46 protein-coding genes (2 of these 46 running past the window's edge) are annotated in these 57,671 nt (G+C 61.6%); 27 read left to right on the forward strand and 19 right to left on the reverse strand.

The genetic code is table 11. The features are described from left to right. From KHO31_RS12405 to KHO31_RS12425, 5 genes are all read right to left on the reverse strand, one after another. Positions 1-743, reverse strand: partial view of a tetratricopeptide repeat protein gene (locus KHO31_RS12405; protein ID WP_236071229.1) — the beginning only. Its footprint begins 1,093 nt before the window's first position; only the first 743 of its 1,836 coding nucleotides appear in the window; it begins with the start codon at positions 741-743; its stop codon lies off the left edge, out of view. Positions 744-820: 77 nt separating this feature from the next. Then, on the reverse strand, positions 821-2,533 hold the full coding sequence (locus KHO31_RS12410; protein WP_211623418.1) for a S8 family serine peptidase: 1,713 nt from the start codon (positions 2,531-2,533) through the stop codon (positions 821-823). 78 nt (positions 2,534-2,611) lie between these two features. Next, positions 2,612-2,956, reverse strand: coding sequence for a hypothetical protein (locus tag KHO31_RS12415; RefSeq protein ID WP_201077109.1), 345 nt, complete (start codon positions 2,954-2,956; stop codon positions 2,612-2,614). A 375-nt stretch (positions 2,957-3,331) separates the two neighbouring features. Further along, positions 3,332-4,309, reverse strand: coding sequence for a LysR family transcriptional regulator (locus KHO31_RS12420; RefSeq protein WP_201077111.1), 978 nt, complete (start codon positions 4,307-4,309; stop codon positions 3,332-3,334). Then, the gene (locus KHO31_RS12425; protein ID WP_201077113.1) at positions 4,306-5,733 is read right to left on the reverse strand and encodes an MFS transporter; all 1,428 of its coding nucleotides are present in this window, start codon (positions 5,731-5,733) and stop codon (positions 4,306-4,308) included. The genes KHO31_RS12420 and KHO31_RS12425 overlap by 4 nt, the downstream gene beginning before the upstream one ends. 65 nt (positions 5,734-5,798) lie before the next feature. Between KHO31_RS12425 and KHO31_RS12430 the strand changes: the two genes are divergently transcribed. The 4 genes from KHO31_RS12430 (at position 5,799) to KHO31_RS12445 (ending at position 9,973) form a co-directional block, all read left to right on the forward strand. After that, positions 5,799-6,485 (forward strand): helix-turn-helix transcriptional regulator, encoded by a 687-nt coding sequence (locus KHO31_RS12430; RefSeq protein WP_201077116.1) that lies wholly within the window; start codon positions 5,799-5,801, stop codon positions 6,483-6,485. A 210-nt stretch (positions 6,486-6,695) separates the two neighbouring features. Further along, on the forward strand, positions 6,696-8,879 hold the full coding sequence (locus tag KHO31_RS12435; RefSeq protein ID WP_201077118.1) for an NHL repeat-containing protein: 2,184 nt from the start codon (positions 6,696-6,698) through the stop codon (positions 8,877-8,879). 120 nt (positions 8,880-8,999) lie between these two features. Further along, the gene (locus KHO31_RS12440) at positions 9,000-9,257 is read left to right on the forward strand and encodes a hypothetical protein (protein WP_201077120.1); all 258 of its coding nucleotides are present in this window, start codon (positions 9,000-9,002) and stop codon (positions 9,255-9,257) included. Positions 9,258-9,373: 116 nt separating this feature from the next. Then, positions 9,374-9,973 carry a LysE family translocator gene (locus KHO31_RS12445; RefSeq protein ID WP_211623419.1) on the forward strand — a complete coding sequence of 200 codons (600 nt, stop codon included), beginning with the start codon at positions 9,374-9,376 and terminating at the stop codon, positions 9,971-9,973. Between the two features lie 22 nt (positions 9,974-9,995). Here KHO31_RS12445 and KHO31_RS12450 read toward each other — a convergent pair whose 3' ends face one another. The 6 genes from KHO31_RS12450 to KHO31_RS12475 form a co-directional block, all read right to left on the reverse strand. After that, positions 9,996-11,219, reverse strand: a complete 1,224-nt coding sequence (locus tag KHO31_RS12450; protein WP_201107778.1) for a winged helix-turn-helix domain-containing protein — start codon at positions 11,217-11,219, stop codon at positions 9,996-9,998. Between the two features lie 194 nt (positions 11,220-11,413). After that, positions 11,414-11,692 carry a hypothetical protein gene (locus KHO31_RS12455; RefSeq protein ID WP_201077122.1) on the reverse strand — a complete coding sequence of 93 codons (279 nt, stop codon included), beginning with the start codon at positions 11,690-11,692 and terminating at the stop codon, positions 11,414-11,416. Positions 11,693-11,913: 221 nt separating this feature from the next. Beyond that, positions 11,914-13,626, reverse strand: a complete 1,713-nt coding sequence (locus KHO31_RS12460) for an FAD-dependent oxidoreductase (RefSeq protein ID WP_211623421.1) — start codon at positions 13,624-13,626, stop codon at positions 11,914-11,916. 93 nt (positions 13,627-13,719) lie between these two features. Next, a complete protein-coding gene (locus tag KHO31_RS12465; RefSeq protein WP_201077138.1) occupies positions 13,720-14,712 on the reverse strand; it encodes a DedA family protein/thiosulfate sulfurtransferase GlpE in 993 nt (330 codons plus the stop codon). A gap of 339 nt (positions 14,713-15,051) precedes the next feature. Continuing rightward, positions 15,052-15,303, reverse strand: a complete 252-nt coding sequence (locus KHO31_RS12470) for a hypothetical protein (RefSeq protein ID WP_007178686.1) — start codon at positions 15,301-15,303, stop codon at positions 15,052-15,054. Positions 15,304-15,767: 464 nt separating this feature from the next. After that, positions 15,768-17,480, reverse strand: a complete 1,713-nt coding sequence (locus tag KHO31_RS12475) for a methyl-accepting chemotaxis protein (RefSeq protein WP_211623423.1) — start codon at positions 17,478-17,480, stop codon at positions 15,768-15,770. 300 nt (positions 17,481-17,780) lie between these two features. Between KHO31_RS12475 and KHO31_RS12480 the strand changes: the two genes are divergently transcribed. After that, positions 17,781-21,332: an ATP-binding protein gene (locus KHO31_RS12480; RefSeq protein ID WP_211623524.1), complete on the forward strand. Its 3,552-nt coding sequence runs from the start codon at positions 17,781-17,783 to the stop codon at positions 21,330-21,332. A 79-nt stretch (positions 21,333-21,411) separates the two neighbouring features. Here KHO31_RS12480 and KHO31_RS12485 read toward each other — a convergent pair whose 3' ends face one another. Continuing rightward, positions 21,412-22,812: a GntP family permease gene (locus tag KHO31_RS12485; RefSeq protein ID WP_201077150.1), complete on the reverse strand. Its 1,401-nt coding sequence runs from the start codon at positions 22,810-22,812 to the stop codon at positions 21,412-21,414. Positions 22,813-23,125: 313 nt separating this feature from the next. Between KHO31_RS12485 and KHO31_RS12490 the strand changes: the two genes are divergently transcribed. The 14 genes from KHO31_RS12490 (at position 23,126) to KHO31_RS12555 (ending at position 40,404) form a co-directional block, all read left to right on the forward strand. After that, entirely contained in the window at positions 23,126-24,595 is a 1,470-nt protein-coding gene (locus KHO31_RS12490; RefSeq protein ID WP_211623425.1) for a sigma-54 interaction domain-containing protein, read from the forward strand. An 87-nt stretch (positions 24,596-24,682) separates the two neighbouring features. Beyond that, on the forward strand, positions 24,683-24,943 hold the full coding sequence (locus KHO31_RS12495) for a hypothetical protein (RefSeq protein WP_201077161.1): 261 nt from the start codon (positions 24,683-24,685) through the stop codon (positions 24,941-24,943). A 516-nt stretch (positions 24,944-25,459) separates the two neighbouring features. Continuing rightward, complete coding sequence (locus KHO31_RS12500) at positions 25,460-25,663, forward strand: hypothetical protein (protein WP_201077365.1); 204 nt, start codon at positions 25,460-25,462, stop codon at positions 25,661-25,663. A 93-nt stretch (positions 25,664-25,756) separates the two neighbouring features. Continuing rightward, positions 25,757-26,956, forward strand: coding sequence for a serine hydrolase domain-containing protein (locus KHO31_RS12505; protein WP_201077163.1), 1,200 nt, complete (start codon positions 25,757-25,759; stop codon positions 26,954-26,956). A 183-nt stretch (positions 26,957-27,139) separates the two neighbouring features. Continuing rightward, positions 27,140-27,430, forward strand: coding sequence for an H-NS histone family protein (locus KHO31_RS12510; protein WP_201077165.1), 291 nt, complete (start codon positions 27,140-27,142; stop codon positions 27,428-27,430). A gap of 628 nt (positions 27,431-28,058) precedes the next feature. Next, entirely contained in the window at positions 28,059-28,583 is a 525-nt protein-coding gene (gene fae, locus KHO31_RS12515; RefSeq protein WP_201085157.1) for a formaldehyde-activating enzyme, read from the forward strand. A gap of 82 nt (positions 28,584-28,665) precedes the next feature. Continuing rightward, positions 28,666-29,703, forward strand: coding sequence for an aldo/keto reductase (locus tag KHO31_RS12520; RefSeq protein WP_201085158.1), 1,038 nt, complete (start codon positions 28,666-28,668; stop codon positions 29,701-29,703). Then, positions 29,700-31,139 (forward strand): NAD-dependent succinate-semialdehyde dehydrogenase, encoded by a 1,440-nt coding sequence (locus KHO31_RS12525; RefSeq protein ID WP_211623427.1) that lies wholly within the window; start codon positions 29,700-29,702, stop codon positions 31,137-31,139. The genes KHO31_RS12520 and KHO31_RS12525 overlap by 4 nt, the downstream gene beginning before the upstream one ends. Positions 31,140-31,326: 187 nt before the next feature. Beyond that, positions 31,327-32,715 carry an MFS transporter gene (locus tag KHO31_RS12530; RefSeq protein ID WP_201085228.1) on the forward strand — a complete coding sequence of 463 codons (1,389 nt, stop codon included), beginning with the start codon at positions 31,327-31,329 and terminating at the stop codon, positions 32,713-32,715. 382 nt (positions 32,716-33,097) lie between these two features. Beyond that, the gene (locus KHO31_RS12535) at positions 33,098-33,664 is read left to right on the forward strand and encodes a fimbrial protein (protein WP_201077173.1); all 567 of its coding nucleotides are present in this window, start codon (positions 33,098-33,100) and stop codon (positions 33,662-33,664) included. A 77-nt stretch (positions 33,665-33,741) separates the two neighbouring features. Further along, on the forward strand, positions 33,742-34,485 hold the full coding sequence (locus KHO31_RS12540) for a fimbria/pilus periplasmic chaperone (RefSeq protein WP_201077175.1): 744 nt from the start codon (positions 33,742-33,744) through the stop codon (positions 34,483-34,485). 136 nt (positions 34,486-34,621) lie between these two features. Then, the gene (locus KHO31_RS12545; RefSeq protein ID WP_211623429.1) at positions 34,622-37,351 is read left to right on the forward strand and encodes a fimbria/pilus outer membrane usher protein; all 2,730 of its coding nucleotides are present in this window, start codon (positions 34,622-34,624) and stop codon (positions 37,349-37,351) included. Then, complete coding sequence (locus KHO31_RS12550) at positions 37,348-38,481, forward strand: fimbrial protein (RefSeq protein ID WP_211623431.1); 1,134 nt, start codon at positions 37,348-37,350, stop codon at positions 38,479-38,481. The genes KHO31_RS12545 and KHO31_RS12550 overlap by 4 nt, the downstream gene beginning before the upstream one ends. 321 nt (positions 38,482-38,802) lie before the next feature. Further along, positions 38,803-40,404, forward strand: a complete 1,602-nt coding sequence (locus tag KHO31_RS12555; protein ID WP_201077181.1) for a peptide chain release factor 3 — start codon at positions 38,803-38,805, stop codon at positions 40,402-40,404. A 176-nt stretch (positions 40,405-40,580) separates the two neighbouring features. On the opposite strand, the gene KHO31_RS12560 is transcribed toward KHO31_RS12555, so the two are convergent. The 5 genes from KHO31_RS12560 to KHO31_RS12580 all read right to left on the reverse strand — a co-directional run bounded on the left by KHO31_RS12560 (position 40,581) and on the right by KHO31_RS12580 (position 45,833). Further along, positions 40,581-41,048 carry a hypothetical protein gene (locus tag KHO31_RS12560; protein WP_211623433.1) on the reverse strand — a complete coding sequence of 156 codons (468 nt, stop codon included), beginning with the start codon at positions 41,046-41,048 and terminating at the stop codon, positions 40,581-40,583. 503 nt (positions 41,049-41,551) lie between these two features. After that, positions 41,552-42,247, reverse strand: a complete 696-nt coding sequence (locus KHO31_RS12565; protein WP_201077184.1) for a fimbrial protein — start codon at positions 42,245-42,247, stop codon at positions 41,552-41,554. An 813-nt stretch (positions 42,248-43,060) separates the two neighbouring features. Next, positions 43,061-44,395, reverse strand: coding sequence for a type II toxin-antitoxin system HipA family toxin (locus KHO31_RS12570; protein ID WP_201139102.1), 1,335 nt, complete (start codon positions 44,393-44,395; stop codon positions 43,061-43,063). Between the two features lie 13 nt (positions 44,396-44,408). Beyond that, positions 44,409-44,777: a helix-turn-helix domain-containing protein gene (locus tag KHO31_RS12575; RefSeq protein WP_201077189.1), complete on the reverse strand. Its 369-nt coding sequence runs from the start codon at positions 44,775-44,777 to the stop codon at positions 44,409-44,411. A 186-nt stretch (positions 44,778-44,963) separates the two neighbouring features. Beyond that, a complete protein-coding gene (locus KHO31_RS12580) occupies positions 44,964-45,833 on the reverse strand; it encodes a LysR family transcriptional regulator (protein ID WP_201077191.1) in 870 nt (289 codons plus the stop codon). 357 nt (positions 45,834-46,190) lie between these two features. Between KHO31_RS12580 and KHO31_RS12585 the strand changes: the two genes are divergently transcribed. Next, positions 46,191-48,692, forward strand: a complete 2,502-nt coding sequence (locus tag KHO31_RS12585) for a bifunctional acetate--CoA ligase family protein/GNAT family N-acetyltransferase (RefSeq protein WP_201140969.1) — start codon at positions 46,191-46,193, stop codon at positions 48,690-48,692. Positions 48,693-48,694: 2 nt separating this feature from the next. On the opposite strand, the gene KHO31_RS12590 is transcribed toward KHO31_RS12585, so the two are convergent. Continuing rightward, positions 48,695-49,240 (reverse strand): hypothetical protein, encoded by a 546-nt coding sequence (locus tag KHO31_RS12590; protein ID WP_201077195.1) that lies wholly within the window; start codon positions 49,238-49,240, stop codon positions 48,695-48,697. A gap of 135 nt (positions 49,241-49,375) precedes the next feature. Beyond that, entirely contained in the window at positions 49,376-50,164 is a 789-nt protein-coding gene (locus tag KHO31_RS12595; protein ID WP_201077197.1) for an IclR family transcriptional regulator, read from the reverse strand. A 314-nt stretch (positions 50,165-50,478) separates the two neighbouring features. Between KHO31_RS12595 and KHO31_RS12600 the strand changes: the two genes are divergently transcribed. The 7 genes in view from KHO31_RS12600 to KHO31_RS12630 are tightly spaced (at most 58 nt apart) and all read left to right on the forward strand, a layout consistent with a single transcriptional unit that may run on beyond the window. Next, complete coding sequence (locus KHO31_RS12600; protein ID WP_236061065.1) at positions 50,479-51,528, forward strand: sugar ABC transporter substrate-binding protein; 1,050 nt, start codon at positions 50,479-50,481, stop codon at positions 51,526-51,528. Beyond that, positions 51,525-53,045, forward strand: a complete 1,521-nt coding sequence (locus KHO31_RS12605) for a sugar ABC transporter ATP-binding protein (protein ID WP_201140967.1) — start codon at positions 51,525-51,527, stop codon at positions 53,043-53,045. Before KHO31_RS12600 ends, KHO31_RS12605 begins: the two co-directional genes overlap by 4 nt. Beyond that, entirely contained in the window at positions 53,035-54,090 is a 1,056-nt protein-coding gene (locus tag KHO31_RS12610) for an ABC transporter permease (RefSeq protein WP_201077201.1), read from the forward strand. Before KHO31_RS12605 ends, KHO31_RS12610 begins: the two co-directional genes overlap by 11 nt. Positions 54,091-54,115: 25 nt before the next feature. Then, positions 54,116-54,460, forward strand: a complete 345-nt coding sequence (locus KHO31_RS12615; protein ID WP_201077203.1) for a UxaA family hydrolase — start codon at positions 54,116-54,118, stop codon at positions 54,458-54,460. 42 nt (positions 54,461-54,502) lie between these two features. Further along, entirely contained in the window at positions 54,503-55,816 is a 1,314-nt protein-coding gene (locus KHO31_RS12620) for a UxaA family hydrolase (protein ID WP_201077205.1), read from the forward strand. A 58-nt stretch (positions 55,817-55,874) separates the two neighbouring features. After that, complete coding sequence (locus KHO31_RS12625) at positions 55,875-56,915, forward strand: aldo/keto reductase (protein ID WP_211623435.1); 1,041 nt, start codon at positions 55,875-55,877, stop codon at positions 56,913-56,915. 7 nt (positions 56,916-56,922) lie between these two features. Continuing rightward, positions 56,923-57,671: the 5' portion of an amidohydrolase family protein gene (locus KHO31_RS12630; RefSeq protein ID WP_211623437.1), read on the forward strand. It continues 82 nt past the right edge of the window; the window shows 749 of its 831 coding nt (coding positions 1-749); its start codon is at positions 56,923-56,925; the stop codon falls past the right edge of the window.

Here is a 57,671-nt window from a genome sequence, read left to right on the forward strand (position 1 = left end):
GACAGTCCCTGCTTGGCGAGCCTCAATCCATCGGCGTAACGGTGATTCTCGTTCAACAAGGCAGAGATTTGTCTCAGCGCATCGGCATTGTTTGCATAGAGGCTGCTCAATTGCTCTACCACATCGTTAGTCTCATTCTCTCGCCCCGCCTTGATGAGTGCGATGATTAGGTCGAGCCCGTCCTGTAACCCTGCCGGGCCTAGCACCCAGGCGCGCAAAAGGCTGTTGGCAGCATCATCGGTTTCTTCAAGTTCTGCACTGATCCGGCCAATGGCGCGGATAGCGTGATGCAGTTCCGGCTCGATCTCAAGGGCTTTTCCGTAGTGGGCTTTAGCCTCAGGAAGTCGGCCCGATTGTCGAAGACAATCTGCCAGATTTCGGTGCAGCGTCGCCGTACTCCCCGCGATACTAATAGCATGGCGATAGAACCCTTCAGCCGCCATCAAATCCTTCGCCAGTGCGGCAAGCAATCCACACTGTTCCAATATGTCTGCACGGTCCGGGGCGACGAGTGATGCACGGTCGAGAAAATCTCGCGCCCGCTGAAACTGGCTATCGAGAAAGCAAGCCAGTCCCGCGCAATGAAGCGCATGCAAGTTCTGCGGTTGCAGATTTAATATTCGGACATATCCCTTGATGGCTTCTTCCAGATTGTGTTCGGCGAAGTCCGCATCAGCACGCGAGACAAGGGCGTTCATGTTTTCGTCAGCGGTGCTGATATTTATAGGGAAAGTTCTCAGCATCTTTTTTCCATCGATTTAGACAGAAGTACGCCCCTGTGCCTCGACAGGTACAAGGACGTACCTCGCCCACTAGTGGCTTATTTTGTATAGGTCGCCGTCAGAACGCTTCCGTTCAGTTTCGCCTTCGCGGAAATAATGATGTAGTAAGCACCGGCGGTGGGATTCGCCATCGTACAGGTCGCAGTATTACCACCGAAAAGCTGCGATTGACATTGCGGATGAAGCACAGAGGGCGTTCCTGCCCGAAGATACAGCCACCCACCTTCATTGGTAGTTGTCGGTTGCAGCGTAACACTCACGCCCTTGACTCCAGCCGGGATATCCAGTTGGTAATACCGCATCTCGCTATTCTGGGCGAAGACCGGCGTGGGAATATCCGCCGAGAAATCAATAACGGCCGGTGGCAACACATTAAACGGACGCGTGTACGTACTCTTAGCGCCGTTACTGTCCGTAACGATCAGACTGATGTTGTAGATACCGGCGTAGTCAAAATTAACGGTGGGATTTACCGATTGCGTCCATACCATATCCGGGTCGCCGATGCCGAAATTCCATGCCCAGGATTTGATAGTCGTTCCTCCCCGCGCGGTAGACAGGTCGGTACACTTCACCTGCATGGCGGCTGCCAATTCTGAGCAATAAAAATCCACCGCCGCTGGAATTTTTCCTGACTTCGCGGCAGTAACCGTCGCATTTGCATCGACAATGCCCGCGCCCAAAGACCGAGACCAGTCAAACGTCGCTGGAAAAGGCTGGGCATTCTGCTGAATCAGGGCCCGCATTTCTGCCGCGCTCAGTGGAACAGGTGCCACCGACTGGGCAAGTGCAACAACTCCGCTTACCATTGGGGCCGACATCGACGTGCCGTTCTGATACGAATAGCTCTCCGCATCAGGGGTGGACGTTCCACTGTTGTAGGTAGACAAGATCCAATCACCCGGTGCGGCTATATCGACGACCGGCCCATGATTTGAATCATAGTAACGAACGCCATTGCATGCGGAGTTGCCCACCGTAATAACGTTATGACAGTTTGCGGGCTGGTATTTTGCTGCGTCGTTAGCCTCATTCATTGCAGCGACCACGACGACAGCACCCCGAGCCGCCGCATAGTCGATTGCAGTCTGCATCGTCGCGGAACACACCCCGTATCCGCCAAGGCTAGCATTGATGACTTTCGCCGGATGAGAGTTGGCGGGCACCCCTAGGATCATTCCGCCCGCGGCCCACATAATCCCATCTGCTACATCAGAAAGTGCGCCATTGGCGCATCCGTCCAACACCCGTGCCGAAACGACCTTCGCGCCGGGTGCGACCCCGGCAATACCGACACCGTTATTGTTCAGCGCAGCCATGATGCCTGCGACATGCGTGCCGTGCCAGTGAGCCGTCGAACGTATGGCCGCAGGCGGTAGCCCCGTATTCTTGCCGTCTCCACCACGGCCCCAAAAGGTGAAGTCGTACCCACCAGGCAGAATATTCACGTCCAGGTCGCTATGGCTCGTGACACCAGTATCCAAGAGGCCGATCACGACCCCAGCGCCGCTCGCCATATTCCACGCTCCTTCCGCGCGAATACCTACCGTCGATTGCCCAGGATCTAGGTTCGAACCTAGACCCCACTGTGAACTGTACAACGGGTCATTAGGAGCGGACGCAGCGAACATTGGGGTATCAGGTTCCACATACTCAACGTCGGGATCGGAGGCGATCGCACGCATGAATGCCTTGGCTTCTGTGGCGTTCAGTTTGCGCTCAGTTGTGACCACGTCTGAACCGATACCCATGCGTCGCAAATGGTGCGTTCTCGAAGGAAATGCGCCCGCAAGTTTGTCCAACCTTGACTGGACCGCTGTGGTTGCGTTTCATTCGGGGGTGCCGGTCTTGTACTTGACGATAAAGCGGTCGGTCTGCGTGTCAGGCGCAATACCGCTCGCATTCATCTTCAACGACATTGCGAGCGGGACAGTGGTTGACTTCGCCGCCAGCGCCGCAGTCGCCTCCAGAGACTGCGGTGCGGCTGTCGGTGATGGTGTAGCTGAAGATGTCGAATCACTCCCGTTATGTCCACCACATGCGGCAAGCGCAAGTGAGACACAGGCAGCGCCTGCAAGTATTCGAAATGTTCCGGCTCCTGACCACCGCAGACCGATGCCGCCGATGGTTTTGCGGGAAAATTTCCGCTCGTTTTCCTGTCTCTGTTTTTGCATTTTTCCTGTACCTCATACGGCCAGTAAACAATTGCCCCTGTTCTTTTTGTTTTGACGCTGCGGCCCTGGTTGCGACCGCGTTTCGATCTTTTGCGCAAGTTGGGCGCAGGTCATATTGCTTTTCTCGGCAAACTCTCAGCGAATGATTAGCGGCGACGTGCACGCGCTATTGCGTTTCTCGCCGTGTTGTAATCATTCGTAATACAGGAGCCTAAATAGCCGGGGCGAGCGCGGACATCAGCGATATCTATTTATCGACAGGGAAAATTCATCGGAGGGTGTGAGACTTTGGGACGTGCTGTTGAGGCAATAAAAAGGCGCGAATGATCGCACCTTCTTCTTTGCTGCGGCGCTGGGCCGCTAGATACTATGAGGTCAGCAGGCGTATAGCCGCTGCGCGTCGAGCACCGGCCACGTCGGCGGATCCGCCAACGGCGGCGCAGCCTTAACCATCCCCGGCGCGTTTTCGAATACCTCGGCGAGCCAGTCGACAAACGCCCGCACGCGCGGCGAAATCTGCCGGCTTTTCACATACGTCACCGAGACGGCGACCGGCGTCGGCTTGCACTTCGGCAGAACCTCGACCAACTGTCCAGACGCAAGATACGGCGCAGCAGCAGCGCGCCCAGGCTGAATCAGTCCCAGGCCTTCGAGCCCGCACGCGAGGTACGTGTGTTCGTCGTTCACCTGAATGAAGCCGTCCACTTTCACCTTGCTCGTCCGCGCCGCCACGCTGAAGTCGAAGTCCACACGCCGGCCGGTTTGCATCGACAGCCAGTTCACCGCGACGTGATTCGAGAGATCGTCGAGGTGATGCGGCTCGCCGAACCGCGCGAGATACGCGGGGCTCGCGCAGGTGACGCGTTCGAGCAGCCCGAGGCGGCGCGCGAGCAGCCGGGAATCGGGCAACTCGCCGAGCTCGATGCTGCAATCCACACTCTCGCCGACCAGATCGAGCGTGCGATAGCTCACGCCGAGCGCCAGCTCAACATGCGGATGCAGCGCACGAAACGAGGCCAGGGCGGGCACCACGATCGACGCGGCAATCATTCCCGGCATCGCGACGCGCAAGCGGCCGCGCAGGTTCTCGGGACGGTTGAACAGGCCCGATTCGACTTCTTCGATTGCGGCGAGAATCTGCGCGCAGCGTTCGTAGTACGCAGCGCCTTCGGCGGTCAGCGTGACCTTGCGCGTCGTGCGCACCAACAACTGCACGCCGAGCAGGGACTCGAGCGCCTGCACGGTGGTCGTCGCGGTGGCGCGCGGAATCTCGAGCGACTCGGCGGCGCGCGTGAAGCTGCTTGCATCGACGATCCGCACGAAAATCCGCATGGCCTGCACTCGATCTATCACGATGCTTCTCCGGTAAGGCGCGGCTTGCGGCGGGTCAGTCCGGCAGCGAGCAGAGGTGCGAGCGCGAATGTCGCGAACAGCCAGAGCGCGGTGTGCTGCGCGCCGGGTAGCGGAGCCAAAGTCGTCAGACCGGCGCCGTTCGCGACGAGGCCCGCGAGCGCCGAGCCGAACGCCATCGCGAACAGTTGAATGGTGGTGATCGAGAGTGACGCAAGGTTCTCTTCGCCTGGCTGCGCGGCGGTGAACACACTTGTAAGCAGATGCGGCCAGCCGATCCCGACACCCAGTCCAACGCTCGCGAGCGCCGCGCATAATGCGGCCGTACCCGGCAAGCGGTCGAACAAACCTGCTATCGGCATCAGCCACGCGAGTGCGGCGAGTCCGAGTGCCGCGACCACGGGGCCGGCGCGGCTTAATCGCTGCGCCGCAGCGGCAGAGCGGCCGGCGCTGAACATCGAGCCGGCCGACCAGCCGGCTGCCATCAATGCGGTCAGATAACCGGCGGCCAGCGGCGAGCGTCCGTGAATCGTCTGCAAGAAATACGGCACGAAGATTTCACTGGTCACGCCGATGCCGAGCAGACTCATGCAGGCGTAGATGCTGCCGATCCGCGTGCGAATCGAGAACGAGCCGCTCGGCAACAGGCGTGTGCGGGTGCCGCTGCGTTCGAGTCTGGCAAGCAGCCACACGAAGCCGAGGCCGGCGACAACGCCGAGCGCGTTCCAGCGCATGTCCTCGGTTAATGCCGCGAGCGAAATCACCAGGACTGAGGCGCCGAGCAAGCTGACCTTGAGTAACGGAATCGGCTGAGCGGTTTCACCGCGGACGCGCTTGTCGTCGACCTCGCGATGCACAATCACAGCGAGAAGCAGAACGACCGGCAGCAACACCCAGAACGCCAGACGCCAATCGCCGAGTTGCGCGAAGATTCCGCCGACCGCCGGCCCGCATAACGTGGCAACGCCCCACATGCCCGACACAAGTCCCATCGCGCGCGGCCACAGGCGCTCTTCGAACACCACGCGAATCAGCGCGTAACTGAGGGCAAGCAGGATGCCGCCGCCGAGACCTTGCAGCGTGCGGCCAGCGAGCATCCATAGCATCGACGGTGCACTCGCACACACGACGGTGCCCAGCGCGAATACCGCGAGCGCGCTGAAGTAAGCGGAGCGCGCGCCGAGCACCGCGAGCAGGCGCACCGACAACACCGAGCTGAGAATCGATGCGATCACGAACAGCGTCGTGTTCCACGCGTACAGTTCGAGCCCGCCGATGTCATGCACGACCGAGGGCAGGATCGTCGTTGCCACATACACGTTGGTGGCGTGCAGCGCGACGCCGCCTGCGAGGCCCAAAGCCCGCCAGCCGTTGCTGCCGCTGAGCAGATCGCTCCATGCCGGTACATCCGATTGCAGATTTTTCATGTCATGGACAGCCGTGCAAGGCTGGCTTATTATGCAACTATTGGCTTGGATAATAATGTGCTCCGATGAGATATGCAAATGAAAGCTTGGAAAATTCACCGGCGCTCGTGCAAACCGCACCGACTGCCGCGCCGGTGGATCGCATCCTGAATCTGTTGAAGACGCGGGGGCCTTTGTCGACCGCGTCGATCGCGGGCGAACTCGGCATCACGGTCGAAGCCGCGCGGCAACAGATCCAGAAACTGCTGAGCGGCGGCTTGATCGAAGGGCGCCAGGCGTCGCAGGCCGGGCCGGGGCGGCCGAGTCAAAGCTGGGCTTTGACGGAAGCGGGCAACGCCCGCTTTCCAGACACGCATCCGCAATTGACCGTGCAATTGATCGGCTCGATTCGCCAGCTATTCGGCGAGGAGGGGCTCGACAGATTGATCGATCAGCGTGCAATAGAAACGCGCGCGAACTATCTCGCGGCGCTCAAGCCGATCAAGGGGCTCAAGGCGCGGCTGACCAGACTCGCGGAGATTCGCAGCGCCGAAGGCTATATGGCCGAGTTGCAGAAAGACGGGCGCGACTGGTTGCTGCTCGAGAACCACTGCCCGATCTGCGCGGCGGCGCGTACGTGCCAGGGTTTCTGCCGCACGGAGTTGCAACTGTTCGCGGAGATCGTCGGCGAGGAAGGATCGATTGAGCGTGAGGAACATGTGCTTGCCGGCGCGCGACGATGCGCATATCGCGTGCGGCTGAAAGATAAATAACTTGGTATTGCCGTGCAAGCTTATGCGCTTCGAATCATTTAAAGTGCACGCAGGCCCGCGATGATTTTTTTACGATTAAATTTCCGCTTTTCTATGCGAGGATAAAACGCCAACGTTGATGTATGCGCGATAGCTCTTGATCCGCATACACGCGTTGCGCGCCGGACACGCCCGCCGTGCGCGCTTCGCACCTTGCAAGGAAATACCGTAGTGAAACTTATCCCTCGCCTTGGCGTCGCTGTTCTTCTCCTCCACAATCTCTTATCGCAAAGCGCGCTCGCGCAAACGCAACTGGCTTACACCACCTCCTGGATCGGCAACAGTTTCGGCTTTGGCGACGGCAAGTGGATGCAGCAGGACATCCAGGCGATTAGCGTCGGTTCGGATGGGACCGTTTACACCAATGCACCCTGGGACGAAAGCGGCAGCGAGATCGCCGCGTATCGCGCAGGCGACAAAATTGCTGTGGCCGGCTCGACGCATGGCTGGGGCGCCGCCGGCGGCGATGCTGTCGCGACGAACCATACCTACCTGTATGCGGCGATGTCGATCGGCAACGAGAGCAACGGGTTGGTCGGCGCGGACTATCCGCCGGCCAACCAGACGTGGTTCGGCATTACGCGGCGCACGCTCGCCAATCTCGCGACCGGCGCGCCGTTCGACGGCGGCATCGGCAATAGCGCCAATGCAACGAAGAACAGTTTTCTGCGGCTGAACGCGGTGACGACCGGCACCGATGCGGGCATTCGCGGGATGGCCGCCACCGATACCGAACTGTATGTCGCTGATACGTACAACAGCCGGATAGTCGTACTCGATGCCGCATCGATGCGGCGCCTGCGTTCATGGAATGTGTCCTCGCCGGGACGAATTGCGTTGGACACCGATTCGACGCTGTGGGTGATGAGCGGTGTTTCATCTGGAAACCTAAGTATTCTGCATTACGCCGCCGATGGCACCGCGCTCTCCGGCGCATTGACCTTGCCCGCCGGCACGGTGCCGACCGACATCGCAATCGCACCGTCAGGGCAAATTCTGGTCGCAGACAACGGACCGGCGCAGCAGATCCTCGTCTTCGACAGGCATGCCGGCGGTCAGCCGCGAGCCGCTGCGTCGATCGGCACGCGCAATGGCATCTTCCACGAGGTCAAGGGTGTGCCGGGCGACTGGCGCTTCAATGGCATCACGGGCCTGGGTGTCGATCCGGCCGGCAATCTGTACGTCGCGCAGAATGGCGAAGGTCCGCGGCCGCTCGGCTCGGCATCGGTCGGTCAGGGGGCCGTGCTCGAAAGCTACGTGCTCAGCACGCATGCCTTCAACTGGCGCCTGTACGGGCTGACCTTTGTCGATAGCGCCGCGTTCGATCCGGCGACGCCGAATTCGGTCTACACCGGCTCGAAGCGCTTCACGCTCGATTACAAGCGGCCGGTCGGCCAGCAATGGTCGTACGCGGGCTTCACGCTCGAACGTTTCGATTATCCCGACGACCCGGCATTTCACGAGCCGCGTGGCGTGCGCGGCGAGCCGATGGTGCGGCGAATCGACGGTAAGCGTTATCTCTACACGCTCGATCCCGGCGCGCACTATCTGAATGTGTATCGCTTCGACGCGGCGCATGGCGAAGTGGCGATTCCGTCCGGTCTGCTGGCGCAAAATCCGCTGCCGGGCTCGTGGCCGGCAGGGCAGCCGACGTATGGCGAATGGCTGTGGCGCGATAGCAATGGCAACGGCACCGTCGAGGCGAGCGAAATCAGTAGCAACCCGTCGACGGGCAGTACGGTCGGCAACGGCTTCTGGTGGGTCGATACGCCGGGTAACGTCTGGCTCGCCACGCCGACGAGCGGCATCCGCGAGATGCCGTTGCAAGGCCTCGATTCCGTCGGCAATCCGATCTACACGTACGCGAGTTCGAAGATGTTCGCGATGCCGCAACCGTTCACGCGGATTGCGCGGATCGTCTATGTCGCGGCGACCGACACAATGTACATATCCGGTTTTACGAGCGCGATTCCGTGGGATCCGACGCACTGGAAGGAGGCCGGCCCGGTGCTCGCGCGCTATGACAACTGGAGTTCCGGTACGCCGACGCAGCAATACACCATCTCATTGCCGTGGAATACGCAGAGCAATCCACAGACGACGACCGTCGGCGTCGCGGTAGCAGGCAATTACATTTTCGTCGCCGAGTTGTACACCGCGAAGGTGGATGTGTACGACATACGCAATGGTCAGGCGGTCGGCTATATGACGCCCGGCGCGAGCGTCGGCAGCACCACCGGCTGGGTGGATGTTTATCTCGGCATCAGCGCGGTGCGGCGCGAGAATGGCGAATACGTCGTCCTGCTGGAAGACGACGCGCGCGCGAAAATCCTGATGTATCGATGGACGCCTTAACGTGGATCGCGTGGATCGCGCTCGGTCCCATCACGAATGGACGGCAGCGCACGATCGGTATATAACAACGTGAAAGGATGGTTTTGTTCGCTGACATATCAATTGGAGAAAAGTTTCATCATGACGCAAGACGTAACGCCTCAGCCGCCTACGGGCGACCGGCCCGACCTGGAGCACCTCGACGCCGCGCTCAGTCACGTGGGTCAACAGGTATCGTCCGGCAGCATCGCTTCGGGTGCCGCAAAGGGCATTCTGTATAGCCTGATCGAAACCCTCGGCGCGTTCGTCGGCGATCCCGATCTGCCAGAGCACGCCCGTTCGGGTTATGAGGGGCTGCTGGAAGCCGCTCGCGAATTGCGCGCGAAGCTCGACCACTGAAGGCAGTGGCACGCCGCCCGCGGGTGGCGTGGTTCGCAGCGCAATCGCCGCCGCGTTTCGGCGGCGCGGTTGTCTGTGATAAAAAGGCGCACTGTTTCCAACATTGCGCCTTTTTTATGCTTTCCTCGTCTGCTATCGCCTTGCTGGCCGTCGGCATTATTGTCGTACTGATTACGCCGGGTCCCACCAATACGCTGCTTGCGGCGGCCGGTTTGCGCCAGGGCGTGCGGCGTTCATTACCGCTGATTGCCACTGAACTTGCCGGCCATCTTCTGTCGATTTCAGTGTGGGGACATTTTCTCGCGCAAGCCGCGCACGCGTTGCCCTGGTTGCCGTCGCTGTTGCGCGTGGCGGCCGGCGTGTACATCGCCTATCTCGCCGTCGATATGTGGCGCGCGGCGGTGGCCTTGCCCGATTCGACACAGCGGGCGAGCGGCAAGCGCACGCTGTTCGTGGCGACGCTGCTCAATCCGAAAGGCTTGTTATTCGCCGGTACGATTTTTCCCGCCATCGCGTTCGCGCATGTGTCTGTGTATGCCGTGGCGATGCTGATATTCGCCTGCTTGCTGGTGCCGATCGCGCTTGCGTGGATCGCGTTCGGCGCGGCGCTTGGCAGCGGCAAACTCGCCTGGCTGAATCCGGTGAAGATGCAGCGCGGCGCGTCCATTGTGCTGGGCGTGTTTTCCTTGTCGCTCGCGTGGGCGGCGCTGCACTAAGAACGCGTCTTGTACCGCGCGGTCAAACTTCCTGACTGCTGGTTGCGCTCAGCGCCTCGAGCCATTCCGCCGGCCCGGATGCAATTTCCAATTGCGGTGTGCCGTGCCAGTCCGCACAGCGCTGCAAAGCGCGGCGAAGATCGCCGGCAAGCCTCGCGCTGAGTCGCACGCCGGGTTCGATGTGCAGCGATTTCAGTTCGAACACGCCGGTTGTTCGATGCGCTTTCGCATCCACGCGGCCGACCAGGCGCCCCCGGCTCAAAAGCGGCAACACGAAGTAGCCATATTTGCGCTTTGCAGCCGGTGTATAGCATTCGATCGCATAGTCGAAATCGAAGAGCGCGGCGGCGCGCTTGCGGTCCCACACCACCGGATCGAACGGCGACAGCACTGTGGTGACGGTTGAAGCGAGCTTGCCGGTTGCGGCGTCGTCGATCATCGGCGCGAATTCGTGATGGACGAAGGTGTCCTGCTTCCAGCCCTCCACTTGCACCGGGATCAGTTCGCCCCGATCGGCAAGCGCACGCAGTTCGTCGCGATAGGGGCGGCGCGGCAGCCGGTAGTAATCGGCGACCCAATCGGCGCGCACGACGCCGAGCGCGCGGCAGGTGCGGCGCAATGCTTCCTCAGTGACGGTTTCCCGCGGCGGCAGGTCGCGCGCGTCGTCCCAGTCCGGTAACACGCGTTCGGTCAAATCATAGACGCGATGAAAATTGCGCCGCTCGGCCACCATCAATTGCCCGATCGCGAACAGCACTTCCAGGTGGCGCTTCTCCGGCTTCCAGTCCCACCAGCCGTTGCCCTTGCCCGCCTCGCGAGCGAAGTCCGCCGAACGCACGGGGCCGGTCGCACGGATATGCGCGAGCAGTTTGTCGATGTCCTTGCGATGCTTTTTGTGCCACTCGGCCGCGTATTTCCAGCCCATGCCGCTCGGATCGAGCATGCGGTGGCGCAGCAGGCCGTAGTCTTCGGTCGGAACGAAACAGGCTTCATGCGACCAGTATTCGAACAGCTTGCCTTCGGCAAGGTGCTCGTCGAGCCATTGCTGCGGATACGCGCCGAGCCGGCTGAACAGCACGAGATACGGGCTGCGCGCGACCACGTGGATCGTGTCGATCTGCAATTGCGCCATGCGACGGATCGCGTCGAGCACGTCGGCTTTGACGGCCTTGCGGCGCGGCGGCGTCAGCAAACCTTGCGCGGCCAGATGCAGCGTGCGCGCGGCGGATAACGGAAGACTCTTCACGCGAGCGTCGGTCACGGGCGTTGGTCGATGAGTAACTGCGATGGGAGCGGACGCTAGGTCCGGCCTAAATCAGCAGTCGCTACTGTAGCGTGAATACGGCAGACGAATCGGCATGGGGCACGACCGGCGCATACCACCGTGGAAGGCAACGCAGCCGCAATGACTCAGCAACTAGCAATCCGTCCGAACCGACCTTACCAGTCGCGCTTGTGGTGCTTATCCCAGCCGCGATGCCGGCCATGGTCATGGCGCTCGCGATACCCGCGGTAGTAATCACCGCGATACCCATAACCGTACACGGGTTGCACAGGCGCATAAACGACCGGGGGCGGCGTATAAACCACGGGCGGTGGGGCAACCATGAGCCCGGGCGTGTTCACGAACACGCCGACATCCACCCGGGCCGAAGCGGCAGTCGATGCGCAGGTGGCAGCAAGGCTGAAGGCGGTGAAAACGATCGCGCGTTGGATCATGCTTGTCTCCTGTTTCGAAAGAGGCAGCCATTCGCTGTCGAATAGCTGACGACAATATTACGAAACAGAAAGCAAGGCAGGTGAAACCAGTTGAAGGCGTGTGTAACAGCAGATTACCCAATGCCATTGCTGCCGCGGGCGGGGGGAGTGGGCCTACGCCCGGCACGTCGCGCGAGCGGCGGCCGAACGCGCGACTAGGGCGGCCCCGGGAAAGGCTTCCTTTAAGCCCCCAAAGCGACCGCTTCTCCCGCCGAAACGGCCAGCAGCTGATGAATCTGCGCGACCACCGCAGCACCTTCTCCGACCGCTGCCGCGACGCGCTTCGTCGAGCCGGCGCGCGCGTCGCCGATCGCGTACACGCCTTCGACAGTCGTCGCGAGATCGCAGACGGATGCGCCGTCCACACTGGCGCCAGTCAGCACAAAGCCCTTGTCGTCCAGCTGCACGCCGCAGGTGCGCAGCCAGTCGGTATTCGGATCCGCGCCGGTGAAAAGGAACAGATGCCGCGTGTCGAAGCTTTTGGTGCCGTCCGGCAGCGGCTTCTTCAACACGACCGAGGCCAGCCCGATTTCGTCCGTCTCGAGCTGGCCGACTTCCGAATTCGGATGCACGAACACATTCGGCAGCGAGCGGATGCGGTCGATCAGGTAGCGCGACATGGTGGCTTCAAAGCCGCTTCGGCGGATCAGCACATGGACCTTGGCTGCGTGCGTCGCCAGATAGACGATCGCCTGGCCCGCCGAATTGCCGCCGCCCACGAGCACGATCTCCTGGCGCTTGCACAGCTTGGCCTCGACCGGCGACGCCCAGTAGTAGACGCCGCGCCCATCGAAGCGATCGAGCCCTTCGAGCGCCGGGCGCCGATAGACCGCGCCGCTCGCGATCACGATCGCGCGGGCGGTGATCTGCCCTCCGCACTTGAGCTCCAGCCGATGCGGCGACTCCGCGCAATGCAGCGCCTTCACATGGACGGGAATCGCAACGTGCGCACCGAATTTCTGCGCCTGCACGAACGCGCGGCCCGCCAACGCTTGACCGGAGATGCCGGTCGGAAAGCCGAGATAGTTTTCGATCCGCGAACTGGCGCCCGCCTGGCCGCCCGGCGCGCGGCTGTCGAGCACGATGACCGAGAGGCCCTCGGACGCGGCGTACACGGCCGTGGCGAGGCCGGCCGGCCCTGCGCCGACGATCGCGACGTCGTACACATGCGAATTGTCGAGATCGGGCAGCAAGCCGAGGCAGGAGGCGAGTTCCGGCATGCTCGGATGACGCAGCACCGAGCCGTCCGGGCAGATCACGAGCGGCATGTCTTCTTGCTGCGCGGCGAATTGCTCGATCAGACGCAACGCGTCTTCGTCGCGTTCGTCGATGACCGAGTGAGGATGGCCGTTGCGCGACAGGAAGCCCTGCAACATCACAAGCCGGGCGTCCCGGCTGTTGCCGATCAGGATCGGGCCCCCCGCGCCTTTCTCGATCAGCGATACGCGCCGCAGGATCAGCGCGCGCATGATGCGCTCGCCCAGCTCGGCCTCGGCGACGATCAGCGCGCGCAGCTTGTCCGGCGGAATCAGCAAGGCGTCGACGGCGTCCGTCGCCATGCCGTTGACGAGCGCATGCCGCCCGGACAGCTGCCCGACTTCGGCGAGAAAATGCCCAGCGCCGTGTTCTGCAATCACGACCTCGCGCCCGATGCCGTCGCGCTGATAAATCTTCACATGCCCCTTCAACATCACGAACATGCCTGGACCCGTGTGACCGGTCTCGAACAGCAGCTTTCCTGCTTCCCAGTGGCCCACTTCGCCGAACCGACGCAGACGGTCGATTTCTGCACACGTGAGTTCGGGGAACATCTGATGCATCCGTGTCGCGAGCGACGAAAACGGCGCGTCGGCGACGACGGCTTGTTGCCCTTCTGCTTCTTGAGTCGACAGCATTGAACCGCTCCTTCTGTGTTCATCCTGATTGATCGACACGGGGGGCGAAGCGGCGCGGGCGCGCGAGGGCGCCGATGTGAATGCGCTGCTGCGCTACACGGCCTTCGGCGCGATATCGTCGACCGCCACATCGGGCGGCGGCATGCCGGGCAGCGCGTCCACCGCTTTGCCCGAGTCGCGCCAGGCTTCCATGCCGCCGCGTAGCGGCAGCACGTCGGCGAAGCCGGCTTCGTTCATCTGTTTGGCCATCCATGCCGCGGATATTTCATTTGGGCACGAACAGTAAATCACCACCTTCTGATCGTGCGGATACGTCGCGACGATCTCGTCGAGCTGCCGTTCGTCGGCAAATTGCGAGCCCGGAATCACGAACGGGTCAAGCGCGCGCTTTTCCTGCGAGCGGATATCGAACAGTACCGGCGTCTTGCCGGCCGCGACCAGTTTCGCCAACTCCTCGACTTCGATTCGCTGGGTTGCGAGCTTGGAAATCAGCTGGCGCCGGCGAACCCAGCGATAAGCCGCATACAGCAGCAGCAACGCCACCGCTACCAGCGCGGCCGTGCGCCCGAGGCGTCCGGCCATGGCGAACAGCATGTCGATCTGCTTGGCGAACAGCGCACCGATGATCAAACCGGTACCCGACCACAAGGCAGCGCCGATACTGTCGTAAGTGAGAAACGTACGGTAGCGGGTGCCCATCGCACCGGCCATCGGAATCGACACGATCGACAGGCCCGGCACAAACTTCGCCACTGCCAGCACGCGCACGCCCCAGCGGCCGAAAAAGCGTTCGGTCTTTTTTACACAGGTGTCGCGTGACAGCGAAAGACGGCAGATCGTTTTCAGCGTGTTGCCGCCGTACATACGGCCGGCGAGATACCAGGCGCTGTCGCCGATCAGCGTGGCGAAGATCGACAACACGAGGACCGGCATCAGCTGTGTGCCTATTGACCCAGGATGCATGGCCGCCATCGCCCCAAACAGCACGAGCGACGGCATCGCCGGCACCGGTAGCCCGAGCGAGGCGGCCAGCACGTTGACGAAGACGAGCGCCGGTCCATATTGCTCGACGAGATCATGTAGCATCGGCTTACATCCGCAGCCCTTTCGGACGCGGCGCAGGTAGGGGAAGCAACGGAGTATCTAAGGATTATGGACGCATTTTCAAGACGTGCAAATGTCCGGAAAATCGGCCCGTTATTCGCGTGTTAAAAGCGCGGCCACGGCATGCCTGGCGGGCCAAAAGCGCGAATTAGAAGCGCGAATGGAACAAAGCGAAATTGATTGAAACGTTTGCCGCAAGCGAGTGGCGAAGAACGCTTTACGGACACTCGTAGGATGTCCTGCAATACGCAAATCGAAGCTGGCGGTCCACAGGCAGCGCCCGGCTTTCGCGCGTGAAGCGCAGTGCCGGGCGTGGCTGTGTTACTGACGATGATTGTGTTGTTCGCCCGGCAACTCCGCGCCATGTGCGCGAATTGCGGCAATCAGTTCGGCAGGCGTGATCTCGTAGCGCACTTCGCGGTGAATGCCTGGCTTGCGCTCGTCGACCTCGATCAGAAGAATGCCTTTGCCATCTTCTGTCGATTCGAGGCGCAGGGAGCGGAGTTCGCGTGCCGTTGCGTCGTCGTATTCGGTGAGCAGGGCCATTGACCCGGAGGACCCGGTAGTGCGCATCGAGGTTGTCCTTGTTCCGTTGATGATCGAACCATTGTACGGGCAGGTGAGCACGCCGTCTGTCGTGCCGTGCTCACACGCGGGGTATCTGCCCGTCCACCTATCTGCTTGCCGGGACGACGCGTTGCGCGTTGCCTGGCGAGGCCCGCCGGGCAATGCGCGGCGCGACGCCCGACTGTGACAACCAGTTTAACGCGACTCCCCGCAACGACGGGCGCATTTTTCGTGCCCCGTGGCGGTGCAGCCCTTCTCCCTGGCTGTCACGGTGCTGACGCGCGGTTCGGTTATGGGTGGGGCAGCGAGCGTGCCAGGCGGAAAAAAATAGCCCGTCCTTGAAGGGACGGGCTGCTAAACGCCGTTGTTACTCGGGTCAGCCTGCCCTTGCAACCAACTGGGCGCTGACGTTTCCATCGTGATGCGTCAATTCTGGCCTGTCGAGGTGGGGGTAACGCCGATCTGTCAGATCAATGTAATGCGGATTCTTCCTGCTCGACCGCGTGTGCAATTCCGTGCTCTGCGTCGCGCCTAAGTTCGGGCGCCGACGTGTGCGCCGGATGCCGCGCCGCATTGCCCGGTGCGGCCTGCCGCAGCGGCTGCGCAGCACGCCGCGCGGGCGTTGCATCGGCGACGGTGAAAAGACGCACCGCTTCGTCCAGCACATCGGCCTGTTCCGCGAGACGTTGCGCCGTGGCTGCCGCCTGCTCGACCAGCGCTGCGTTCTGCTGCGTGGCGCCGTCGAGATGCGAGACCGCCTGATTGACCTGGCGAATCCCTTCTGCCTGTTCGCTGCTTGCATTCGCTACTTCGACGATGATCGACGACACGCGGCTTACCGCTTCATCGATCACGCGCATTTGTGAGGTCGTGCGTGCAACCAGTTCCGTGCCGAGCGCCACTTCGGTTGCACTCGCCTCGACCACTGACTTGATTTCCTTCGACGACGCCGCGCACCGTTGCGCCAGCATTCGCACCTCGCTGGCGACGACTGCGAACGAGCGGCCCGCTTCGCCCGCGCGCGCCGCTTCCACGGCGGCATTCAGCGCGAGGATATTGGTCTGGAACGCGATGCCGTCGATCACGCCGGTAATGTCCGCAATGCGCTTCGACGCCGCTGTGATGCCGGCCATGGTCTGCTCGACCTGACCGGCGATCTTGCCGCCGACGGCCGCCGCCGCTTGCGCGTCTTTCGCCAGATCGAGCGCGCGGACGCTGGCATCGGCGTTGGCCTGCACGGTGGTGGTCAGTTCTTCCATGGTGGCCGCCGTTTCTTCGAGCGACGCCGCCTGCATTTCGGTGCGCCGCGCGAGGTCGACATTGCCGCTGGAAATTTCGCGCGCGTTGTCGAGCATGCCGGTAATCTGCGCGCGCACGTCGTAGACGATCGCCGCAAGATTCGCCTTCAGTTGATTCAACGCCTGCAACACATCGCCGAGGTCGTCGTGACGCGCGATCACCAGATCGGCGGTCAGGTCACCGGCAGCTAGGCGGGTCGCGAAGCCGGACATGTCGCGAATCGGTGCGGCCAGTTGCCGCGTCAGCACCCGCCAGGAGACGAGGCTGAAGGCGGTGGCGACGCCGAACGCAATCCAGAACGGCACGGGCGGCGTACCGTTCCATGCAGCGAGGCCGGTTAGCAACAAAGCCAGCGATGTGATCGCATACCCGATCGCCGCACGCGTTGCGACCGGCAGACGCATCAGCGATTGCACGCGGCCGAGCATGCCCGTGCGTACGACCATGCCGCGATGCAGCCTGAACGCCCGCGACTCGCCGGTGCGGATTCGCGCGTACAACGCTTCGGCGGCGCGCACCGCGTCGCGTGCCGGTTTCACGCGCACGCTCAGATAGCCGACCACCACGCCTTTATCGACTACCGGCGTGACGTTCGCATGCACCCAGTAGTGGTCGCCGTTCTTGCGGCGGTTCTTGACGAGCGCGGTCCACGGGCGGCCGTCGCGGATCGTCGTCCACATGTCGGCGAAGGCTTCGCGCGGCATGTCCGGATGGCGGATCACGTTGTGCGGCTGGCCGATTAGCTCATCGCGGGCAAAGCCCGATACGGCGATGAACGCCGGGTTGCAGTATTCGATGCGGCCGGTAAGATCGGTCGCGGAAACAAGCATCTGTGACGAAGGGAATTCGTACTCGTGCCCAGTGACAGGCTGGTTGTTGCGCATGGCTTTCCTTGCAGGTACGGACGCGCGTCCGCACGGTCCTAATATCTATGCAAGGAATAACGGCATTAACCCCGTGGCCTTTAGGGTTTCCCAGTAAACCACTCAGGTTTATGGCGCACCGGGCCGTTATTGCAGGGTTGTCTTGATGCGCGCTGCGTAGTCGTGAAAATCGGTGTCAGATGCTTCGCGCGTTGTCTCCAAAAGCGCTAAACTGCGCCGTTAAAAGGGCTGCAGACGCATTCCGTGCTCCTCTTAACCGCAGCGGTCTGCCTGCGCGAACCACGCCAACGTTGCCAGCCGATGCAGAAGATCCTCGACCGTACTCAGGAATCACTGGCTCAAGCGTTCGCTTCGCTGGCACATAGCGCGAAGCGTCAACAGCGGGTGTACCTGGCGACAATCGCTTCGCTGATGCTGATCGTGGTGGTCTTTGCATTGCTGCTCGCCGTGCTCGCCGCGGACAAGCAACTCGACTACCGGCGCGCGTTCGCGTCCCAGAGCGCCGCCGGCATCTCGTTGCTCCTGCACCGGCAGGAGTCGTTTCTGCGGCGTGCTGAACTCACGCTCGACTACTATCACAGCACCGACAACGTATTGCGCGCGCCTGCAAGCGCCGAGGAAGCGGTGCGCCAGTACGGCGCGACGCGCGGCACGGTGCAAAGGGTCGATGCGCAATTCGACCTGCTGGTGGGTGACGCCACGCGTGCCGCATGGGGGCCGCAACTCGGGCCACACCTGTGGCGCATCTACGAAGCGGCGCAGTCCACGCTGGTGACCCAGCAATCGTTCGAATTGCCGCAACGCGCAATTCTGCTCGGGCTGAACGAAGACTATGCCGCGATCCTGCCTTCACTTGCCCATCCGGTCGGCGACTCGGACGCCAGGCGAAGCGTTGGCGATGCTCCGCTGCCACAGCCTGCGATGGTGACGACCTTGCGCGAAGCCCTCGAACGGGAACTGCAGGCGCAAACCGGCAAGCGCGTGCCGGCCAAGGGCGAGCGGATCTGGCTCGGTCCGTATCGCGATCCGCTGACAGGCGTGCCGGTAATCTCCGCTGTGAGCGCCTACTATGCTGGCGATACGCCGACCACGCTGATCGTGATGAGCATTCCGCTTGCGGCGTTTGCAGGGGATCTCTCGCGGCCTGGCCGTGAGGGAACGCTGTTGCTGATGAGCGCGGATCGCCGTGTGATGGTGTCGTCGCCGCCCGTCGATGCGGCCACCGCAACCATGCTGCAGGACGCCGTCGCGCATACGCCACCCGATAGCTACCGCTACACGCGCGATGGCGCGATTCTGATCGATCCGTTGGTGCCCGGTTTTGGCTCGCTGGTCAGCTATCTGTCGTGGCGCGGGCTGGTCGCCGCGCTGGGTTGGCAACTGGCCGTACTCGCCGGCCTCGCGGTATTGGTTCTGGCGGCGATCGCGCTGACGGCACGGCTGTGGGGGCTGCGTCTGCTGCGCAGTACGTTCGCGGAAACTTCGCGCGCCCTGGAAAGCGAAACCATCAACCACATTCTGGTCAGTGCGACGCCGGTTGGTTTGTGCATCGTTCGGCGGAGCGATTTTTCCATCATCACCGCGAACGCTTTGGCCGACGAGTTGCTGCACATCGAAGCGGCTGGCAATCGCTTGCCACCGCATGTCGTTGGCGAGTTTCGCGTGCCGGCGCCGGGAACGCCGTCGGTCGCAGCATTCGCCCGGATCGCGACTTTTGTCGCGCCGGCGTTGCCACAGCCGCCACAGGCGCAGTCGCAAGCGCCACTGCAATCACAGCCCGCGCCTGACGAAAACGCCTCGCCGCCTGCGCAGTTTCTGCAGTTTACCTACGCGTCGGCACGTTATGCCGGCGAAGACGTGCTGTTCTGCGCGATTCTCGACGTGACCGTCCAGCATGCGCTCGAACAGCAATTGCGGCTCGCGCAGCAGACCTCCGAGGCTGCGATGCGGGCGCGTTCGAATTTCTTCGCGTCGATGAGTCACGAAATCCGTACGCCGCTGAACGCCCTGCTTGGCAACCTCGAATTGTTCGCGCGTACGCCGGGGCTCGAAGCTCACGCGCAACGGCTCAAGGCACTCGGTGTGGCGGCTGACGCGCTGCGCCGCATCGTCAATGACATTCTCGACTTTTCGAAGATCGACGCCGGCGAGATGAAGCTGGTGACCGAATCGTTCCGGCCGCTCGACGATTTCGAGAATATCGCCCTGTCCTACGCGCCCATGACGGCGGATCGCGCGATCCGCTTCTATGCGCATCTGTCGCCGACGCTCGACCGGGTACTCAGTGGCGATCGCACGCGCATCGCGCAGATCGTCAACAACCTGCTGAGCAACGCGTTCAAATTCACCTCGTGCGGCAAGATCACGCTGAACGCCGACGTGACGGACGATTTGCAAGGCCGGCCGACGCTGATTTGCCGGGTCTGCGATTCGGGAATCGGCATGGATCAGGTGCTGGTCGCGCGCATCTTCAGCCCGTTTGTGCAGGGCGAAGCGAGCACGTCGAGCCGCTATGGTGGCACCGGCCTTGGTTTGTCGATCTGCGCGCGGCTGTGCGAGTTGATGGGCGGCCATATTTCGGTCGAGAGCGTGCTGGGCGTCGGCAGTGCGTTCAGCGTGTCGATTCCGCTCGCCATGCCCCCGGATGCGTTGCGCGAGCCGGCCGTCGAACCGGCTCGCCGGGGCAATGTGCTGGTGCTTTCGCAGGAACGCGAGTCAGGGCAGATCATCGACAGCAGCTTCCATCTGGCGGGCTGGACTGTCCACACGGTCGTGTCGATGCGCAGCGCACAGGCGTGGTTGCGCGTGAACCGGCCGGACGCGATGGTCGTCACCGGCGAGTACGACCTCGACGTGATTGCCGCACTACGCGCGGTTCACCCAGCGGGGGTGGTGTGGATTACGCGTACCGGGCCCCATCGCCCCGCCCCATGTGGCGAAGGCGTGCTGGAAGTCACGGAGTTCAGCCGCAAGGCGATTCTGGCCGCGGTGGATATCGTGGCCACGGGCGCTGCGGACGTGGCCACGACGCTGCCGCCGGCGCCTGCCGTGTCGCCGCCTGCGGTTAATCCCGCCTTGCAGGGTTTGACGGTTCTGGTTGCAGAAGACAACCCGTTGATCCAGACCCTGGTCGTCGAACAACTCAGCGCACTGGGGTGCCTGCCGACGATCGCAGGCGACGGGCGGCAGGCGCTGGCGGAATTCGAGCGGGCGCGCTTCGAGGTGGTCATGACCGATATCCACATGCCGGTCATGGACGGCTACGAATTGCTGGCGGCCTTGCGCCGGACCTACCCGGACGTGCCGGTGCTTGCCTTCAGCGCCGTCACCGATAGTCGGCAGGCTGAAGGTTGGCGCGAGCGCGGATTTACTGGATATGTCGCCAAGCCAGCATCGTTGAGCGAATTGGAGACCGCGTTGCTCGCGGTGGCGTCGATGCGGCGTGAGTCGTCGCCGGAGACAGAAGCTATCGTGGGCGCTCCGGCGGCTGTGGTCGTGGATACGGCAACTGTCACGACACACACTGCGGCGCCCGCCGATTCAGTGGGCACCCTTAGCGCTGATGACAAGGCGCGATACACGGCCATGCTCAAGGCGCATCTGCAGAACGATCTGCCGAAGCTGATGGCGATCGTCGAGAGGGAAGACCGGCACGCATTGCGAGACTGGGCGCATAGCGCGGGCGGCGCGTTTCTGGTCGTCCAGACGCCGCAATTCACGCGGGAATGCCACGCGTTGCAGCGGCTCTGTCAGGACAGCGAACGCTGGACGACCGAGATGGACGCGCGCGCGATCTCGCTGCACGACGCGCTATGCGAGTACTTCGGCCTTGATGAAACGTCGGCGCGTTGACCCGTTCGCCGCAGCGTGCCGGCCGGGTCGCTTCGCGATGAAATCGATCTCGACCGGCGCATTGCGCGCGAGCACGGTGTCAAACCAACCCGGTCATGTAGTACACCGAGATCACGAAAAACACCGCCAGCGTCTTGATGACGGTCACCGCGAAAATGTCGCGATACGACTGGCGGTGCGTTAGTCCCGTCACCGCCAGCAGCGTGATCACCGCGCCGTTATGCGGCAGCGTGTCCATCCCGCCGCTCGCCATGGCGACCACCCGGTGCAACACTTCCATCGGAATATGCGCCGCTTCCGCGCCCTTGATAAACGTGTCCGACATGGCCGCGAGCGCGATGCTCATGCCGCCTGATGCCGAACCCGTGATACCCGCCAGCGAACTCACCGAAACAGCCGCGTTGACGAGCGGATTCGGAATGCTCTTCAGTGCATCGCTGACGACGAGGAAGCCCGGCAGCGCTGCAATCACGCCGCCGAAGCCATATTCCGAAGCGGTATTCAACGAAGCCAGCAATGCGCCCGCCACGGCAGCCTTGGTGCCGACCGCAAAGCGTTCGCGTACACGGCCAAATGCCGTCACCACGACCATCACGATACCGAGCAGCAGTGCGCCTTCAACGGCCCAGATCGCGACGACGCTTTTAATCGTCGTCGTGACCGGCGCATGGATGCCCGGCAGGATATCCGGTGCGATGGTGTACGTCGCGCCGTACCAGTTCGGAATCCAGCGAGTCAGCAGGAAGTTCGCCACGCCGACCAGCACCAACGGCGCGACCGCGAGCAGCGGATGCGGCAGTTGCTTCGATTCGACGCGTTCCGGTTCGTTGACGAGGTCCGTGCCGTAGCCTTCGCCGGTCGCCATCGCCGCGCGGCGGCGCCATTCCAGATACGTGAGGCCAACCACGATGATGAACAGCGAGCCGATCACGCCAAGCGTGGGCGCGGCCCAGGACGTTGTCTTGAAGAAGGTGGTCGGGATGATGTTCTGGATCTGCGGCGTGCCCGGCAGCGAGTCCATCGTGAACGAGAACGCGCCGAGCGCGATCGCACCAGGCATCAGACGCTTCGGAATATTGCTCTGGCGATACAGTTCGGCGGCGAACGGATACACGGCGAACACCACCACGAACAGCGATACGCCGCCATAGGTGAGCAATGCGCACACCGCGACGATCACCGCATTGGCGCGTGAGCGGCCGATATAGCGGATGGCCGCGGCCACGATCGACTCCGAGAAGCCGGACAGTTCGATGACCTTGCCGAACACCGCGCCCAGCAGAAACACGGGGAAGTAAAGCTTCACGAAGCCGACCATCTTCTCCATGAAGATGCCGGAGAACACCGGTGCGACGGCACCCGGATCGGTGAGCAGCACCGCGCCGAGAGCAGCGATCGGCGCGAACAGAATGACGCTGTAGCCGCGATACGCGGCAAACATCAGAAACGCCAGCGCGGCGAGGACGATGACAAAGGACATTGAGTCTCCAAAGCTTGGTTGTTCTACGTGTACGCCGTCCCGATGACTGCGACGGCCCGGCGCCCGCAAATGCAGATTCCATGCCACCCGCGCCGCAGCGGCCAGCCTGTTGATTTCTCAGGCCGAAGTTCGAAACTTGATTCGGCCGATTGTACCCAAACGTCTCCAAAACGGGACGCAAATCAGCTGAACATAGGCGGAACCGAGGTTAAATCCTTATGCAGAGCGCTTGCTGGCAATCTCGCCGGTGAGATAAGCTTGTCTACGAAATGAGATATGCATAAATATAACGATAGCCGGAGACAGCGACACCATGATGAACGACTGGGCGGGCCTTCCTGCTACCTACGGCGACGTACTCCGCCGGGCGATGGATTCGCTCTTCCGCACGTTCGAAAACTTTAGCGAAGGCACGTTCATCGTCGACGCCGAGGCGCGTGTCGTGTGGATTAACAAGCGCTACGCGGCGCGCTTCGGTTTTTCGGACCCGGAGCAGGCAATCGGCAGGGATTGCGAGGCGGTGATCCCCAACAGCCTGATGCGCGAGGTCGTGAACACCGGCAAACCGATTCTGCTCGATATCCTCGAAACGGACCGCGAGCCGCTTGTCGTGACGCGGCTGCCGCTGAAAGACGATGCGGGCAACACAGTCGGCGCGGTGGGTTTCGCGTTGTTCGACGAGCTGAAGGCGCTCACGCCGCTTTTCTCCCACTACTCGCGCGTGCAGGAGGAATTGATCGCGACGCGTCAGTCGCTCGCGCAGGCCAGACGGGCGAAGTACACGTTCGGAAGTTTTGTCGGCACGAGCGCGGCCAGTCTCGAAGTGAAGCGCCAGGCGCGCCGCGCCGCGCAACTCGAGTCGCCGGTGCTCTTGCTCGGCGAAACCGGCACGGGCAAGGAGCTGCTGGCGCATGCCATTCACGGCGGATCGGCGCGAGCGAATCAGCCGCTCGTGACGGTCAACGTCGCGGCGATTCCTGACACCTTGCTCGAAGTCGAATTCTTCGGCGCCGCGCCCGGCGCCTATACCGGTGCCGACCGGAAGGGGCGTGTCGGCAAGTTCGAACTCGCGAACGGCGGCACACTGTTTCTCGACGAAATCGGCGATATGCCGCTGCCTTTGCAGGGCAAGCTGCTGCGAGTGCTGCAGGACAAGGAGTTCGAGCCGCTTGGCTCGAACCGGATCGTGCGTGCTGACGTGCGGATCATCGCCGCCACCTCGGCCGATTTGCCGGCGCTGGTCGCGGCAGGACGTTTCCGTGCGGACTTGTTCTATCGCCTGAACGTTTTGACGATCCAGGCGCCGGCACTTCGGGAGCGTACGTCTGATATTGAAGCGCTTGCCTACGCCATGCTCGAGGACCTGTCGATGCAAGCGCGCGGCGCCAGTCACTTCGAATTGCAGGACGATGCGTTGCGGCTGCTGTGTTCGTATGGGTGGCCGGGCAATGTGCGCGAACTGCGCAACACGCTGGAGCGGGCGGTGATGCTCTCGGACAGCGAGCGAATCGATGCGCGTGCGCTGGCGCCGTTCATCGGCCCGACACAAGGCAGCGGCCATCGCCCACACGTATCCATGGTCTCTGAAGCGCACGCTTCAGACGCGGCTTCAGTGGCACTCGAAGCGATGTCGTGGAGCGACGCCATGGCCGCGTTCGAAAAGCGCTACCTGGGCGACGCCCTGCGCGCCAACGGTGGTCGCGTGATCGAGACGGCCATGCAGATCGGTATGGGCCGTGCGACGCTCTACAAGAAGATCGCGGCATACGGCATCGAGGTGTGACAAAGTCCGGCGACATCGAGTGACGCAGCGTAATTGCCGCGTGGCACAATCGCGTGATCGAAAAACAAGATGTGATCGGGGTTTCAAATGAAACGAAGTCTCTCCTCTTTCGCGCGCCGGGCTTGTGCCGCGCTGGCACTTCCCGCCGTCGCCATGTTGGGCGGTTGCAGCAGCAGCGCACCGCTGTTTCTGTCGGACGGGCGCCCGACTACGCTGGTTCAATGTCCGGCCGGTTCCGACTCTTGCTCACAGCAGGCAAACGCGGCTTGCGGCGGCGCTTTCGACGTCGTGCGCCAATCCAGCGACAACGGCACGCTCAGTCTGATTTACGCCTGCCGGGCGAAATGACGTTAAGCCAGCCAACGGCTGGCTTAACGGGATTGCCAATTTCCCTCCTTTAATCCCGCCGCCCGGCCATGACGGGGCGTCTCCCTCTCAGCGCGGATTCCGTTTGAACGGGCCCAACCCGGCTGGACGTCCGCACGGCGCGCTGATGTCACGCAATACGCATATGACCGTCATAAATATCTGCCTCTAATGCGCATTGCCGAAACGGTTATGATGCGTAATAGATATTTATCAAGCTGCCCCCAGATTATTACCCTTACCGTTTGCGCCGATAACAAAGCGCTCCGGTTTCGTCGTTAATTCGAGTCGGTGCGGCACCTAACGGAGCGCGAAGATTCTCCGCAGTATCCTCATCTGGCCGGCTCAAAGTTAAAACATTCACGCAGATTTTGCCGGGTTGCGGCGGGCCGAATTAATGGGTCGAGAAAGATTTTCCGTTTGAGTGAACTGGATCGCGTAATTACGGCACGCTTTATGCTGTTCAAACGAGTTCAACGAGTAATTCCGGGGAAAACAATGAATCATCAGCAACTCGAAAGAGATATCGAGCATCTTGAACATGTCATCTCGCATATCTCAGCTGAAGACCGTATCCCGCTGTCCTATTGGCGTAACCGCATCGCTTCGGTGTCCGGGGCAGCCCTCGTGCCGGCGCAGGCAAGTCGCGTCAAACGGCTGACCGCAGCCCTCTCGGCGTTGGAGGAGCGGCAGAAACCGTGACCGTCCGCGGGGGGAGGGTGACGTGTACCGTCTGATCGGGTAACGTTTTCTGCAAAAATAAGGGAACGTAGCGCCCACGGACCCAGGAGGAGCATGCAACCAGCAGGACTTTCAGCGACTCGGCTGACGGCGCTCACGAGCGCCATGCAAGGCTATGTGGAACGCGGCGAGGTGGCGGGCGTCGTTTCGTTGGTCTGGCGGCGCGGTGAAATCGGCTATTTCGAGCCGCTCGGCTTGCGCGACGAAGCCGGGCAGTTGCCGATGGAGCGTGACACGCTGTTTCGCATCGCGTCGATGACTAAACCGGTGACCAGCGCGGCGGTCCTGATGTTGATCGAAGAGGACCGGCTCGCACTCGACACACCGATCTCGTTGTGGCTGCCAGAACTGGCTGCGCCATCCGTGCTGCGCGATCCCACCGGCCCGCTCGACGAAACCGACCCGGTCCGAGCGCCGCTTACCGTGCTCGATCTGCTCACACATCGCGCCGGCTATGCGTATCACTTCACCGCCACCGGTCCTTTGGCCGAGGCCTACGCGGCGGCCTTCAACGGTATTGAAGCGCGAGGGGATGCCAGCGCGTGGCTGACGCGCATAGCGAGCTTGCCGTTGATGTTTCAGCCCGGCTCGCGCTGGCACTACGGCATCGCGACCGATGTCCTCGGCGTGCTGATCGAGCGCGTAAGCGGCATGCGGCTCGGCGACTTCTTCCGGACACGGATTTTCGAACCGCTCGGCATGCGCGACACAGCATTCTGGGTGCCCGACTCGCAGCTCGCGCGTCTGGCGACAGCTTATGGTGTCGAGCCGGGCACGCGGCGGCGTGTGGTCGAAGATCATCCGTCGACGAGCCGCTGGGCGAATCCCGAGCGGTTCCAGAGCGGCGGTGGCGGCCTTGTCTCGACGGCGCAGGACTATCTGCAGTTCGCGCAACTATTGCTGGGACGTGGACGCATCGGTTCGACGCGGTTGCTGTCGCATCGCTCGGTCGATTTGATGCGCTCGAATTTTCTGACCCGCGACCAGCGCCGCGTGCCGGCGTTCGGCCAGGTGTTGTGGGCGGGCCAGGGCTTTGGCCTCGGCTTGTCCATTGTCGACGATCCTGCGCAGCAGCTGCCGCTCGGCTATCGCTCGATGGGTTCGTTCGGCTGGCCGGGTGCGTATGGCACAAGCTGGTTCGCCGATCCGGTGGAAGATCTGATCGGTCTCATACTGATTCAGCGGCGTGCTGTCGAACCATTTCCGATGGCGGTCGATTTTGAACGCCGCGTGTACGATGCAATTGACGATTGAGTGCGTTGGCCACGGCAGTTAAGCTCAGGCGCCCTGAACCGGAGTTAGTCACGGGCCACCCTGTGCGGGTGGCCCTGCGCGGGCCGCTCTATCCGGCGCTTTATTCGTCTGATAGTGTCCCGCAACGGAACTTCCTCCGGGGCGTCCGCACTGCAGTTCGTCAAATCGATCGGAGTACCCGCCATGGCCTCGTACAAACAGTTGACTGCCCAGCTCGAAAAGCTCCACAAGGAAGTCGCGGCGGCGCGCGAAAAAGAAATCGCGCAGGCGATCGCCGAGATCAAGCAGAAGATCGTCGAATACGACCTGACAGCGGAAGAGCTGGGCTTTACGAGCAAACGTGCGGCGGTACGCAAAACGGCTTCGGTAGCCAAGTACCGCAACCCGAAAACCGGCGAGACGTGGAGTGGCCGCGGCCGCTCGCCTGGCTGGCTGGCGGGCAAGAATCGCGAACGCTTTCTGATCGAAGTCTGAAGCTCTTTCGTGCATGGCGCTTGCGCTCGCAACGTGCCGGCTTTCTCCAAAGTGAAGTTGCATCGGGTTTTTCTCGCACCGCTGAGAGGGTCCCGAAAATGCTCACCTTTCGCGTGAGCTTGCAACGTGCGCTGTGGATTTCGCGAAGCGCCCCGAGCCAGGGTTCGTTGTTTCGGTGAGCCTGGTTTCATCGGATGACGCACCTTGCGGTGTGCTTGACCCTGCTGTCCCTCGCGACTGCCCCACCTTCCTTGAAACCCGCGCCAGCCTTTGCTGGCGGGCGTTCCCAGGCTATCCGAAGAATCGCGTAGTCCGTCGTCCGGTTCTCTTGCTGCCTTTTCCGCGGACGTTGCCTCGAGACTGAACTTCACGCCGCTGGTGCGTGAGCGCTCCCTGATGTGTTCACCTTTCGCCCCGATTCGAGGTTCGCAATCGCGAGTCCCGAAAACTCTCACCTTTGCGCTCGTCCACGTGCGTGCCCCGATGCGCTACGTGGTTTGCCACGCCATATACCCGGGGCAAACCCGGAGATGATTTCGCCTCATACCCCGGATCAAAACTCATCGATACATGGTCGCGAAGACCGGACAGCACAATGGGTCATCCCCTCACCCCCGACGGAAAGACCATGAGCGTATCGACGGACAAACAACTCTTTATCGGCGAAGGCTTCGAAGGCCCGGGCGTTAACCTCGCGCACATCAACGTGCTGGTTGGTCCGCGCAACGGGCCGGCGGGGCAGGCCTTTGCCACCGCATTGGCGACGCCTTCAGCGGGCCATGCGCCGTTCGTCGTGATCGCGCGTCCCGGCGTTCCCACCAAGCCGCTCACGCTATATGTGAACAAGGCGCAGATCGTCGGCGACTTCCATGGCAACGCGACGTGGGGCGCCTCGCAGGCCGGCATCGCCAAGGCAGTGGCTGAGTCGCTGGAAAACGGCACGCTGCCGCCGGAAGCCGAAAACGATTGGGTGGTGGTGTCGGCGAATTGGGTCAACCCGGGCACCGACGATCTCGATGCGGTCTTTGAAAACAACTACCGTGCGTGTAAGAACGCGATCCTCGCAGCGATGAAGGGCCTGCCGCATCGCGAAGAAGTGTTTGCCGCCGCCCGCGACGTTTCGAATCCGTTCTACACCCCCAAACAACGTTAATCACGCGCAACGCGGTTCGCGCGCCATGCGTGCCGCGCGACCGCCTGCGCAACTGGATGCGATCAGGAAGGAGACAAGCACTATGGAATACATTCGCCTCGGCCACTCGGGCCTGAAGGTATCGCGTTTGTGCCTCGGCACGATGAACATGGGCACGCCACAATGGAAGCCGTGGATTTTCGACGAAGCGCAAAGCGAGCCGATCGTGCGTCACGCACTGGAAGCCGGCGTCAATTTCATCGACCTCGCCGATTTCTATTCGACCGGTGTCGGTGAAGAAGTCGTGGGTCGCATTCTCAAACGCATCGCACGCCGCGAGGAAATCGTTGTAACGACCAAGGTCGGTTACGACATGGGCGCGTATCAGAACGCCGGCGGCCATTCGCGCAAACACATCATGGATGGCATTGACGCATCGCTTACGCGCCTCGGTATGGACTACGTCGATATCTACATGCTGCATTTCTTCGACGTGAATACGCCAGTCGAAGAAACCATGGGTGCGTTGAACGATATCGTGTGCGCGGGCAAGGCTCGCTATATCGGCGTATCGACGATGTACACGTGGCAGTTTGCCAAGATCATGCAAGTATGCGAGCGCAATGGCTGGCACAAGCCGATCAATATGCAGTTGCAATTGAACCTTGCGTACCGCGAGGAAGAGCGCGAAATGATTCCATACTGCCAGGATCAGGGCGTCGGCGTGTCGGTGTTCAGTCCGCTGGCGCGTGGTCTGCTGACCTGCGATCCGAACTCGACGCGCAACCAGACCGATTTCTTTACTGCGCAAATGTATGGCGATACGGCGTCGCGTGAGATTGCTGCTTCGGTGGCGCGCGTGGCGGCGCGGCGCGGCGTTTCGGCTGCACAGATCGCGCAGGCGTGGGTGCTGAATCATGGCGGCGTCGCCAGCATGCTGGTTGGAGCGGATACGCCCGCGCAATTCGACAGCGCGCTCGCCGCGCTCGGCACGAAGCTCTCCGCCGACGAACTGTTCGAACTCGAACGCAATTACACACCGTGCGATCTGATCAACGACTACACCGCGGGGAAGCGAATTGCGCGCGAGTCGCGGCTCGCACAAGGCACATTTGTCGAGAACCTGGAGCAAGCGGCATGAATGCATTCCTTCGAACCGGACACTATATCGCCGGTGAGTGGTATGAAAGCGCGAGCACTTACCCTGTTCTGAACCCCGCGACAGGCGACGTCATCGCCCAGGTCGCGAAAGGTGGCGCAGCGGAAACGACGCAAGCGATTGCTGCCGCGGAGCGGGCCCTTCCGGCATGGCGCCGGTTGACCGCAAAGGAGCGCGGCGCTCGTGTGAAGCGATGGGGCGAGTTGATGCTCGAGAACCGCGACGCGCTCGCTGAACTGCTGACCCTCGAACAAGGCAAGCCGCTTGCCGAAGCGCGTGGCGAAGTCGGTTATGCGGCGAGCTTTTTCGAATGGTTCGCCGAAGAGGCCAAACGCAGCTACGGCGACGTGATTCCGAGTCCGAATCCGAATGCGAAGATCATCGTCACGCGCGAACCGGTCGGTGTAGTCGCGGCCATCACGCCCTGGAATTTCCCACTCGCGATGATCACGCGCAAGGCTGGCCCCGCGCTCGCCGCAGGCTGCACGATGGTGCTCAAGCCGTCGGAAGAGACGCCGCTGAGCGCGTTCGCGCTGGCAGTCCTCGCCGAGCAGGCCGGCATTCCGCCGGGTGTCTTCAACATCGTCTCCGGCGACGCAGTGGCGATCGGCGGCGCGCTGACTGAATCGGATGTGGTGCGCAAGCTCTCGTTCACTGGATCGACGCGCGTCGGCAAATTGCTCGCGAAGCAGTCGGCGGATACGTTGAAAAAGCTGTCGTTGGAGCTTGGTGGTAACGCACCGTTCATCGTTTTCGACGACGCCGATCTCGATGCCGCCGTGCAAGGCGCAATGGCCTCGAAATTCCGCAACACCGGACAGACCTGTGTATGCGTGAATCGCTTCTATGTGCAGGAAGGTATCTACGACGCGTTCACGTCGGCGTTGACACAAGCCGTGCGGAAGATGCGTGTCGGCAATGCGCTGCAAGGCGAAGTCGAGCAAGGTCCGCTGATCAATCAGGCGGCGTTGAGGAAGGTCGAGGCGCACGTGGCCGATGCGTTGCAAAAAGGCGCGAAGGTGCTGACTGGCGCAAAGCCGCATGCGCTCGGCGGCACGTTCTATGAGCCGACTGTGCTGGCCAACGCTTCGAATTCGATGCTGATCGCCGAGGAAGAAACCTTCGGCCCGGTGGCGGCCTGTTTCCGCTTCAAGTCCGAAGATGAGGCCATTGCCGCCGCCAACGATACGCCGTTCGGCCTCTCCGCGTATTTCTACACGCGCGACCTCGCTCGCGCATGGCGCGTCGCGGAAGCGTTGGAAAGCGGCATGGTTGGCATTAACGAAGGAATCCTCTCGACTGAAGTTGCACCGTTCGGCGGTGTCAAACAGTCGGGCCTCGGCCGCGAAGGCTCGAAGTATGGACTCGATGAATACACCGAACTGAAGTACATGATGATGGGCGGGCTCGGCCGCTAGCCCTTCGTTCCGCGTGTTCATCCCTCGTGCTCACCTGGCGCGTCGCATGTCGAAGCATGCGGCGAACAGCGAGGCGAACGACGAGTTGAATAGCGAAGCGAATCACCAGCCTAACCTCGCGACTTGGCACGGCACCGGCATCACGCTGGCGCCGTGCCAGCCGCGTACGTACATAGAAGGAGACAGCGTGAGCAATCAGGATAGTCAGGCGGCCACTCTCGGCTTCGCCCCCACTTTGCCGCCCGCCACATCGGCGGCCGCGCACGGCCCCATTCCTCTCGACGACGTTCCGCTGAACGCGTTCCATGTCAAGATCGCCGGTTTGACGTTCGGCGCTCACTTTACCGAAGGATTTGCACTCGGCACGATTGGCTATGCGCTTGCATCGCTGAATCGGCAGATGCCGCTCGACGCATTCTGGATGGGCATGATCGGCAGTTCCGCGCTGATGGGCATCTTTGTCGGCAGCCTTGTTTTTGGTTGGCTGTCGGATCGGCTGGGACGGCAAAAGATCTTTCTGCTGAGCTTCCTGATCATCACCGCCGCAGCGTTTGCACAGTTCTACGTGCGATCGCCGTTGGAATTGTGTGTGTTGCGCGTGCTAATCGGCGTCGGCATGGGTGGCGATTTCGCAGTCGGCCATGCGATTCTCGCCGAATTCTCACCGCGCAAACATCGTGGCACCTTGCTCGGTTCGTTCAGCGTGGTGTGGACCGTCGGCTATGTGGTGGCCAATGTGCTCGGCATGCACTATGCCGATGCTTCGCCGGATGCATGGAGGTGGTTGCTAGCATCGGCCGGCGTACCGGCGTTGATCGTGCTGATTCTTCGCATGGGTACGCCCGAATCGCCGCGGTGGTTGTACGGCAAAGGACGCGTCGCCGAAGCCAAGGCGATCGTACTGAAGCACTTCGGTTCCAACGTGACACTCGATGGCGGCAATGATGAACACGCGGCTCATGGACATACCGGCTTTGCGCGGCTTTTCAAAAAGGACCTGATTCGCCGGACGATCTTCAATTGCGCGTTCTTCGTGTGTCTCGTGATTCCGTACTTCGCGATTTACACATTCCTGCCGATGATCCTCAAGGCCATCCATCTGGACGACGGTTCGGGCGCGGACTTCCTGCTGAATGGTTTCCTCGTGCTTGGCGCGCTGATCGGTATCTGGCTCACGATTAAATTGTCGCGCCGCGCGTTTCTGATCGGTTCGTTCGCGGTGACGTGCTTGTCACTGGTTGCATTGAGCGTACTGCCGGAGTCTGCGACGCTGGCGATGATCGTTGCATTCGCAATCTTCACGCTGACGATGTCTGCTTTCTCGAACCTGGTCGGCGTGTTTCCGCCGGAATGTTTTCCAACCGAGGTACGCGCATGCGGTGTTGGACTTGCGATCGCGTGTAGCCGTCTTGGCTCGGCTGTCGGCACTTTCCTGCTGCCGCTCGGGATCGTCCATCTAGGTTTTCACGCGACCATGATGGTGCTTGCAGCTGTTTTGCTGATCGGCATGGTTGTCTCGATCGCCTGGGCGCCGGAGACAAAGCACCTGACGTTGAACGAAGCGAGCGGCGCCTAGCGCACCCACGCGTTTCGATAAAACCCGCCGCACCGGCAACGGTGCGGCGGGTTTTTTTCGTGCGCTGTGTCGTCTGAGATCGACCTTCCGTCTGGCATTTTTAAGAAAAATCCTATTTCCAGTTCCTGCCAAATAATCACCCGTCAGAAGTGTTTTGCGTCTCGTAGGGCGATTCTTAATTAAATAGGAATCGTCCTACGTACTTACGTCGCGAGGAATTTTAATATTGTTTTGCGCCTGAACGAGAGGCCAATAGTTCGAAGCAAAGACCGCCATTTTCCCGGTGTAGAACATTGGAGCGCCCAGGGGCAAATGGCGAATCTCATTGAACGTCGATTCGTCCTCGATCCAAACATTTTATTTATTCACTGGAGCAGCAAACATGAAATCAATCCTCCCCGCAATCGCGATCGCAACCGGCGGTCTGTTGGGCCTCGCATCGTTCGGCGCCAACGCGGCGGACGGCACGATTACGTTCACCGGTACGGTGTCGGACACCACGTGTTCGATCAACGGCGCGGCATCGGGCTCTCCCGCTAACCTGGCTGTCACCCTGCCGACGGTTTCGGCAGGCACGCTCGCCGCACAAGGCGCTGTTGCCGGCACGTCGAGCCCGACCGACATGACACTCGCACTGAGCGGCTGCTCGGGCACGGCCACCAAGGCGATTGCCGCCTTTGAAAACGGTCCGACCGTCGACCAGGGCACCGGTTATCTGACCAACCAGGCCGCTTCGGGCCCGGCGTCGAACGTCGAGGTGCGTCTGCTGAACGCCTCGCTGCAACCGATCAATATCACGACCGGTTTGAACAACGACATCGCAGGTCACGGTGCAACGATTAGCGGCGGCGCGGCGAACATGAAGTACTTCGCGCAGTACTACGCCACGGGCAAGGCAACGCCTGGCGCGGTGAGCACGTCGGTGCAATACACGATGCAGTATCAGTAAGCGATGACCGAAGGCGTTCGCTTAGCTGAACGCCTTTTTTACCGCCTTATTTCAAGATTACTTTTAAAGGTGCTGTGATGAAGTTGCTAAAAAAAATGACGATGGGAATCGGTTTTGCATGTGCGCTGCTAGCAGGCAGCGCACATGCAAGCGTGACGATCGGCGGTACGCGAGTGGTGTATCCGCTCGAGCAACGCGAAGTCACAGTCAAGCTGGATAACGACAGCCACAATCCGTCGCTCGTACAGGTATGGATGGACGACGGTAATGCCGATGCAAAACCCGGCGACGTCAAGGTGCCGTTCGTGATTACGCCGCCGATCTTCCGGATGGATCCGAAGAAAGCGCAGACGCTGCGCGTGATGTACAGCGGCGAAGCGCTGCCGCAGGATCGTGAATCGGTCTACTGGCTAAACGTGCTGGATATTCCGCCGAAAGCCGATGCTGCCGCTAACGTGAATTCGCTACAACTGGCCTATCGCACCCGTATCAAGGTGTTTGTGCGCCCAGCCAAGCTGCCGGGCAAGCCGGAAGAAGCGCCAGCGCAATTGAGCTGGAAGATTGCCGCGTCGCCGGATGGCAAGGGTCAGGCGGTAAGCGTATCGAATCCGACGCCGTACTACGTTTCGTTTAGCGAAGTCGATATTGAAAGCGGCGGTCACACGTTCAAGAACGAACAGGGCGGCATGGTTGCGCCGCGTGCGTCGGTGGTCTTGCCGGTAGCCAGGATGAATGGCGTGCCGGCAGGCGCCAAGGTTCACTACACCGCGATTAGCGATTACGGTGGCGCCCTTAACGGCGACGCGACACTCGGCCAATAGAGCGCCGCAACTGGCCGCTCGGGCGGCAGCCTCCCGCCCTATTGCTTAACCCCTTTAGAGCACATGGCGTGCGTTGCACAGGCAACGCACAAGGACGATGCACGCCTGTTGCAAGACATTGGAAGTCAGTTAAATCATGAAACTCTCACCTCGTCATCAGTCGCAAGCTAGCACCAGTGAATGTTCTGGCTCGTTCGGCCTGAACCCGGTCACCGCCGTTGTTATGTCGGTGTTCGCGGTGCTGGGCGGCGTCCAGTCGGCGAGCGTGAGTGCAGCAGAGAACAGCGATACAGCCGCAGCCGCAGCCGTTCAGTTCGACACGACGTTTCTGCGTACCGACCCGAAGCAAACTGTGGACGTTGGGCGTTTTGCGCGAGGCAATGCAGTGGAGGCGGGCGTATATGCCGTCGACCTTTGGGTCAACGATGTCCGCGTGGCGCGTCAGGATGTGCGCTTCGTGGCCACGCGTGACGGTCAGAGTGCCCGTGCGTGCTTCAGTCGTCAGATGCTGGAAACGCTTGGCGTTGATTTCGCCAAGGTGGGTGCGGATACCGGCGCGAAGCTGCCGGCGCGTGCGTCATCTGAGGCAGGCGCAAGCGCTGACGTGCCCTCCAGAAAACAGTCCGGCGAAGCCGCTGCCGCCAATGCCGACGAATGCGTCGACCTTGCTACAACGGTACCGGATGCGACGGTCGACTTCGACTTCTCGGAACAGAAGCTCGTGCTGAGCATTCCGCAGAAATATATGCGCAACGCCGCACGCGGCTACGTGCCGCCGGACATGTGGCAAACCGGTGTGAATGCGGGCTTCGTGGGTTACAACGCGAACACTTATCACACCGCCGGGTCGGGCATGGAGTCGACGCAAAGCTATCTTGGCCTGAACGCCGGCGTGAATATCGGCGCGTGGCATTTCCGCCATCAATCGTCGGTATCGCAGCAGACTGGCCAGGGCACGCATTTCGACAACATCGCGACCTACGTGCAGCACGACGTTGCCGCGTTGAAATCGCAGGTGACGTTGGGCGACGGCTATACGACCGGTGATGTGTTCGACAGCGTGCAGTTCCGTGGGGCGCAGATCGCCACCGACGACCGCATGCTGCCGGAATCCCTGCGCGGCTACGCGCCGGTGGTGCGTGGCACGGCGGAAACGAATGCGCGCGTCTCAGTCCGGCAAAACGGACAGGTGATCTATGAAACCAGCGTGTCGCCGGGTCCGTTCGAAATCAATGACCTTTATGCGACCGGCTACGGCGGCAACCTCGACGTAACGGTGACCGAGGCGGATGGCCGCACCAAGACTTTTACGGTGCCGTTTGCTTCAGTCGCGCAGTCGTTGCGGCCCGGCACGACGCGTTTCTCGGTGACCGCCGGGCAATTGCGTAACGACTCGCTCGAAACGAAGCCGAACTTTGCACAGTTCACATTGCAACGTGGTCTCACGAACCTGGTGACGGCCTACGGTGGCGGCGTCGCGGCCAACGGCTATGTGGCTGCCGACGTTGGCGCGGCGCTGAATACGAAGTTCGGCGCGTTCTCGGCTGATATCACGGGTGCACAGACTCAAATCCCGAATCAAAGCACGATGCGGGGCACGAGCTTGCGCATCGGCTACAGCAAGTTCATCGATCCGACGGACACCAATATTTCCGTGGCAGCTTACCGCTACTCGACAGCAGGGTTTATGAACCTGTCGGATGCGGCGTCGGTGCGCGATCTTGCGATGCACGGCGGTGATACGAATTCCGTCTATCGTCAGCGCAACCGCCTCCAGCTCACGGTCAACCAGAATCTGAAGGACCATGGAACCGTGTTCCTGAGCGCTTCGTCGCAGCAGTACTGGAATCATGGCGGCAGCGATACGTTCTATCAGGCTGGCTACACCAACAGCTTCAAGTACGGCACGTACAGCATCACCGCTGGACGTACCCGCAACTCGGACGGCTCGATGTCCAACCAGTACATGCTCAGCACGACGCTGCCGCTCGGCCATAGCCAGCATGCGCCGCTGATGTCGACGAACCTGTCTAGCTCGGGCGGCTCCACGAACCTGCAGGCCAATGTGAGCGGCTCGCTGGGCGATAGCAACCAGTACTCGTACAACGCGTACGGCTCGTATGGCTCTGGCAACGGAAGCAGTTCTTCCAACACCGGCGTGAGCGGTGCATGGCGCGCGCCATATGCGCAGATGACGGCGTCGGCGAGCGCGGGTTCGGGCTCGAGCCAGATGTCGGCTGGGGTTAGCGGGTCGATCGTCGCGCATCCGGGCGGCGTGACGTTTTCGCAGACGGTCGGCGATACGTTCGGCATCGTCGAAGCACCGGGGGCAGCGGGCGCAAGCGTGACGAGCTCACCGGGCGTCAAGCTCAATGGCCGTGGTTACGCGGTGGTGCCTTACCTCACACCGTACGGCATGAACACAGTCGACATCGATCCGAAGGGCACCTCAACCGACGTTGAATTTGAATCGACGTCGGAACAGGCCGTGCCGCGCCTCGGTTCGGTGGTGATGATCAAGTACAAGACCGTGAGCGGACGTGCTGCGTTGGTTCGCGCGCCGCAACTGGGTGACAAGGCGCTGCCGTTCGGTGCGGATGTGGTGGATGGGAATGGACGCACGGTTGGCGTGGTTGCACAGGACAGCCGGATTTTTGCGCGTGGGCTGGAGGACAAGGGCTCGTTGTTCGTGAAGTGGGGTTCGGCGGCGTCGGAAGAGTGCCGGATTGATTATGTGTTGCCGAAGTCGACGGGTAAGGCGGGCGCCGCTTATACCTCAGTGGAAGCCCATTGCGTGGGTGGCCATGCATATGCCGCTGCTAGTCATGATTCGGTGCAGAGCATGCAGATGGAGCAATCGAAATGAATCAGATCTTGAATGGCAGTTTTCGACGAGCCAATGCGAAACGCCTAAATGGGGTAGCTGAATGTCCGACTATGTCATCGTCCGTCTCGGGACACACGGCCATATGGAAAGTCATTTGTGTCATGTTATTCACGTTGATGCAGTTGACTTTTGGGGCACCCAAAGCCCACGCGGCGACCATCAGTTGCTCCCTGCAATCCGCACTCAATTTCGCTCCTGCGCTCAATACGTCTGGCTTCGGTCGAGATGCGACCGTGGGCGGTACTACGCCAAATTATTCAACGCCTGTGAACTTCCACTGCGACGGTGATCCCGGCGCGGACCGTGACATCTATGTGTGGTTCCAGGTGTCGTCAGCGACTCTTGTGTCTGGTTATACGGATCTGTTCAAGACAAACATCGACAGCGTTGGCGTCCGGTATACGATTTCCAACGGTACGGGGACCAGTTGCAATAGCGTGCCTGTCAATGTTTTCAACGGCAAAGTACAAGTTGTTTGTCACCAGCTTCACCAGGCTGCGTCGCCCGGGCAAAACTATTCACTGATTGTCTCGGCCCAATTCGTGAAGCTTTCGAGTGGGGCGGTTGGCCCGCTTACGACGATTCCGACATTGGCCGTTTCGAACGGTGTCAACAATCAAGGCGGGTCTACGACATGGGGAAACGTATTTACAGGTTCGGTGAACGGAAGCTTCTCCACACTGACTTGCTCGGTCACTACGTCTTCAGTCGCCGTGTCGATGTCTCAGGCGAACACGAACCGCATGCCTGCCATCGGATCGACAGATAGGCCAACGCCATTCAATATCGGCCTGAACTGCGATCCCGGCGTAAAAGCCTTTATGACGTTGACCGACGCTACTGTGCCGTCCAACACGAGCAACACCTTGTCGTTAGGAACCGAGTCCACGGCGAAGGGGCTTGGCTATCAGATTCTGTACAACGACAATCCGGTGTCGTTTGGGCTTGATTCAGCTATAGCGGGCAACCAGAATCAGTTTTCTGTGATGGCCAGTCCGGCGGCGGGCGGCCGCGTCAACGTGCCCTTGACCGCACGCTTCATCCGAACCGGCGCTATGGAGCCAGGCACGGTGATCGCGAAGGCGACATTCACCATGTCATATCAGTAGAGCACCGAAGGCGCCAGCGCGCCTCCCGCAAGCACGTCGGCAGGCGCCTGCGCAAAGGCGCCGCATCCGTCCCCAAAACCCCGTTTCCATACGTCCGCCCCCATGACGTGTATCATTCGTTCCCTGCGCTGTTCTGCGCTGGCGATTCCCGTATTGTCGAACGCTCGTTCGTGACCTGGTTCCGAGACGGCCGGATTGCCATTGTGAAGAGGGTTCTCCGGCCTGATTCCCGCAGCTCGACGCCGCCGCACAAGGCGTGCAGACCGGTAGCCACAAGCTTCCGAAGATCGCCCGAACCTCTTTCCGTGACCGCCAGACCCGATGTCAGTCTCCGAACTCAAACGCCGCCGCACGTTCGCGGTCATTTCCCACCCGGACGCGGGCAAAACCACGCTTACTGAAAAGCTCCTGCTGTTTTCGGGCGCGATCCAGATCGCCGGTACCGTGAAGGGCCGCAAGAGCAATCGCTACGCGACGTCCGACTGGATGGAGATCGAGAAGCAGCGGGGCATTTCGGTGGCCAGCTCGGTGATGCAGTTCGAGTACGGCGACGCCGTCATCAACCTGCTCGACACGCCGGGCCACGAAGATTTCTCGGAAGACACGTACCGCGTGCTGACCGCGGTCGACGCCGCTGTGATGGTGATCGACGGCGCGAACGGCGTCGAAGCCCAGACGCTAAAGCTGCTCGAAGTCTGCCGTAGCCGCAAGACGCCGATCGTCACCTTCATCAACAAGCTCGACCGCGAAGTGCGCGAGCCGCTCGAACTGCTCGACGAAATCGAGCAGCATCTGGGCGTCGCTGCCGTGCCGTTCACTTGGCCGATCGGCATGGGCAAGGAATTCCAGGGCGTCTACGACATCCAGCGCGACCAGGTGCGCTTGTTCCGCGCCGGGCAGGATAAGGCGGGTGGCGAGGTCGAAACGCTGCACGCGCCCGGCGACGAAGAAGGCGAACGCCGCTTCGGCCATAGCTGGGTCAAGGCGAAGGAAGAGATCGACCTGATCACCGGTGCGTCGCCTGATTTTGATCGCGAGCAGTTCCTCGCGGGGCAGCAATCGCCGGTGCTGTTCGGCTCGGCGATCAACAATTTCGGCGTGAAGGAAATTCTCGACGCGCTGGTCGACCTGGCGCCGCCGCCGTCGATGCGGATGACCGTGCAGCGTCCGGTGATGCCGGACGAGCCGAAGTTCACCGGCGTCGTGTTCAAGGTGCAGGCGAACATGGACCTGGCGCACCGCGACCGCGTGGCGTTTATTCGCGTGTGCTCGGGGCATTTCGAACGCGGCATGGCCGTGAAGGTGACGCGCACGAACAAGACGTTCCGCGCCAATAACGTGGTGACGTTCCTCTCGCAGCGTCGAGAGACGGTCAGCGAGGCGTATCCGGGTGACATCATCGGTATCCCGAATCACGGCACGTTGAGTCTCGGCGATACGCTGACCGAAGGCGAACTGTTGCAGTTCGTCGGTCTGCCGTTCTTCGCGCCGGAAATCTTCCAGACGGTGGAGGTGGTCGATCCGATGCGCGCGAAGCAACTCGGTGAAGCGCTGAAGCAACTCGGCGAAGAGGGCGCGATTCAGGTGTTCCGTCCGGAAGTGGGCGGCTTGATGATTCTCGGCGCGGTGGGTCAACTGCAGTTCGAAGTGGTGTCGCATCGTTTGTCGACCGAATACAAGGTCGACGTGCGGATGGCGCCGGCGCGTTACCGGATGTCGCGTTGGGTCACCTGCGACGATGCGGCCGAATTGCGCCGTTTCACCGATTCATACGCCGCGCGGATCGCGCTCGATGCATCGGATGCGCCGACGTATCTGGCCTCGCACGTGGGGGAGATCGAAGTCGCGCAGAAGGCGTGGCCGAAGATTGTCTTTAACGAATTGCGCGAGCATTCGGGTGCGCCGTTCAAGAAGTCGATGTAAGCCGCCATATGCGGGACTGGCGCGGCCCGGCTGGAAGTTCTTCGATGTCGCCTATCAAGCAAAAGGCCCAGTGGAAACACAGGGCCTTTTTTGCGTGGACGGATCACGTGGTTGTCGCTCTCACTCTCTGCACAAACGGCACTGTGTGCCGCGCAGCGATGATGGCCCTTGATACATCAGTGTCGCACCGCCGCTATTTGCTGCGCGTCTGTCTCTACATCAGATGCGCTTTCGGCGGAGGTCGGATTGCGCTCTACGGTTTTTTCTGTAGGCGAAGCTTGTCCGGCGATTTTTGACGCCTCTTCAAGGAGGCGCGTTGCACGACTAGCGGTAATGCGGCTTTGAGGGATGCCCTTCGCGTCAAGCGCGATAACCTGGTACAGTTCGCGGTCGCATTCGAGTTCTTGCTGATATTGCTCCGCCGTGTCGACAAGCAATTCAAGCATGGTCTGTTGGCGTCGTCTTTCGTCGCTCGTGACAGCAGGATTCCTACACATTGAGGACGCAAGTGTGATCAGCGTATTCAGTTGGCTCAACTGCCGGTCGCAAAGATGGAAGGCAGATAGCGCGAGCTTTTCGTACTGGAGTGCGTCGACAGGCTGGCGTGAAGCGGGTTGAGATTGTTTTGTGGGTTTGTTGCTCATGGTGCGATCTCCCTGGTACATCTCGGATCGCCCGACACTCGCTTCGGTAGAGGGTGAGCGGGCACGAAGCGGGATGGGAAGACCGGCGCTGTACCATACCGGCGAGCCTTGCGGCTCCCCCACAACAGCCCGCCCATTGACAACCAATAGACGTGCAGAAGTAGACGCACAGCCCGCCTGAGCGGGTGTGCGGGTACAGCTAGCAAGCAGGCTTCCCAACCTGACAGCCGGGTGTTTCCCGACGGCTTGATAATTATAAAGCAGTACGGCGTGCTGCTTGCGACTTGTTCAAGCTAAATCACCAATTTTGGCCGTTCGGATAAGGCTTTACAAAGTTCAGCCGCACGCTTTCGAATTCGGGAGGGCTAGGCTCCCCTCTGCTGCTGCGCGGGGCCATTTGCTTTAAGGCTTCTTGAGAGTCCAATTCCGCAAAGACGACGCGGACGCCGCGACACCGAATGCCCGAAAGCTCATCACGATACACAGGCCCCGCACGGGTGCCCTTATTGATAGTTCATCGTGAATATCGCCGCGGCATTCACTCTGCCGGGTGTCATGCCCGTTGCGCCGAGCCGGTAATACTGCGCGAAAAACTGAAACGACGTGTTGCCTGTCGTCGCGGAGGTCAGCAGAAGGGGGCTGTCCAAAGTAATCGGTGTATTCAATGCGTTGAGGAGTTGTACACCGATACCCGTCGCCGTGCCGTTCGATGCCAATACAGTGGGCACGCCTGATGTTCCCGTCGCTGAAGAAAACGTGACGGCCACGTTCACACCTGCCTGGCACACCAGATTGATAGAGAACGGCGTGGTAGCCGCCGTTGAGCCCGCGCCCGCGAACATCGTCGGGCTGACCGTGGCCAGTGGAACGCGTTGATTCGCGGATGCCGGGTCGACCGAGCAGGTGACTGGTCGGATTGCCGTACCGCTCGCAACGCTCATATTACTATTGCCGTTATTGAGCGTTACGCCTGTGTTCAGAATGCCGGTGTTATATAGTGCGCCGGAAATTGTGCCGCCTTGAATACTTCCCGTCGCAACGAGCTCGAATGTACCCGAGACCGTAAAACTCCCGTCGGCGGCGGTATTCCCGAGCGACGAAGTGGTAGAGCAATAGCCGGTGCCGACTAACGGCGTGCCTTTGCTGTCGCGCATACGCATGCCGACGCCTGCGACGTTGGTGGGATATACGCCTGTCATGCCCGTAACGGCGGTGACGCCCGACGGACAGGCAACGACCGGTTGGTTAGCGAGATTGGGCGCGGAGCATTTGCCGGAAAGCGTGAACGATTGGACCGTTCCCGGGATAACTGTGCCAACCGCCAGAGTATTTGAAACCGCTATCGTGCCGTAGGTGAACGTAGCCGGCAGCCCCGTCGTCGGGCAGTCCGCTCGCGCGGCGGTAGCCGCGCCGAGCGTGATCATTAAAGGAATAAGTATTCGAAAAACCGAGCGTCTGCCGGATTCTGACTTGAACATTTCAGATTACCTTGAGAAAGAAGCGAGTTCGCGAGAGGTTGTGCTCCCGAAACTCCGAGGCCGGTTCGATGCGCCAATAGCGCGCTCGCGCGCTTGCCTAAAGGACGTTGGGTTGTCGGGATCCAACGCTCCGTGGCTATCGCGCGTCTTGATAAGATCGAGACGATTGCAGTGAACGCCAGCGACAATTGAGATGATCGCGCAGGAGTATCCCGATAAACATCGGAATATTCTCAAATTGATAGGAATTGTCTGGCGCTGTGGTGCGAAAAATCTGCAGCGAGTTAAAAGCTTTCTTGCGCAACCGTCCGTGAAGGGTTCACCAGGATTGGCGGCAGATCAGTCGAAAACGTTGCAGCTATTTTTCAATAGCTCGGCCGCCTCACGCCATCTTCAAAACCTCTTCCCGCATCCAACTGGCAAACGCCTGCACATGCTCAAGCTCCGCGTGGCGTTGCGCCACGTCGACCCCTCATTTTTCCAGCGCTTGCGCGTAGCCAACTTCGTATGTAGTACGGAAGGCCTCGTCGCTCGCTACTCCGCTTCTTTCGCGAGTTCGGGGCGCAGCATCGGCCGCCCCAGCACCTTGCGAGCCTGATCCGTCTGGTTATGCTCAAAGGCGTCTTCGAAATCGGGCAGTTCGTGAAGGGTGAGGCCGACCTCGGCAGTCACCGCCACCTGCTTCCAGTCCGTTACTGCGTCGAGAACTGCGGCCAGAATGACCAACGCTTCTGCCTCGGGCAGCGCGAAATACGCGCACGCGTCCACAAGCATTTGAACCGAATCGATAGGACCCGCATCCTCCGTAAGCCAGGTCTTGGACTCGCGCAGCTTGCCGGGCATCGGGTTCACATCGAACGCCGGCGCGATGCGCCACTGATCATTGCCGTCGTAAAGGAAGCCGAGGTTTTGCAGATGGTCGTCGGTATTGGTGATTAGAAGGTTAAAGACCAGTCGTCGCCACAGTTCCTTCGCATCCTTGTCCGGATGCGAGCATTTCTGCTGCATGACGTCCACGATTTCGGTGTAAGCATGGTCGTCTCGACGCGAGGCTTGCAACATGGAGGCAGCGGACAGGTAGGGAATGCGCAGGTCGGCGCCTTCGCGGTCAAACCGTTCGATGAGGGCAACCGGCGTGCCATTGAGGTCGACGCAACGGGCATTGGCCGTGGTGATCCCGGCCTTGCGTGCGAGGTGCAGCGCGAGCACTTCGGCCCGCGTGACGTTGATGGTGTCCTTGACGCTAGGGAACTTGCCGATGGCCAGCTTGCCGTTTTCATCGAGCAAGGTGCATTTGGGACGCATGCCGCCAAGCGAGGTGCCCTTGCCCTGCAGGTAGCGCAGGTCTTCGGTGGTTTCCTTGCTGGTCTCGACCGCACGCGTTGCCCTGTACATCCGCTCAAGCTCAATCAGCGGCGGCGTCATGCGCCGACCTTGGGCAACCGTGTATAGATAGACACCGTCCTCGCAAAGACGGAGCGCGCCAACGCGGCTGAAATCGTCCACTGCGCACAGATAGTCGAGTTCGTTTAACGGCGGCAGGCGTGGATTGCTCCTGCGCTCTTTGGCGCGTGCCCGCTCGATGACGCGGCGACCCCACGCGTCAGGCGCGGTGTCCGCGAGCGCAAAATGAAACGTCGAGTCCCCTGCATTGGCGGCCCGACGCGGTTGATAGCCCGATACCAGCGGCAGGTCGGGCGAGATTTCAAATTTGTCCGGGTTCGCCAACCAGGTATCGTCATACACGAACTGCGACACTTCGCGACGCCCTTGGTTCGCGTAAGTTAGATGCCCGACAAGTTGCCCGGACGCCCCGAGGTGAACCTCCAGGTTCTGACGAATACCGGGCTTGGCGGATTTGGCTTTCATTCGCTAGGTCTTCTCAGAACGATTTGGTGGCTTTCTTGCGTGGGCGCACTCGTTGAGGAAGCTTCTCGTCCATCAACGTGAGACCAATATCGTCCTGACCGCTGTCGAGGAGGTCGTTGAGGCGTTGCAACTCTCCGAACAGGTAGAGAGCCCGAGCCAGGAAGTGTAGCTGCACGCGCGGGTCGCCAGCTTCCATCCGCTTGACGGTATTGAGCCCCGCCCCAATCCGCTCGGCGAGCGCCTGCTGCGTCAACCCTCTCCGGCGACGCGCACGATTGAGATCCTCGCCGAGTTTCGACAGCGTTCGCTGCACCGGAGTGGGGAGCGGTTTTTCGGCGTTACGGCCCTCGTATGGGCTTTTAACAGGTTTAGTGGACTCCATGAGGGCTATTATAGTGAGTGTAGTCAGGCGCGCTAGATAAATCCGTTAATGGCCCTCATATGGGCTTTTATGTCAGTTAATAGCCCATATGAGGGCTTTTATACAGAATAACCCAAGATTTGATCGGAGAGAACGGGCGCGAGCGCAACGAACCCGTCAGCAAAGAAGCGCCTGGCTCTGCTCGCCTCACTCCATCTTCAAAACCTCTTCCCGCATCCATCCCGCAAAAGCCTGCACATGCTCAAGCGCCGCGTGGCGTTGCGCCACGTCGAGCCAATACCCGAACGGCCCGGTCACTTCGACGTCGGAAAACCGCGCAAGACTCCCATCCGCGAGCTCATCGACGATCATGTTCCGATCGACAACCGCCAGCCCCGCGCCTTTGCGCGCGGCGTGGATCGCCTGTTCGAGCGTGGAGAATTCGATGCCGTTCTCCGCATAACGCGCGGGCAACCCCGCCTTCGCCAGCCAACTCGGCCAGAGATCCAGTCTGGCTTCGTTATGCAGCACATGCAGTGCGGGCATATGCTCCAGCAGCATGTCGAGCGGTTCGCCGAGCAGACGCGGTGTACCGACCAGCACGTGGCGTTCGACCATCAGCAATTCGGAATGGGCATCGGCCAGCGCGTGACGGCCGAAGCGGATGTTGCAATGACAGTCTTCCGTGGGTGAGGTGCGAACGGACAGTTCGACGTCGGGTAACTCATCGGCCAGCGAGCCGAGCCGCGGCGAAAACCATTGCGTGGCGAAGGTGGGGGGTACAGCGAGCACGAGGCGGCGCCGGCCCTTGGCTGCGGTGATCTGACGGAAGCCACGCTCGATCGTGTCGAATGCTTCAGAGAGGCAGGGCAAGAATTGCAGGCCTGCCTGCGTCAAGCGGATGCCCTTGTGATCGCGCTCGAACAATTTCTCGCCGATCGATTCCTCGAGCAACTTGATCTGCCGGCTGACCGCGCCTTGCGTCACGCAGAGCGCGGTGGCGGCACGATTGAAGCTCATGTGGCGGGCGGTCTCTTCGAAGAAGCGCAACGCGATCAGCGATGGCAAGCGCCGCATAAATCACCTTCTGTCTCTTTGTTCATCCGTGCACGCTGGCTGATATCAGGTCAGCGCCGCCGCGGAATATATGTTCGTGCCGCGCGTTGTCTCCGACGCGCTCTGCTGGCCGTCAATCAGCCAGCAAATTTCAAAAGGCAAACGTGTTGTTCGGCATCCAGAGGATTGTCGCATTTCGGCGCGATATTTTGCCTGAGTACGCTAAAAAAATCCCGATACACGTTGGCTCTGATCAAGCGGAAATTCGCGCACGTCACGCTGCGGATTCAGAATCGCCGCGCAAGTCCCCGTCTTCGCCTATTCTGACGAAGACGCGCGCCTCGCTGCCGGCGCGCCTTCTCACTCTGCGGAGCTCCTGTGACCGTTCGCAATCTCGATGCCTTGTTCCGACCCAAATCCGTCGCCGTGATCGGCGCCTCCGAGCGACCGGGCAGCACCGGTGCGATGGTGTGGGCGCGCGTGCTGGAGGGCGGTTTCAACGGCCCCGTCTGGCCGGTCAATCCGAAATACGAAACGCTAGGCGGCCACAAGGTGATCGGCGATGCCGGCGATCTACCGCAAGCGCCCACGGTCGCGGTGATCTGTACGCCGCCCGACAGTTGGCCGGGCATCATCCATAAACTCGGCGGCTTGGGCACGCGCGCGGCGATCATCGTGGGTGAAGTGCGGAGCGATGAGGACCGCCTGCACCTGCGGCATGCGCTGTCGGCGGCGCGGCCGAATCTGTTGCGCATTGTCGGGCCGGGCAGTCTCGGCGTGGTGTCGCCGGCGCTGCGAGCGCATTTCGGTGCGCCGTCCTGCACGGTGAAGGCGGGGGGCGTCGCATGGGTCTCGCAGTCGAATGCGTTGACGAATGCCGTGCTCGGCTGGGCGCATGCGCGCGGGCTCGGTTTTTCACACGCGGTGGCACTGGGCGGCGAGGCCGACGTCGATGCTGGCGACGTGCTCGATTACCTGGCAAGCGATCCGGGCACGCGCGCCATCCTGCTCGAACTGGATACGGTGCGCGCGGCGCGCAAGTTCATGTCGGCGGCACGCGCGGCGGCGCGCAACAAGCCGGTCCTGGCGCTGCGCTCGGGCCGCGCGGATCCCGACGACGGGCTCTACACCGCCGCGTTTCGCCGGGCGGGCATGGTGCGGGTGGACGCGCTCGACGATCTGCTCGACGAAATCGAGACCCTCGGCGTGGGCCGAGTGGCAGCCGGTGCCACGGCGACGCTGATCACGAGCGATCGCGGCCTCGCCACGCTCGCCTGCGACGCTTTCGCCGCGGCCGGCGACACGCTTGCACCGTGGCCCGCCGAAGCGGACGCGGCGCTCACCGAAGCGCTGCCGTACGCGGTTGCCGGCAATCCTCTGCAACTCGGCGACGACGCCCGTCCGGAGCATTTTGGCACCGCGCTCAAGCTACTCGCCGAGCATCGCAGTACGGGTACGGCGTTCGTGGTTCACGCGTCGACGCATGGTGCGCCGGTCGGCGAGGTTGCGCAGGCGTTGATCGAGAATCAGCGCTTCGCGTATCGCGGTTTGCTTGCCTGTTTCTTCGGCGGCGTGGATGCGGCGACGCGCGACGCGCTGCATGCGCAAGGCATTCCGGTTCATACGACGCCGCAGCGGCTCGCTCGCGCGTTCGCCCGGTTGGTGGACTACCGGATGGGTCGCGAACTGCTGATGCAGACGCCGGAAGATTTGCCGGCGCAGATTCCCGAGGAGATCGACGCTGCCCAGGCGCAAGCGCGGGCTGCGATTGCGGCCGGTGAGCACGAATTGACCGGCGCAGCGGCTGCACAGTTTCTTGAGCGCTTTGGACTGAGCGTCGAAACGCATGCGGGCGGCCCGCAGGCGGGATCGCCGCAAGCACCAATGGGGGGATTGTCGGAGAAAGCGGATGAGGAGTCAGCCCAGGGGCCGGCCCAAGAACCCGCCGCCCAGCGCATAGACCCGCTGATAGGCGACTGCGCGGACCAGAGCGCTACGTCGTCGCGAAGATCCGTTGTCGACATCGCCGTCGAGCTTCACGATGACGACAACTTCGGCCCGGTCTTCCGCTTTACCGCACCGTCTGTGGATGGTGTTTCCGACCCGCTGCGCGTCTACGGCCTGCCGCCACTCAATCCCATGCTGGCGCGCGACATCGTCACGCGCTCGCGTTACGCGCGGCTAATCGCGCCGGAGCCGGCGTTGGCCGCCATGACTGCGTTGTCACAGGCGGTCTGCGACGTCAAGGAGATCGTCGGGCTCTCGTTGACGCTGCGGGCGTTTAGCGACCGTGTCGTCGTGATCGCGCCGACCCTGAAGATCGCACCGACCCGCAGCCGTCTCGCCATCGTGCCCTATCCGCGCCGCTTCGAAGAGACGCTCGACTGGCAGGGTTTGCGCGTCACGGTCCGCCCGATCCGTCCGGAAGACGAAGCAGCGCATCACGATTTCGTCGAAGCGATGACACCGGAAGATTTACGGCTGCGCTTCTTCGGCGCGGTCGGCAGTTTCGACCATTCGCAGCTCGCGCGCATGACGCAAATCGACTACGACCGCGAAATGGCGCTGATCGCGACGGTGACGAGCGAAGACGGTTTCACACGGACGCTCGGCGTGGTGCGCGCAGTGGCCGATCCGGACAACGAGACTGCAGAGTTTGCCGTTGCGGTGCGCTCCGATCAGAAAGGCAGGCGCCTTGGGCAATTGCTGATGGATCGGATCATCAAGTACGCGCGGGCGCGCGGTACCCATTGGCTGGTCGGCGAGGCGTTGCGGGAAAATACGCCCATGATCGCGCTGGCCAGATCTTGCGGCTTCACGATCACGCCGACGGAAGATCCGGGCGTGATCGGTTTCAGGATGGCGCTGGATGAAACTTAAGCTCAGGCCGGCAGCTTCGTCGCCGCTTCGTCCACCTGCGTGCGGGTCACGGACAACTCTTCCAGCAAGGCTTCAGCGTAGACCGCGCCAGTCTCGCGTTCCAGACGCGCGATGGTCGCCGCGCAACGGTTCGTATCCTTCAGCGTCGCGATGAACGACTTCACCGATTCACCCGCCTTGAAGGCGTCGAACAGCGGCACGCGGATGTCGTCCGGCAGCGGACGCGCCGTCCATTGATACGGCTTGCCGTTGTAGGTGAACGACGGCGGCAGCACACGCTCTTTCTTCGCGGCCGGAATCAGGCCGAAGGTGCGCGCGGCGTCGCCGATCTGGTCGGCCGAAAACAGCTCGTCCGGGCTGATGTCGAATTGCTGAATGAAGGTCTCGATGCTTTGCATCGCCGCAGCGCGGTCGTCGCGGCGTTTTTGCGCATGAGCGACGATGTCGCGCAGTTCGTCGGCTTCTTCAGGTGTGATCGTGAAGCTCGACTGCTTCTGCTGGAGTTCGGAAAAACGCAGGAATTCGGAATCGGTCAGAAGTTTCGCCATTGCTTGATCGTTGAGCGCGCATGAGGAGACCCATGCGGCGTGATTTTTGAGAGGGTCGCCATTCTAAACCATGTGCGGAAACGGACGATTTGTGCAGCGGCCTGCCGCACAAATTCGCTCTCCGGCAACGGCGCGCTAGACCGCCTCTTCCCGAAACATCGATAGCGCCTGCACCGTCTCGCGCAGCAGCGCCGTCGCCGCCTCCAACGTCGGCGCGACGTATTCGTCGATGCGCCGCAAGTACGGGCAGGTCAGCGCCGCGATTGCCTGACCGGACGGCCCCTGGACCGGGAAGGTCACGTCGGTCACACCGAACGTCTGCTGACTGTCCTTCTGCGAAAACCCCGCCGCGCGAATCCGCTCGCAGGCCTGTTCCAGGGCATTACGATCGATCGTGACTTCACCCTTCACCTTGGTGTGTTCGGCCAGCATCTGTTCGCGCTGCTCGAAGCTTTGGAACGCAAGCATCACGCGGCCCGAACCCGTATCGATCAAGCCCACCCGCGACCCAAGCCGTACCGACATCCCCCACGTGCCCGGTCCATCCACTTGAGCGATCACCAGCAGATTGCCGCGGTCGTATACCGCCAGATGACACGATTGCTCGGCAGCATCGGCAAAGCGCTGCATCAACGGCAGCGCTTCGGAGATCAGCCGGTTCATCGGCGGATGACGATGCGCTAGCGCATACAGCTTCAGACTCAACGAATAACGGTCGCCCGCCGCGGAGCGCACCACGTATTGCCGCGCGACCAGCCGCTCAAGCATCCGGTACATCTCGCTCGCGTTGCGTCCCAGCAGCTTGGTGATTTCGGCGCGCGTCAGTCCTTCCTTCTGCTCGGCGAGCAGTTCGAGGATGTCGAGGCCCTTATCCAACGCTGGCGCGCGGTAACGGTCGGCGTCGTCTTTGTCTTCTGCGTCCATAGCGAGCGAGGTCCCGTGTGTTGTTCTCATTATCTGGTGCATGAGTGTAAGTGCGTGGTGAATCTCGTGCGAGGTGGCGCTGGTCCAGGGAAAACACGGATGATTGGTGCAGCGCACATTCCTTGACTTCGGAAAGTGCATATATGAATAATACGTTCATTGGTGAATTGACGCACACCAATACTTCATAAGAAAGCGCAGGACGAAGTGCTGGCTATCCGTGGCCGGTTCACATAGTTCCCACAACGCACTACTTTGTATGGGGCCGGTGTAAGCGTTAAAGCGCTAACTCCGGACCGACACAGGAGACAACCATGTCGTTCACGAAAGGGCCATACACGGCTCGCCGTTGGTTTCGCAGTTCATTCACTGCCGTAGCCGCGGCAGCGTGCGTCGCCGGCATTGCCGCAAGCAGCACCGCGCAAGCCGCTGACGCCGGCAAGGTCGGGCTCGGTCTGCCACTTCTCACGTCGCCGTTCTGGCAGTCGTACAACAACTATCTGCCCAAGTACGCGAAGGACATGGGCATCGATATCCTCGCCCCGGTCAATTCGAACGGCGATCCGGCCCAGCAGATCACCGACATGAACAACCTGCTGAACCTCGGTGCGAAGGGCATCGTGGTCGGCCCGTTGGATTCGGCCGCGATCAGTCGTGCACTCGATGCAGCGGCGGCGAAGAATGTGCCGGTGGTTGCTGTAGACGTTGCGCCGACGCAAGGCAAGGTGGCGATGGTGGTGCGCGCCGACAATCGCGCGTATGGCGAGAAGGCGTGCAAATACATCGGCGAGCATGTGAAGTCGGGCAAGGTCGTGCAGATCATGGGCGACCTGGCGTCGGTGAATGGGCGCGACCGATCCGAAGCGTTCCGCTCGTGTTTGAAGGGCTTTCCGGCTTTGTCGCTGCTGGAAATTCCGGCAGCCTGGAAGGGGGACGTCGCAGCCACCGCGCTCGACAGTCTGCTCACTGCGAATCCTGACGTGAAGGCGATCTACATGCAGGCAGGCGGCGTCTATCTGTCGCCGACGCTGCAAACCCTGCGCCGCAAACAGATGCTGTTCCCGATCGGCGATGCGAAACACGTTGTGATTGTCAGTAACGATGGCATTCCTCAGGAGTTCGACGCAATTCGTCGTGGCGATATCGACGCTACCATTTCACAGCCCGCCGATTCCTACGCGAAATACGGTCTCTTCTACATCAAGGCAGCGTTGGCCGGGCAGACCTTCAAGCCGGGCCCGACGGATCACGGCAGCAACATTATCCAGCTGGCGCCGGGCGTTCTCGAAGATCAATTGCCGGCGCCGCTCGTCACGAAGTCGAATGTCGACGACAAAGCGTTGTGGGGCAATACCGTTAAATGAGCGAGCCGACGCCCTCCGAGCCGGTCGTCGAAGCGTTTGAGGTCACCAAACGCTTCGGTTCCACGGCTGCGCTGAAAGACGTCAGTATCCGCGTGATGCCCGGCGAGTCTCATGCGCTCGTCGGGCGCAACGGTGCGGGCAAATCGACGCTGGTGTCGATCCTCACCGGCCTGCGCAAGCCCGATGCCGGCGAGGTGCGTTTTAGCGGCGCGGCCGCGCCGTCGATCGCGGATCGCGATGCGTGGCGCGAGCGCGTTGCCTGCGTTTATCAGCATTCGACGATCATCCGTGATTTGAGCGTCGCGGAGAATCTGTTCATTAACCGGCAGCCGTCGCGCGGCGGTGTAATCGATTGGCGCGCCATGCGCCGTGATGCGCGCGAGTTGCTCGATCACTGGAAGATCGACGTGCGCGAAGATGCGCGCGCGGGCGATCTGAGCGTGGAATCGCGGCAACTGGTGGAGATCGCGCGGGCACTGTCGTACGGCGCGCGCTTCATCATCCTCGACGAACCGACCGCGCAGCTCGACGGCGACGAGATCAAGCGCCTGTTCCGCCGCATCAGCGAGCTGCAGCGCGAAGGCGTGACCTTCCTGTTCATCTCGCATCATCTGCAAGAGGTCTATGAGATCTGCCAGGCCGTGACGGTGCTGCGCGACGCACGGCATATCGTCAGTGCGCCGGTTTCCGCGTTGCCGCGCGAGCAATTGATTGAGGCGATGACCGGTGAACGCGGTGGCCTTGCCGTCGCCGATGCAGCGACGCGTGATGCATTGCCTGCCGACACCGCCATCGCGCTGGAAGTCAAAGACCTGGCCGGTTCGGATTACGAAGGCGTGTCGTTCACAGTGAAGCGCGGCGAAGTGGTCGGGCTGACCGGCGCAACGAGCAGCGGCCGTACGAGTGTAGCCGAAGCGATTGCGGGTCTCCGCGCAGCCAAGCACGGTTCGATCAGCGTCGACGGAACAACGCTGCCGCCGGGCGATGTTCCCGCCGCATTGGCGCACGGCATCGGCTGCGTGCCGAAGGATCGACATCATGAAGGCCTGGTGCTGACGCAATCCGTTGCCGAAAACGCCTCGATGACGATCGCGCGTCTGCTCGGCAAATTCGGCATCGCGCCACCGGCGAAGAAAAATGCCTTCGGTCAGAAGATGATCGACGCGCTCGGCATCGTCGCGCAAGGCCCCGAGCATGTCGTGTCAGGGCTATCGGGCGGCAACCAGCAGAAGGTCGTGATGGCGCGCGCGCTCGCGACCGATCCCAACGTGCTCGTATTGATCGACCCCACGGCAGGCGTCGATGTGAAATCGAAAGAAGCGTTGCTGTCAGTCGTGGATCGTGTGCGCGAAGACGGTAAAGCCGTGCTGGTCGTGTCGGGCGAACTCGACGACCTGCGCACCTGTGACCGCGTGCTGGTCATGTTCCGTGGCCGTGTCGCGGCCGAATTTCCCGCGGGTTGGCTGGATCACGACCTGATCGCATCCGTTGAAGGAGTCAGTCTCCATGAAGAATAGTGTGCCCAGCCCTGCATTTGGCACCGCGCAAGGTCAAGCGCAGCCGCAGCCCGTCGCACAGACGACGCGCGGCAAGCGCGCTCGCAGCGAATTCGCCCGGTTGCGCGAACTGGCCTTGCTGCCCGCGCTCGCGTTGTTGCTCGTGATCGGCGCCTTTGTCAGCCCAAGCTTTCTGACGAAGGCGAATCTGATCAGCGTGTTGGGTGCGTCCGCGGCATTGGCATTGGTCGTGCTCGCCGAATCGCTGATCGTGCTGACCGGCAAGTTCGATCTGTCGCTCGAATCGACGGTGGGCATTGCGCCCGCTGTCGGCGCGATGCTGGTGATGCCTGCGGCGTCCGCGGGATTCGGGATGCAGTGGCCGGCGGCAGTGGGCTTGCTTGCGATCGTGGTGGTCGGCGCGGTGATCGGCTTCGTCAATGGTTTCCTGGTAGTGCGTCTGCGGCTGAACGCATTCATCGTCACGCTGGCCATGCTGATCGTGTTGCGCGGCATGCTGGTCGGCGCAACTAAAGGCGGCACGCTGTTCGATATGCCGCCGTCGTTCTTCTCGCTCGCCACCACCATTGTGTTCGGCTTGCCGTTGTCCGTGTGGCTTGCGGCTGTAGCGTTTGCCATCGCTGCATTCGTGCTGCGTTATCACCGCCTGGGTCGCGCGTTATACGCGATCGGCGGCAATCCGGAAGCCGCGCGCGCGGCGGGGATTCGCGTCGAACGTATTACGTGGGGCGTGTTCGTGCTCGGCAGCATGCTGGCCTCGGTGGGCGGTTTGATCGTGACCGGCTACGTCGGTGCGATCAACGCGAACCAGGGCAACGGCATGATTTTCACGGTATTCGCAGCGGCGGTGATCGGCGGCATTTCGCTCGACGGCGGCAAGGGCACGATGCTCGGCGCTCTTTCTGGCGTGCTGCTGCTCGGCGTCGTGCAGAACCTGCTGACGCTTGCCCAGGTGCCGTCGTTCTGGATTCAGGCGATCTATGGCGCGATCATCCTCGGCTCGCTGATGGTGGCACGGCTCGCCAGCGGCGAAGGCCAGAACTGATGCGCACGCATCACGGAGAACTCACTTGACCAGCCTCCCGTTGCAAACGCCCCAAGCATCGCAAACCGATCCACGCCTGATCCTGCTTAGCCCCGCGGATAACTGCCTGATCGCGGCGGCGCGTCTCGATGCAGGCACGCAGGTCGAGATCGAAGGCGAGCGCGTGACGCTCACCAAAACCATCGACCTCGGCCACAAGGTGGCGCGCCACGAACTCGCGAAAGACGACAAGGTGCTGCGTTACGGCGCGGTGATCGGTCACGTGACCGAAGCAGTGGCACGCGGCGCGCATCTGCATACGCACAACCTCGAAAGCGATTATCTGCCCACGTATACGCATGACGCGGGACACGAGTTCGTCCATCACTGATTCGAGCACAATGACGTGGCCTCGCGCCGCGCTGGAATGATCATGACTGACTCTTTCGAAGCATCCGCCGCCGCGCAGCAGCCCATGCTGCAAGGCTATCTGCGCAGCGATGGCCGCAAGGGCATCCGAAATGTAGTCGCGGTGGCGTATCTGGTCGAGTGCGCGCATCACGTCGCGCGCGAGATCGTCACGCAGTTTCGCGAACCGCTCGATGCGTTCGACGATCCTTCAGCCGAGCGCGAGCCGCCGGTGCATCTGATCGGGTTTCCCGGTTGCTATCCGAATGGGTATGCCGAAAAAATGCTCGAGCGTCTCACCACACATCCAAATGTAGGTGCGGTGCTGTTCGTGTCGCTCGGGTGCGAGAGCATGAACAAGCACTACCTCGTCGACGTCGTGCGTGCGAGCGGCCGGCCCGTCGAAGTCCTGACGATCCAGGAAAAGGGCGGCACGCGCAGCACGATTCAATACGGCGTCGACTGGATTCGCGACGCACGCAAGCAACTTGCCGCGCAACAAAAAGTGCCGATGGCGCTAAGCGAACTGGTGATCGGCACGATTTGCGGCGGCTCGGACGGCACCAGCGGCATCACCGCGAACCCGGCCGTGGGCCGTGCGTTCGATCATCTGATCGACGCGGGCGCAACGTGCATCTTCGAAGAAACCGGTGAGCTGGTGGGCTGCGAGTTCCATATGAAAACGCGCGCCGCAAGGCCGGAACTCGGGGATGAGATTATTGCGTGTGTCGCGAAGGCGGCGCGTTATTACTCGATCCTTGGGCATGGCAGTTTTGCCGTCGGCAATGCGGACGGTGGCCTCACCACGCAGGAAGAGAAATCTTTAGGCGCGTACGCAAAAAGTGGCGCGTCGCCGATTGTCGGCATCGTCAAGCCTGGGGATATACCGCCGACGGGCGGCCTCTATCTGCTCGATGTGGTGCCGGATGGCGAGCCGCGCTTCGGCTTTCCGAACATCAGCGACAACGCGGAGATCGGCGAACTGATCGCATGCGGCGCGCATGTGATTCTGTTCACGACCGGACGCGGATCGGTGGTCGGCTCGGCGATTTCGCCGGTCATCAAGGTGTGCGCGAATCCCGCCACGTATCGCAATCTCGCTGGCGATATGGATGTCGATGCAGGCCGCATTCTCGAAGGTCGCGGCACGCTCGACGAAGTCGGCCGCGAGGTGTTCGAGCAAACGGTGGCGGTGTCGCGCGGCGCCGCGTCGAAATCGGAAATGCTCGGGCATCAGGAATTCATCCTGACGTACAAGACTTTCGATCCGGTGGGCCCGGCTTGTTTGCCGTCGAGCGCTGCACGGCCGCATCGGGTTGTTGCGATCGAGCCGCACTGAGCGGCGGGCAAACATCGTCAGCACGTGCTAAAACACTACCAAAGAGGAGACGCGGTCCATGACGGCAAAGGTCGGTTCGAAGATCGAACAGCGGCGCGGCATCGGCCGCCGCGCATTACAGGTAACCGGATTAGGGCTCGGTACGGCACCGTTGGGCGGCCTGTACCGCGATCTGTCCGATGAAGACGCACACGCGACCATCGCCGCAGCGTGGGATGCCGGCGTGCGTTACTTCGACACCGCGCCACATTATGGGAACACGAAGGCCGAGCATCGTCTGGGCGATGCCTTGCGCCGCTATCCGCGCAGCGAGTATGTGTTGTCCACCAAAGTCGGCCGCCGCTTCGTGCCGCGCACCACGCCTCGCGATCCAAACGATGGTTGGCAAAATCCGCTGCCGTTCGAAGCGATCTACGACTATACGCATGACGGCATTCTGCGTTCGTTCGAAGACAGCCAGCAGCGCCTTGGCATCGTCGATATCGACATTCTGCTCGTGCACGATATCGGCCGCATCACGCATGGCGACAACAACCCCCATTACTGGCGGCAGTTGACTGAAGGCGGCGGCTTTCGTGCGCTCGATGATTTGCGGTCCTCCGGTGCGGTTAAAGCGGTTGGGCTCGGCGTCAATGAAAGCGCGGTCATACTCGACGCGATGGCTGAATTCGATATCGATTGCGCGTTGCTTGCGGGCCGTTATACGCTGCTCGAACAGACTACCCTCGACGACCTTTTGCCGGCATGCGAAAAACGCGGCGTCAGCATCCTGTTAGGCGGCGCGTTCAACTCGGGCATTCTGGCGCGCGGCGTCGGCGGCGATCTGAAATTCAATTATGGCGAGGCGCCGCCCGAAGTCATCGAGCGCGTCGCGCGGCTCGAAGCGGTATGTCGGGTGCATGGCGTGCCGCTTGCTGCCGCGGCCTTGCAGTTTCCGTATGCGCATCCGGCGGTCGCGAGCGTGTTGACCGGCGCGCGTAGTGCCGACGAATTGCGTGAAAACGCCGCGTCGTTCGAGCTGCCGATCCCCGCGGACCTGTGGTCCGCGTTACGTGACAAGGGCTTGCTCGACAGCCGCGCGCCCGCGCCAGAGGATTGATTTGACGATGCCTATCGACGCCCACCAGCACTATTGGGACCCCGCTCGCGGCGACTACGAGTGGCTTACGCCGGAACTGAAAATCCTGTACCGGCCGTTCGGTCCCGCCGATCTCAAGCCGTTGCGCGAAAGGGCGGGCATCGAGCGGACCGTGGTGGTGCAAGCGGCGCCGACTATCGACGAAACACGTTACTTGCTGGGCATCGCGCGCAATGAGCCCTCGATCGCGGGGGTGGTGGGCTGGGTGCCGTTGCTGCTGCCGAATGCGCCGGCTGTGATCGAAGCGCTGGCGCATGAGCCGAAGTTCAAAGGCGTGCGGCCGATGCTGCAGGATCTACCCGACGATACGTGGATCGCGAACCCGGATCTCGCGCCCGCGATTGAAGCGCTGATCGCGCACGACCTCGCGTTCGACGCGTTGATTTACGCGCGGCACGTCGAGCCTTTCGAAACGTTCGCGGCGCGTTTTCCCGCATTGCGCATTGTCGTCGATCACGGTGCCAAGCCGCCGATCCGTTACGGCCGAGCGGCTTGGCCAGCTTGGGCCGAGGCGATCACCCGGCTCGCAAAATTTCCGCACGTGCACTGCAAGCTGTCGGGCCTCGTCACCGAAGCGTCGCCTGGCTGGACCGAGGAAACGCTTCATCCGTATGTCGACCATCTGCTGAAGTCGTTCGGTCCCGCGCGTTTGATGTGGGGCAGCGACTGGCCGGTGCTCGATCTGAACGGCGACTATCTGCTGTGGCACTCGGTGGC

Origin of the sequence: Paraburkholderia domus, from assembly GCF_905220705.1 — a bacterium.
GTDB classification, from domain to species: Bacteria; Pseudomonadota; Gammaproteobacteria; order Burkholderiales; family Burkholderiaceae; genus Paraburkholderia; species Paraburkholderia domus.

What these genes read in the sequence shown, in the direction of transcription:
- KHO31_RS12410 (WP_211623418.1), bottom strand. Translation starts at nt 2,533, where the DNA reads ATGGGTATCGGTTCAGACGTGGTCACAACTGAGCGCAAACTGAACGCC.
- KHO31_RS12415 (WP_201077109.1), bottom strand. Translation starts at nt 2,956, where the DNA reads ATGCAAAAACAGAGACAGGAAAACGAGCGGAAATTTTCCCGCAAAACC.
- KHO31_RS12425 (WP_201077113.1), bottom strand. Translation starts at nt 5,733, where the DNA reads ATGAAAAATCTGCAATCGGATGTACCGGCATGGAGCGATCTGCTCAGC.
- KHO31_RS12430 (WP_201077116.1), top strand. Translation starts at nt 5,799, where the DNA reads ATGAGATATGCAAATGAAAGCTTGGAAAATTCACCGGCGCTCGTGCAA.
- KHO31_RS12440 (WP_201077120.1), top strand. Translation starts at nt 9,000, where the DNA reads ATGACGCAAGACGTAACGCCTCAGCCGCCTACGGGCGACCGGCCCGAC.
- KHO31_RS12445 (WP_211623419.1), top strand. Translation starts at nt 9,374, where the DNA reads ATGCTTTCCTCGTCTGCTATCGCCTTGCTGGCCGTCGGCATTATTGTC.
- KHO31_RS12455 (WP_201077122.1), bottom strand. Translation starts at nt 11,692, where the DNA reads ATGATCCAACGCGCGATCGTTTTCACCGCCTTCAGCCTTGCTGCCACC.
- KHO31_RS12460 (WP_211623421.1), bottom strand. Translation starts at nt 13,626, where the DNA reads ATGCTGTCGACTCAAGAAGCAGAAGGGCAACAAGCCGTCGTCGCCGAC.
- KHO31_RS12465 (WP_201077138.1), bottom strand. Translation starts at nt 14,712, where the DNA reads ATGCTACATGATCTCGTCGAGCAATATGGACCGGCGCTCGTCTTCGTC.
- KHO31_RS12470 (WP_007178686.1), bottom strand. Translation starts at nt 15,303, where the DNA reads ATGCGCACTACCGGGTCCTCCGGGTCAATGGCCCTGCTCACCGAATAC.
- KHO31_RS12475 (WP_211623423.1), bottom strand. Translation starts at nt 17,480, where the DNA reads ATGCGCAACAACCAGCCTGTCACTGGGCACGAGTACGAATTCCCTTCG.
- KHO31_RS12480 (WP_211623524.1), top strand. Translation starts at nt 17,781, where the DNA reads ATGCAGAAGATCCTCGACCGTACTCAGGAATCACTGGCTCAAGCGTTC.
- KHO31_RS12485 (WP_201077150.1), bottom strand. Translation starts at nt 22,812, where the DNA reads ATGTCCTTTGTCATCGTCCTCGCCGCGCTGGCGTTTCTGATGTTTGCC.
- KHO31_RS12490 (WP_211623425.1), top strand. Translation starts at nt 23,126, where the DNA reads ATGATGAACGACTGGGCGGGCCTTCCTGCTACCTACGGCGACGTACTC.
- KHO31_RS12495 (WP_201077161.1), top strand. Translation starts at nt 24,683, where the DNA reads ATGAAACGAAGTCTCTCCTCTTTCGCGCGCCGGGCTTGTGCCGCGCTG.
- KHO31_RS12500 (WP_201077365.1), top strand. Translation starts at nt 25,460, where the DNA reads ATGAATCATCAGCAACTCGAAAGAGATATCGAGCATCTTGAACATGTC.
- KHO31_RS12505 (WP_201077163.1), top strand. Translation starts at nt 25,757, where the DNA reads ATGCAACCAGCAGGACTTTCAGCGACTCGGCTGACGGCGCTCACGAGC.
- KHO31_RS12510 (WP_201077165.1), top strand. Translation starts at nt 27,140, where the DNA reads ATGGCCTCGTACAAACAGTTGACTGCCCAGCTCGAAAAGCTCCACAAG.
- fae (WP_201085157.1), top strand. Translation starts at nt 28,059, where the DNA reads ATGAGCGTATCGACGGACAAACAACTCTTTATCGGCGAAGGCTTCGAA.
- KHO31_RS12520 (WP_201085158.1), top strand. Translation starts at nt 28,666, where the DNA reads ATGGAATACATTCGCCTCGGCCACTCGGGCCTGAAGGTATCGCGTTTG.
- KHO31_RS12525 (WP_211623427.1), top strand. Translation starts at nt 29,700, where the DNA reads ATGAATGCATTCCTTCGAACCGGACACTATATCGCCGGTGAGTGGTAT.
- KHO31_RS12535 (WP_201077173.1), top strand. Translation starts at nt 33,098, where the DNA reads ATGAAATCAATCCTCCCCGCAATCGCGATCGCAACCGGCGGTCTGTTG.
- KHO31_RS12540 (WP_201077175.1), top strand. Translation starts at nt 33,742, where the DNA reads ATGAAGTTGCTAAAAAAAATGACGATGGGAATCGGTTTTGCATGTGCG.
- KHO31_RS12545 (WP_211623429.1), top strand. Translation starts at nt 34,622, where the DNA reads ATGAAACTCTCACCTCGTCATCAGTCGCAAGCTAGCACCAGTGAATGT.
- KHO31_RS12550 (WP_211623431.1), top strand. Translation starts at nt 37,348, where the DNA reads ATGAATCAGATCTTGAATGGCAGTTTTCGACGAGCCAATGCGAAACGC.
- KHO31_RS12555 (WP_201077181.1), top strand. Translation starts at nt 38,803, where the DNA reads ATGTCAGTCTCCGAACTCAAACGCCGCCGCACGTTCGCGGTCATTTCC.
- KHO31_RS12560 (WP_211623433.1), bottom strand. Translation starts at nt 41,048, where the DNA reads ATGAGCAACAAACCCACAAAACAATCTCAACCCGCTTCACGCCAGCCT.
- KHO31_RS12565 (WP_201077184.1), bottom strand. Translation starts at nt 42,247, where the DNA reads ATGACAGGCGTATATCCCACCAACGTCGCAGGCGTCGGCATGCGTATG.
- KHO31_RS12570 (WP_201139102.1), bottom strand. Translation starts at nt 44,395, where the DNA reads ATGAAAGCCAAATCCGCCAAGCCCGGTATTCGTCAGAACCTGGAGGTT.
- KHO31_RS12575 (WP_201077189.1), bottom strand. Translation starts at nt 44,777, where the DNA reads ATGGAGTCCACTAAACCTGTTAAAAGCCCATACGAGGGCCGTAACGCC.
- KHO31_RS12580 (WP_201077191.1), bottom strand. Translation starts at nt 45,833, where the DNA reads ATGCGGCGCTTGCCATCGCTGATCGCGTTGCGCTTCTTCGAAGAGACC.
- KHO31_RS12590 (WP_201077195.1), bottom strand. Translation starts at nt 49,240, where the DNA reads ATGGCGAAACTTCTGACCGATTCCGAATTCCTGCGTTTTTCCGAACTC.
- KHO31_RS12595 (WP_201077197.1), bottom strand. Translation starts at nt 50,164, where the DNA reads ATGGACGCAGAAGACAAAGACGACGCCGACCGTTACCGCGCGCCAGCG.
- KHO31_RS12600 (WP_236061065.1), top strand. Translation starts at nt 50,479, where the DNA reads ATGTCGTTCACGAAAGGGCCATACACGGCTCGCCGTTGGTTTCGCAGT.
- KHO31_RS12605 (WP_201140967.1), top strand. Translation starts at nt 51,525, where the DNA reads ATGAGCGAGCCGACGCCCTCCGAGCCGGTCGTCGAAGCGTTTGAGGTC.
- KHO31_RS12610 (WP_201077201.1), top strand. Translation starts at nt 53,035, where the DNA reads ATGAAGAATAGTGTGCCCAGCCCTGCATTTGGCACCGCGCAAGGTCAA.
- KHO31_RS12620 (WP_201077205.1), top strand. Translation starts at nt 54,503, where the DNA reads ATGACTGACTCTTTCGAAGCATCCGCCGCCGCGCAGCAGCCCATGCTG.
- KHO31_RS12625 (WP_211623435.1), top strand. Translation starts at nt 55,875, where the DNA reads ATGACGGCAAAGGTCGGTTCGAAGATCGAACAGCGGCGCGGCATCGGC.